This window comes from Orientia tsutsugamushi (assembly GCF_900327275.1).
In the GTDB taxonomy this organism is placed as follows: domain Bacteria; phylum Pseudomonadota; class Alphaproteobacteria; order Rickettsiales; family Rickettsiaceae; genus Orientia; species Orientia tsutsugamushi.
Map to the genome: position 1 here is coordinate 1614798 of NZ_LS398548.1, position 57671 is coordinate 1672468.

Below are 57671 nucleotides of genomic sequence, written 5' to 3' on the forward strand. Positions count from 1 at the left end.
TTGTAGTCCAATGATCCTGAACATTTGGATGTTGTGTTAAAGTTTCTTTTAGTGAAACAATTGCACCAAATAAAGTATTTGTTGGTAAGTGATCAAGCTTAGCTTTAGCAACTAATCCACCCATTTCGATAAGACGTCGAGTACGCATTTTACGTTCTTTAATTTTAAGGTTAACCTCATCCATGATTAGCCTAGCCTTTTTTTGTTGAAGAGTAATTTTTTGCTGCATAAGATTTGCCATGTTAGTAATTCAGAAAGATAAAAAAATCAGGCAAGAATATATCAAAATACAATTCCAGTAAAGAAAAAAAACCGCGCCTACCAAACCAACATCAAATAATTATAGTCAAAAAAACGTGAATTCAAGGTTAGAAGCTTCATTAAAGAATAAGCTTAAGCGGGTAGGTAAGCGCAGAAGCGCTTTTCCTCCCAAAGAACCGTACAAGCGAATTACTCCGCATACGGCTCAAGCAATTTACAAACAGCTGCAATAAGTTGTCCGCGATTACTGTGTACTTGTCGATGGCAGTTTTCATGCAATAAGCACAAATTGTTAATATGGTCAGTGCCACCACATCTTATAGGTGTTATATGATGTACATGAACACTTTCACCATTATCTATTAAATCAAAACAAACAAGACATTTACCCTTTTGTCTACGCCAAAGAATCTGCCTAGATTTAAACAAATACTTAGGGCTATCAGCCTGACGTTTATGCCAATATTCTCTAAGTTTTGAATTATCAGGAGAAGATTTACCTTTAACAAGAATATGTCGTTTAATCGTTGTCCATTGTAATTTCCATAGATATAGATCTTTATTCATAAAGACCCAATTATCATTTCTGCCTTTAATGCGACCCCAATACTTTTTCTTAAGCCATTCCCAGGATTTTTTAGGATGTTTTCTACATGCAAATCTTGCTTGTCGAATCCACATCCAACAGTCTAAATTGGAAAAAATTTTCTTGGACACAACTTTGTTGAAATAACTGCACCATCCAAATATTTTAGAATTTAGATTATCAATTATTCTATCAATATTCCATGAGAAACTTTTTTTCCATTCTATTGACATTCGTTTTTTAAACGACTTTATAGAGTCTTTAGACGGTTTAACTAGTAGAGCTACACCTCTTCTTGTACTATTGGTTTTATATTGTCGAATATTAAATCCAAGGAAATCAAAACCTTCATTAATATGAAGTATCCTGGTTTTTTCCTTTGACAATTCTAAGCCTCTAATACTTAACCAATCATTAATAATACTTTTGGCTCTGATACATGAGCTTTCTGACTTAGCGCAAACGACAAAATCATCAGCGTATCTCACTAAAGCATATTCGGATTTAGAATATAGGTGATCATACTTATTATAGATAATATTAAGTATATCACTCATTCCATGAAGAGTTATGTTTAAAAGTAATGGAGAAATTAATCCACCTTGTGGAGTACCAGCTGTTGTTTTGATAATTTGATAATCCTGCATTACACCAGATTTAAGCCATGCTTGAATCCAATTACGAGCAGGGAAATTTCCTATAATTTTCAAAAGAAAATTATGATCAATATTATCAAATGCTCCTTTAATATCAGCATCTAATATCCAATTTCTATTGGTTCCATGTCGAATAATACCAGATATTCTCTGTATTGCATCGTGAGCGCTACGTCCAGGTCTAAAGCCATAGCTGCAACCTTCAAACTTAGCTTCCCAATATGGTTCAAGTGCTGATTTTACAACAGCCTGTCTACACCTATCCAAAATAGTTGGCAAGCCTAAAGGTCTAGATTCGCCATTACTTTTTGGTATGTATACACGCTTAATCGGTTTTACAGATGATAGATTATTATCTGCTAACTTTTCCATCAACAGACTCCTTTCTTTATCTGTCTTAACAACTATTTTATCAATTCCAGGACTTTTTCGTCCTTTGTTGATTTGAGTAACACGTCTTATAGCAAGTAACCTATTTGCTCTTGATTTTAACATCAATCTTTGTAAGTTACGTACTAACTTCATATTACCATTTGCAGATGCCCTATAAATACGTCTACGAAGATTATTAACCTTTTGTATAATTTCTTTCCAGTCTATTGAATGCCAATAGATTTTCTTGAAATTATCTTTAGTCTCAATTGTTACATTTGCGTTTAGCATCCAACTTTTCCAATTAATTCATAATCTTGTTTACCTATTTAGGGTAAATCACCAGTCTTAAGTTAGCATCATTTCTGATTAGCATATAAATGCCTATACACTCAGTTATTAATTTCTGTAGTCTTTCGACTTAGTGTCATTTGCTTTCTAAGACCTCTCTTACCTACTATCAGTTGCCTAATAATAGGCTTACCATGTTTCACTCATCAGAGAGACGTTAAGTTGGTTATCTTCTTTATACCGAGGAGCTGGCATTTTTAAAGAAGGCTGCGTATTCCTTCTTACAGCTAAGCTTTTCAGCTTTATCCTTATAACAGAATTTATCTGGAGTATCTGCTTCTGCATTGACGATATTTTCCATACGAAGATTCACTTTCGTTTAACCAATTTTAACTTTACCTTGCCCCTATTTCCCATCCAGATTAGTACTTTAGTTAGGCTTTCTATCGCGCTTAGTACAAGACCGTTACCAATCTCGCACCGCAATAGCGGTAACTAAGGTTTAAATGCAACCTTGCTACATTTCTGTAGTCTCTGTTTGAGCGACCTCATGTCGCACTACGCAATATGCAATCTATAAAGATTGCTGCTAAAAAATGAGTACTCATTAACCGATTGAATGTTAAAAAAAAAGAAGTTTATGCTAGCAAAATCAAAAAAACCATGCTAACTTAAAACTCAGGTGAGAATTGGTATTGAGATGGCTATACAGTTTACAAGGATTGAATTTTTAACTAGAAGTAAAGGAGGTGATAGTTGTCGTAAGGCAGCGTATAATGCAAGAACTATTGTTGAAAACGAGAAGACAGGTATAAAGTATAACTTCTCTCGTAAGAAAGATAACGTATATCATACAGTGCTGATACCTGATTATGTAAATCAAGACTTCAAGAATATTCAAACATTAATGAATGAGGTAGAACGAACCGCAAAAGACCCAAACAGCCAGTTGTTGAAGGATATCGTAATAGCGTTGCCAGATGAGAAGGAGCTAAATTTAGAGCATAGAATAGAACTAACTCATCGAATAGTTGATGCAATGGAATGGGTGCAAAATGGTCTTGGAGTACAGATAGACATTCATAAGCCTCAAATAGGAGATAAAAACTGGCATGCACATATATTGCTCACTATGAGAAGATTTAGAAAAGATGGAACTGGTTTAGGAGATAGAGCAGTAGATTTAAACCCAAAAATCATAACAGTTAATGGCAAAAAGGTTGTTATTAAAGATCACAAGATGATTCATGAAATAGCAAAAGAAGAAACTAATGCATATTTCGCTGAATTAGGCTTGCCATATAGAGTTGACGAGACAAGCGAAGTGCCTGGAAAGCATATTGGACCTCGTAGAATTAGGAATTTTATTAATGAAGTATTAAATGAAAATGAGTTACGTAAAGAGGCTCATTTGAAGATTATTAATGATGCTGACGTAATAACAGATTCTATAACACATTACAAATCTATTTTTACTAAGCAGGATGTTGAAAAAGCAGTAAAAGATATACCAGATCCAACACAAGAGAACAGTTAGTTCAGCAAGTGCTTAGTTCAAATAGAATACTAGAGTTATATCATGATGATGGTGAAAGTAGCAAATATTTTACGACAATTGAGGTTCGAAATGAGGAGACGAGAATAATCAGAATAGCTAATAAAATCAATAATCAGGTTTATTACAACGATATTTACAATCTTAAAAGTGATATCGAAGGTCTAGCAAATGTTAGTGAAGAACAGAAACAAGCTCTAAGGCATATTTTGCTTAGCACTAGTGGAGTTAGAGTCTTAAGAGGAAGAGCTGGTACAGGAAAATCTTATGTTTTAATAAAAGCGCATGAGCTCGCAACAAATCGTGGACAAAAAGTTATTGGCCTTGCTCCTACTCATAAGGCAGTATCAGAGCTGAGGAGCAAAGGTTATACAGAGGTCTATACAGTAAAAGGATTTTTATATAATCGAAAAAAAATTTTTATGCAAGACAGCTTAATAGTAGTAGATGAAGCTGGAATGGTAGGTACTAAAGCTTATGCAGAGCTGTTTAGAGTAGTTAGAAACAATAATTGTCAACTGATACTTGCTGGAGATGAAAAACAGTTAGCTTCAATAGAAAGAGGTGGAATGTTTGAGATGCTGAGTAATATTTTTGGTTCACATGTTTTAGTAAATATTCGAAGACAAAGTGAAAACTGGAGCAGAGAAGCAGCAATGGAGTTTGCTGAGAGTAATATTTTAAGCGGTATAACCTTACTGAGGCAAAATAACAGCGTTAGGTTTGATAATACGTTGCAGGACTCAATGAGTAAATTAATATACAACTGGAGTCTAAGCAAATTTAAACCACATGAAAAATTGGTAATTACAGTACGTAATAAAGATGTCGACATTCTTAATTCAAGTATTAGGTCTTTGTTAAAAGCAAATGGTACGCTAAAAGGCACAGAATATGAGCGTTCTATTGATGGAAGGAAAAAGTCATATATGGCAGGAGATAGAATCGTATTTCAAAAAAGCTATAAGGATTTACAAATACAAAATAGTGAATTTGCAACTTTAACTTCGGTTAGTAAAAATAAATTTATAGCTAAGACAGACACAGGAAAAGAAGTGAGTTTTGATCCTAGTGAAATACAATTTAAACATGGCTATGCAAGTACTGTTTATAAGGTCCAGGGAGCTTCTATAAAAGATGTATACGTTTTGCATAATGGAGTAAGTAATATAAGCAGCTCATACGTAGCTATGACAAGGCATATAAAGAGCTTAAAGTTATATTGCAATAAGGAAGCTACTGGAAGCATTAACAGTTTAATAAATCAGCTCAGCAGACCAAATGAGAAATCAGCTAGCATAACTCTGAAAACTGCTCATGATTTTGAGAAAGAACGGACAAAGACAACTGTTTTTAGTAAAATTGAAAACTGGTTTAAGTCTATAATCAATGATATCAATGATAGATCTAATGTGAATAAAGAATATTATCATTTTACCGCTAAACCAGAGGAAGAAGCTAAAGTAGAAAAAGTCCAGCTGAAAGATATTTCTACTCCATTATTTATGCAGATCAAAGAACAAAGACAATATGATTATGATGTAACCATTCTGTCAGCAGAAGGAAAAACGATATCAAGTTTTCAGGAAGCTGGCATTGATAGCAGAATGGTATATAGCTCAAATGTAAATAATTTAAAGTATTATCAGCCATTTCAAGGAGAAAAGATTCTTATAGCTGCAAATAATGATAAACAAAATAAAGAATATGTAAGCACTATAAACGAGGCTGCAAAAGTACTGACAAGCAAAGGAGCAATTACTAGCATCGTAATTCATTCAGAAGGTGAAGATTTTAACGAAATGCTAAAAAATAAAGGAGCCATAGCTGTTAAGGAGCTTATGATACCTGAAATCATGAAGTTAATTAATACTCAGAACGTAAAAACAGAGTCTGAACAAGTGGTGAAAACTGACATAGCTCAAAAAATTGGACTTAGACGGTAGTGCTGAAGATTTGAAATTGAATGTAAGCTATTCATTCACAGGGCGAATTACAAAATAAGATAAAAAATGATAACCGAAAGCGATTTTTGTAATTCGCATTATGCCTTGCTAAGAGAATATTGGAAGCGCTGGAATTTTGAAGATCTGCATCTGTTAGAAAACTATCTCAATAATCACTTAGCAATAAAATTATAATTCAAACGGTAAAAATATCAAATATTTATACCACAAAACAATTTAGTGATGCGAAGGTGAGGTTTTATATGACTGACAAAATCAATGATTCAAATAATTTCAATAACATTCATAATTCAAAAACAGAGATAGAAAATTCTAAGGCTAACAGCTGGAACCACAACGTGGCTGTAAAGCTGACAAATGGTGATATTGCTGATGGCATAGTGCTACTTAGTGATAATAATAGCTTGAGAGCTGATAACACTCTAAAAGAATCAATAAACCAATTAATCAATGATTGGAAGAATAGTAAATTTGAGCTGCAGGATCGTTTGATAATTGCTGACCATAAAGAAGCTGAAAATATTAATCAAAACATCAGAAACTACATGAAGGAAAATGGTGATCTAAAAGGTACAGAATACAGCATTTTAATTTCAGGAGCTGAATCAAAAAAATATGCTAACTACATGGCTGGAGACCGAATTATCTTTCAAACAAACGATAAGGATTTACAAATACAAAACAGTGAATTTGCAACTCTAGTATCAATTGATGAAAATAAGTTTGTAGCTAAGACAGATACAGGAAACGAGGTAAGCTTTGATTTGAATAAAATAAGCTTTAAACATGGATATGCTACAACAGTTTGTAACCCACAAACAGCTGTCAAAAAAGATGTATATGTTCTTCATAATAATGGTGTAGGAATAGAAAGTTCTAACATAAGCATGATAGGGAATGCAGAGCAAGTACGGCTGTACTACAATGTGCAAGCTACAAAAAATGTTGCTAACCTAATAGAGCAGCTTAGCACAGCTAAGACAGACTCTATCAATTCAAAAGAGGAGAATAATGATGTTCAAGCAAATGAAGTAAGGCAATATCAATCTGCTCAAAACTATAGAAAAAACGATTATTATTCAAATAGCGAGGAAGACCTACAAAAATTGAAGGATGCAATAGCTTATAGAGCTGACACTATAGCTCGTGATATTCTTGGAGATCCAAATAAGCGCCTATCTACATACGGAAAATTACGTTGGGGAGACACTGGCAAAATACAAGTAACCACCGAGGGCAAGTACGCTGGAAAATGGTATGACTTTAGTACAGGACAAAAGGGTGATTTATTATCCCTGGCTCAAAGAGAAAGAGGATACAGCTTTTTTGAGGCAAAGGAATATTTGAAAAGTATGGTTGGAATGTCTAATATTAGTCAACGGTATCAGAGACCGCCTAAGACTGACGATTCTCAACAATACACTCAACAATCTGAAAGTGTTAAAATCGCAAAAGTTCAAAACTTGTATGAACGATCAAGCAGAATACATGGTTATGAGATAGATACGAGCCCAAGCGCAGAAGTTGAAATAGTAAAAAAGTATCTTGAAAATCGTGGTATTACTTTTGACAAAAGCACCGCAAGTTCAGACTTAAAAGGAAGTATACTGTTTGATACTCAAACGAGAGAAAATTATCCAGCATTTACAGCATTTGCAAGAAATTCAAAAGGGGAAATTACCGGAGTACAGGCCGTATATCTAAATTCGGCAGGAGATAAGGCGAATATTTTAATTAACAGAAGATCTTTCGGCAAAATCAGCGGATCGTTCATAACAATCGCAAAGCGAAATGCGAATGACCCTAATATAACAATTATAGCAGAAGGCGCTGAAACAGCATTGAGCTTGCAGCAATCAGGCATTAAAGGTAATATCATTGCTAGTGCAGGAATTTCGAATTTGAGAAATTATTCACCATTTCCTGGTGAAAAAATCATCATTGCAGCAGATAATGATAGCAAAAATCCTATAACTTATAATACTGTAATTAAAGCTGCAAAAATGTTAGAAATGAAGGGAGCGATAACTTGTATAGTCAAACCACCAGAAAATGGTGATTTTAATAATCTGCTGCAAAGTTGTGGAGACCAGTCAATTAGAGACATTATAGAACCTGAAATTACTAAACTGACTAAGGCAGTTGAAACAACCAAACTTACTCAAACAGAAAATAATAGTATAGCAAAACAAAATGATATTACGAATGTTAAAGAATTGTATAATAAATCGTCATCTCTATACTACTTTAAACAAGAAGAGGAAGCTAAGGTGGAAACGATAGTAGTTAATAAATATTCAGAAAACCATACAGGAATTTATAGTTCAAAAATCTTTAATAATTCATAATTTAAGGGCAAATATGGTTTTTGATGAAGAGACTCAAAAATCCTGGCCTGCACTCACTATTTTTGTTAAAAATGACAAAGATGAAATTACTGGAGCTAAGATATTAGCTCTGAATTCAAAAACATGTAATAAAGCTGATGTAGCTGAAAAATCTGTTGGTACAATTAGTGGGTCATTTGCTGAAATTGCTCAACAGAATTCAAAATACTCACCTGTAACAATCATTACAAAGGATATTGAAACAGCGTTAACCATTCAACAAGCTGGAGTCGAAGGCAAAATCTTATGTGCAATTGAAGCCGAAAATTTGCAAAACTATAATCCTAGCCCAAAAGAAAAGATCATTCTAGCAGTTAAAAATGACGTAAATACTGAAAAAGCTGAAAAAGTTCTAGAGGATAAGGAAGCAGTAGTCTGTACAGTCAAAAATGACTTCAATAATGTATTAAAAACTCAAGGATTATATGCTGTTAGAAATATTATCAGCCCTGAAATAAGAAAACTTAATGAAAAAATTGAATCAATACAAACTAATATACAACAAAGATTATGTCCGAAACACTAGGCAGAGTATGACACAGCATTTTTTATTTAAAAAACTATAGAGTGAAAAAATATGACAAAAAAATTAAAGCATGATTCATTGGCAAAGACAATCATGAGCGATCCAGTAGCTGCACAAGAATTTCTAGAGTATTATTTACCAAGCGATTTCAAGAGTTTAATAGATTTATCACAAATAAAAGTAGAGCAAGAGAGTTATATAGAAGAATCGTTAAAGAAAAAATACAGCGATATCGTCTATAGAGTTGCAACCAAAAAGCATGGCAATGCTTTTATTTATATATTAATTGAAGCTCAATCAACCGTCGATTATTGGACAGCTCTGCGGTTATGGAGATACACATTGTTATTGTGCGAAAGGCATAAGAAAGAAAAAACTAAATTACCATTAGTGTATAATTTAGTGATCTACAACGGCAAAGAGGTCTACAACGCACCTAGGAATTTGTGGGATTTATTTACCGATTCAATGATAGCTAAGCAATTAATGACTTCTGACTATCAATTAGTCGATTTGCAAAGTATGTCGAATGATGAAATTGTTAGGAAAAAGCATATCGGAATGCTCGAATATATGCTAAAGCACATTCATCAACGAGATATGTTAAAGCTTTGGGAAGAGTTTCTAATAAAGTTCAAACATGTTTTAATACTTGACAAAGAAAAAGGCTATATTTACCTACGATCATTTTTATGGTATACTGATACTAAATTACTAGAGAGTCAGCAACCAGAATTAGAGCAGGTTCTGGCTAAGTATTTATCTGAAGAAGAAAAAAGTAATATTATGAGAACTATTGCTGCAAAATATATTGATGAAGGTATAGAGATTGGTGAAACTAAAGGCATAGCTAAAGGCAGAGCTGAAGGCAGAGCTGAAGGTATAGAGATTGGTGAGACTAAAGGCAGAGCTAAAGGCAGAGCTGAAGGCAGAGCTGAAGGCAGAGCTGAAGGCAGAGCTGAAGGCAGAGCTGAAGGCAGAGCTGAAGGCAGAGCTGAAGCTGCACAAGAGCTTGCAATGAACTTATTAAAAGCTGGCTTTTCAGTTGAATTTATTTCTGAAAATACCGGATTGTCAAAAGAAGAAGTGATTAATTTAAAAAATAACATAGAGTATTAATTTTTCGAATTAATACTCTACTAACTTAAGTTTTTTGAGCAATTTATATCCCCAAACAAAAGCTGTATTTAAGTTTTGTAGCTGCATAGTTAGTTTTGTGATAGGAAAGTTACCAGCAAGCTTTACATAACATGTAAGGTCTGGTAGGTTCATAATTTCAGATGGCATAACTAAAATCTTTTTACGCTCAACATTATTCATATTTACCCCATCTCGCATAGTATTTGATCCATATGACAAGTTCTCTTGAGTTTCAATTATCTCTTGCTCACCTAGTGTTAATGCTGATTTATAGGCTGTAACCTGATCGCTAACTCGAAAAATAAATTTACTATTAAACAAATCCAGCATAGAAGCACATTCAGCAGCCCCATATATTGCTTCTAATTGATGAATGTTCTGCAATCCAGCAACAAAGCAGCCTCCATACTTTCTACTTTCAGCTAAAGCAACTGGTAAAGACGAAACTTTTTGTAGAGCTGGCAGTTCATCAAGTATAAACCACATGTTTTTGTTATCATGATTAGGATTTCTACACATCAAAGCCTTGATAGCTATGCTTATCCAGGCTGAAATAAGTGGGCATAAAGTAGCTCTTTGATTTGGGTTAGCTGTGATAAATAGCCAGCTAGTTTCATTTGAATTACTAAACCATTCTTTTATGCTAAAACTACCTCCAGGCTTTAAATATTGTAGCGAAGTAATATTCTTTCCAAGCGTAGACTGAATTCCTGCAGAAGTTTCGAGCGCGCTTTCGCTTATAATACCTGATACGGCAGTGCTTCTAAAAGCTTTTGCAAATTGTCTATTATCAGAGTAAATGATTGTATGAATTAGTTTTATGATATCTTTATCATCCTTATATAGCTTCAATGCTTCAGACAAGACTAATTCAGCATTTTTAGCAAAAAAGTCATCAAGTTTAGGAGTATAATTACTAAAACTACTCGCTATATCATGAAAATCAGCTGCTTCAAAACAATCATTCCAAGGCAACCATTGTTCACTATTTTTTTCAAAAGGATTAAGCAGCTTATCACATTTAGGGTCAAAAAATCTATCAGTAAAAGCTCCAGTAGTGTCTACAATTATTGCTCGATCCTTATGTAATCGAATTTGTGGTAGCAGTTCGTTAAGCATATTAGTTTTACCGGTACCTGTTGTTCCAGTAATCAGAATGTGTAATCTTTCACTATTCTTTACTAATGGTAAGCCTCCAAAACGGATTTTCGAGGCCTTTTTAGCGCTTTTTAGCATTTTGGCTAAGCATTTGTATCCTACAAAATCAGCACCTCTAATTTTGGCCTTAATAATCGTTTTTTTACCTTGAGCTGTAAAGAAAACAATTGAGATTATCACACCAATAGTAAAAACAATTAATCCTTCTAACAATGCTGAATTGATTAAGAATTCCCATAATTGCTGTATTTTAAATCCATGTTGGCCTGTATAAAACTCATGCAAAAAGTCTTGAGCATTGAGGTGCATCCATTTTTTAAACCTTAAACTATAAAACTTAATGCCTATTTGATCGATATCATAAAAATGCTCACCAATTGCTAGCTTAAGCTGCACATATCTTTCAATTACAAAATAATACAAACTGCTCAGACAAACTTTTTGATATAATCGACATATAATCCAGAATATCGATAATCCTAATCCAATTATAAAAACGTTGGTACTACCTTGCCCAAACATTCTTAACTTATGAGCAAATAACTGCGATCCTCTTGTGAAATTTCCTTGATTCTGAAAATTCATCTATCTCAAGAGTATTTTTTCAATATCTGTAGTTTTTGCTCATAGTCTTTTGCAATAGTAAAATTCTTGAATTCTGTTAACCTTTTAATTGTTGCTTCATATTCTGATATAAGATTAGGCATATATTTAATAGCTAAGCTAAAATTCTCCTTAGCATTTGAGTATTGCCCTAAACTTACTAATGAAATTCCTTTTTCAAGATAATTTTCAGCAAAATTAGGGTTATACTTAATAGCAATATCAAAATTTTCTATCGCTTTTTGGTGTTTTCCTAATTTCTCAAAAATCATTCCTTTACGGTAGTAAGCCTCTGCACAATTCGGATTGTATTTAATTGCTAGATTGCAGCTTTCTATTGCTTCTGAATACCTTTTTAACATAGTTAGCACATAACCTTTATTACGGTATGCTGTTGCATCATTAGGATCGTATTTAATAGCTAAATCAAAATGTTCTATTGCATTCTGAAATTGTCCCAAAATTGCTAAAGTTAAACCTTTATTATGATATGCTTCTGAATAATTTGGTCTGTATCTAATAGCTATATCATAGTTTTCGATAGCTTCTTGAATGTACCCTAAATTCATTAAAGCTATGCCTTTGTTATAATAAGCTTCTGGATTATTAGGTTCATATTTAATAGCTATATCATAATTTTCCATTGCGTATTCATACTGTCCTAATCTAGCTAAAGAAGCTCCTTTATTATTATAAGCAGTTACATAGTTAGGTTTATATTTAATAGCAAGATCACAAAGTGTTATAGCTTCTTCGTTTTTTCCTAATTTCCTATAAGATACAGCTTTATTATTATATGCTTCTGCAAAATTAGGTTTGTGCTTAATAGCTAAATCATAATTTTCTATAGCTTCTATGAGCTTTTCAAGATCATCTAAAGCTATTCCTTTACTATTATATGCTGATGCATAACTTGGATCATACTTAATAGCAATATCAAAATTTTCTATTGCTTCCTGATATTTTTTTAGCCTTAAAAAAGAACTTCCAATATTGAAATATTCTTTAGCTAAAACATTTTCGTCTTTAATGCTATTTTGTTGAACTAGCTTGCTTTCTTCTGCTGCAACAGCTGTATTTAAAAGCATTAGCAGTAAAATTATTGTTATAGTTAATTTATATATATTTTTCATAAATCCAACATACCTTTAACTTTTATCTTTTTTCGTTATTCCAAGATTTTCCAAAGCTTGCTCACCAGCCCTTAAAAATGTTGAATCAGTAGTATCAGAAAACTCTTTCTGTATTTTTTGAGTCTCAATTTTAATATTATCAGGAATTTTATTAAGAGTCTTTACTTTTTCGTTATCACTAAAAGTTTGTTCTATATTCTTATTATAAGCCTTATCATTTCTATAATTAAGGTTTTGACCTTTTAACTCTTCAGATTTTTTATTAAAAATTTCTTGTACATCTTGTTTAGTAGAAAAGTTACCATCATTAATATGATCATTCAAATCTTCAGGTATTTCATTAGGTACTTCATTGCTGATTTGAGCAACCTCAAAAGCAATTTTTTCTGCTTCAGCCGAGTGCTTTATTATCCATCTAGCTGCTTGCTCCTTGCTTCTTATTTCAGGATTTTGAGCAATAATTTCATTTAATACAAGTTCATTGATGTTACGATCAATAGTGATAGAGTTTTGAGATACATAATTCATGCTATAACTAAGTTGCTCCATTTCTTGTTTAGTTTTAGCTATTTCTTGTCCAATAGATTGTTGCTCAGAAAGATTAGCATTTAGATTCTCACTTAATGACCACACATCACTATTTGTAGTACTGAATCTTCGTTCTTTAGCTGCACTTTGAATTTTGGATACTGCTTCATTATATGACTGCTGTTGATTAGCTGATATACCTTTATTTTGTTCATCTTTTTTGTTTCCTTCAACTCTACTATCAAATCTCCACACACCAGCTCCAGCACTAGTACTAGTACTAGTACTTTTACTGTGGCTACTACCTGTATGCTGACTAAAGGACTCACTATCGGAACTTACCTTTTGCAGAGCTTGGTATTCACTCTCAGTTAGACCTATATACAGAGCTTCATCATGAGTTAACTTTTCAGCTATTTCCATGGCCATGGAGTTTCCTGTTGAAATAAGATTGGCCTCTTTTTGTGTCAGTGAATTAAGCCTGCTCTGAGAACTCACAAACTGGTTTTGATATCCAGTTTGTAGCAGTGCAGAAGAGCGGAAGTTTGTTTCCAATGAATGTACAGTTTGAATTACAAATTGCTCGCCATTATTTCCAATAATAATTTTGTAGCTACCATAATTGATAATACTATCAGTCATATCTAATGAAGGAGCTAGGTTTTGTTGAGAAATAGTTCTATTGCCTATGCTGTAATTATCCATACTCAAGTTATTGTCGACTATATTACTTCCTAAGCTGCTAGCAACTTGTATAGGAGAGAACTGGCTGGCTAAGTTAGCTGTAGCATGAGCGCAAGCTTTTATCACTGACCAAGAAAGCATTGGTATTGATGATGCAAGCATTTGAAACGTCGCATAGCTATATAAAATCATCTCTGCAAAGCTTCCTTGCGATAGCATATTCAGACCATAATCACTACCGAAAGCTCCAGATTTACTGGATAAGCTGATCATTCCTAGACAATGGATTATTGTAAAAAATACTGGCCAGCTGCTGACCCATATTATTAACAAAATCCATGTTTTGAGTATGTTATAGCCGCCAGGTAATAGGCCCATTGGAAATACAATAAAGATCATTGAGACTACTAATGCAAAAAAAACAGATTGTAAAATAGGCATCATGTGAGCAGCCATTTCCCCAGCGACTAGATACGAAAATGATTTTTGAAAGAGCCCTCTGATTGCATGCATACTCACCAGATTAGGATAAATTCGTGATAATGAAAACTTCTCACGCCAGTCATCATATGACTCACGATTAGCATTAAGAAGCATAGCTTGCTTCATCCATTCATGAATGTCTTGTTGCTCTCTCTGTAAATATTTTAGTGTGTCGCCAGTCATGACTTTTAGTCTTTGACTTAACATGTGTGACTGATCAGATTGAACTCCAATCGCAGCTGCAAAGTTTGTTAAAAGCCCTTCATTTAATTCTTTATGAATTGCTGCTTTAATCAATGGAGTAGCTTGTCTACAGCTCTTGAAACTAATGGCTAAATTACTCGGTTCGCGATAATAAATACCGAAATTATTAGGTATATTCTGCTCGATAAATCCTATAATGTCGTTAGTTTGTTGAGCAGCTGCTTTTTTGCCTAAGATATTACCTATGATGTAAGGCTTCATAAAGCATTGTCTAAGAAATTCCTTAGTATTAGTTAAAGTTACTGGATCATGTATTTGTACATCTCGAATCTTAGCTACAGCCTTTGCTCCAAACATAATACCAGTTTTTCTGCTCGATAGTCCTTCATAAGCCGGTAAAAGATGATTTTCCAACATTTTGGACACAAAGTAACTCGTTTGCGATGAAAGAGAAGCAAACATTGCAATACCTATCGGAATATTATCAACTTTTACTGGTGCACTCATTGATACCTCATCCTTCAGCCAAACAGTAGCTTTGGGGGCAAATAACAGCGTAAAAATAAATATCGATGGAAAGAACCACTCCATAGCAAAGATGCCGATATTTCCTCTAAAAATAGCCCTAGTAGCAGCCCATATGCCACCAATAGTCAAGGCTAAGTGGCCTACTGGAGTGAAGTATTCGCTATTTGAAGCAAAGACTCTGCCTATGCCGTTAAACACATGCCATAACAGATCTCCACCACCAAATGTGTATATTACGTAATCCATTAACTTTTCTCCTTCGCTATTAAATGCTGCTCTATTAATCTAGCCCTTTTTTCTATTCGACTTGCATCGGTTTGTAGGCTAGTCCATTTTTCATTTGCAAAAAGTTGTACCCGATTCAATTCCTTCAAATATCTTTCTAAATGTTCATTCGAAACTTGCTTAGCACCTAGTGAAGTAACGGCTCTACGTATTTCGGTGATTACTTCCTTCAAATGCTGAACTAATGTATAGCTAGCTATTAATTCTGATGAGCTATCTAAAATTGTGACTCCAGAAATAGATTCTAATGTGATATAATCATAAATCGGAAATATATCTCCAATCGAAGATAAAAAGGCTATTTCAGAGTCAATGAATTCAGAATTATTAGCAAACTTAATTTTTAGATTCTTCAATTGTTGTTTAGCTTTACCTGCATAAGACTGCTCTGGTGATATTGTGATATTTCGTCGCAAGCTTGGATGCAAGCAACTGACATTATCACAACTGTACATCGAGGCTGATTCTCCGCCTTTTAAATGACTAATCCAACTTTTTTCATCCTGAGCTAAGGAGTCATAAAAGTGTACATTATTGTTGGTAACCACGATAGTGCCAGTCATAGACATGATTGAATCATGCATATTTGATGGTATTCCAACCTTTGCTGCTGCTTTAGTGAAGATGTTATAATCATCCAGCATTAGCTCTGGATCCTTATCTTGTGCTTGTCGCAGAGATTGTTTTTGGGCTAAATCATTACGACATTTTTTACCAGCTGCAAAATAATCAAATCCACTTTGTGACTGTATATCACGGCAAACAGCTTCTCTCATAGCCCAGTTTCTTGGTAAAGCTGTAGCAAATAATGCTTTTGTTAATTCACAATCTCCTTTGGCAAATTGATTCATCTCCATTGCTAGATTACGTAAGTCCTTAAGAGCATTTTCGATCTGTGGAGCAAATGTTTTTAATCCTAATGAAAATGCATAAACTTTAGCTTGAGAACCAATATTCTTCATTAGTTGAACTAATTCTTCTCCAGAAATAACAGAGAAGCTACCAAGATAGGCATCAATACCGCTACAGCTCATGTTTAAAGATGGTGGAGTTATAGCAAATGGCTGAAATGATGTTTGGCTTGTTCGAGCAGACAATCCACCAGCTGCATAATATCCAGCCGCTTGATCTTGATATGATCCAGATCTGGTAACATTAACACTCATTCCTTGAAATACATTTTCGATATTCCAAGCTAGTGATACTGGAGCTTGTAGCGAAAATAATGCTGCAATAACATAAACTCTGATTCTGATGCTCATCTAGTCTCCAACTTATGATAATATCTATCGATTGCTAGAATATTGTCGATAATTTTATCTTCAGAAATTATGCTTCTAGCTACTGAATATATTTTTTTACCATCGCTAGCTACTAGGTATAACACAGGTACAATATGCTTAGGATTTAGTTTATTCAGCAACTCATTATTCTTACTGACAGCTAGCAACTGAAATGCATATTTATTAGCAAAGCTCTGAACAATAGGCATAAAGGCATTACAGAGCAAGCAATCTTCTTTAACTTGTAAAATTAATCCCCAGTTTTTAGCAATGTTTTTGAGTTTTAAGTCGTTTTTCTGCTCTGATTTTTCTTGATACAGCTTTCTATGTAAGCTATTAGATGGCTCATTAGCGTTAATCAGTTGATAATCAAGTAGAGTAGCTAGTTGCCACATAGTAGCAAACTTATGAGCCTTCTCCATGATTTGTTTCTGTAGCCTTTGAGCTGCAATCACATTTTCGAGCGTTGGATTATCAAGCGCTATACGCTGAGCTCGATTAAATTGCTCCTTCAATTCCTCGATTCTATGATCATGAGTCCAACTCATCAACTTAGAACTAGAGTTATTAAGCTCATGATCATGTTTATCATTATACCATAGAAATCCTGTTGGTGAAGCATCAACAGTGGATAAATGACTAATTAATATCATAAACATTAATAATCTGCTCATTTAGACTGACTTTGTTGCATACGATGAACTTTATCTTTGATTCCTGCAATAATGTCTTTGTTCATGCTGTTTTGAGCCTTAGTGAGTATATCACCAAATAGTTCATCCATATTGATTTTAGTGAAATCAACTTTTTGTAATTCCTTAACAGTAAGGCCTCTACAATTTGGACATTCAGGTGTTCCAAAGTCTATTTTTAGCTGTTTTCTTGCTTCTTCCTGAAAAATTCTAGCAAGTTTTGACTGAAAGCAGCAATAAGTAGACTTTCTAGCTAAGCAAATACCTAATATCGGAATTCTTGAAGAACAGTAGGTACCGATATAGTAGCAATAACCTTTTTTTCTATATAGAGCTAATTCTTGTTCCTTAGATTTACATTGCGATAAGCCTATATCACGCCCCCAGCCAGTCATTGAAGAACAGCAATTCAAAAAACTAAATACATCTTTTTTGCATTTGCGATGTTTTCCTGAAAATACAGAAACAGGATTTGTTTTAATGTCTTTGCTCATCTGATTTAGCATCGCTATATGAGCTACTTTAGCTATATCCCTGTTTGGTATAATAGTTGGAGTATTGCAATTGCCTCCTAAACAAAAGATTGAGTTATTACGCAATGATGAGTGTAGCATTGTTTGCTTCTCAGTTGAACAGCTATAATCGTGCTGCCATAGTAAACAAATATTTGCTACTGATTTTTGGCAAGTGCTGTTTTTTAATTCGCAATTTTGAATTTTAAGGTGTTTGCAACCATCTTTTGGATCGCTAGTACAAGAAAAAACAATCTTTTGTTTCCAATATGGACGATTGACTTTAAACTTGTCAAAAAATACTCTATCACCACCATCATAGTTGATTCTATTGACCTCATAGCATTCGTTACTTTCTGTTAATTGCTCAAGTTCAGGGTTTAAAACTTTCCAATATTCTGCTACTTTCCTTAGTTCTTGAGTCTTATCTCTGTAGTCATATTCAAGTATACATATTTTTTTCATTTCATGTAATAAAAAATTTCTACCAATATGCTGTGTAGATACACCGAGCCTATTAGCAATAGCCCATTTCATTTGTTTTACAATTGCTTCGGGATCATCTGCTAGGCAGTATATTTGCGCATCTAATTCATCATCATAGTCATCGCTACGACTCTTAAGCCAATTACTATGATTCTCCTTTATTTCTTCTGTTGCAAATTCCATTTGCCGGCTTTGCCATGGAAGCCATACATTCTCTAATTTGCACTCAACGTTTAATTCTCGAATAAGTTCAATATTGAACTTACTGCCTTCAGTACAACTTTGAATAATTTCAGTATTAGTTGTACTTGTCTGAGTTACGAAGTTACTGCTATCAAGTGCACTTAAAGGATCAGATTCAATTCTCATTGAATTAGCTATCATATAATTTTGATCGTTGATATTATGTTGAGTTAAGGCATTGTTTTTACTGTTTTCAGCTTGAAATAACATTGCCCCACTTTCTGTACCAAGCTGATTACGGCCATGATAGGTTAAATCCTCATCATTATTAGGATAATTGACATTACTACCTTGATGAAATAATTCTTGTGTATTTGAAGAATTTCCAAGATTTACATTATAGTTGCTAGCTTCATTATAACTGCTTTGCATTGAAGCTATACAACTGCTAATATTGAGCGTTATTAAAGTTAATATAGATAATAATCTCATTGAGTATTCTCATTCATAATTTCTAATGCGGTTGCTAAAGGAATGTGGCCAGTTAATTTCTTGGTTAATCCTCTTTTTTCATCATCTATTACTATCACTGGTACAACATCAACCTTATATTTCTCAAACAAGCTAGGATCTATATCGAAGCTAATACCAAGCTCCATAGTTTTATTCTTTGTTTGTATAAATGAGTTATTAATTAACCCACGCATCACTAATTGAGCTCCAGCCTTTTGAGATTCAGCAAAATAGCTTTTTAAAGCCTCATCACTCATTGAAAATGAGACAAAAATAAAAGTTTTTTGCTGATCCAAAAAAAAAGCATTAGCATTATTAACAAATAATAAAACCATCAACATCATTACTCGTATAACCATATTCCTCTCCAAGCTTTATAAATCAAAGCAAACAGCAATCTCTTTTTCGCCAAATCAAGTAACCAAAATCTTCACCATTAACTGGAAATTCTCTACCAGCTTGCCATGTAGCTTCTGTTTGACCTATGCTCTTGCAGGATTTTGTTTCTGGAATTGAATAAGTCATTTGTAGTCGATACTGACTTTTCTTCATGATAGGCATAGGATACTTGCCACATAGGCCTTTATAACCATAATATCCCCATAACATCAGTTGCCTATGCATTCTAGCCATAAACTTACTTACCATTAATACAGATGTTCCAACTCCACCATTATGAGCAGCAGCAGTTTCAATAAAAGGGTAAAGCATTCCTTGACATTCGGCACACCAAAAAGCATAATCGCTTGCTAATAAACCAGCGCTACAACTCATGCAATCAGCTATACATGCTTGATAAGCAGCTACATTTTGAAACAACAGCGTTTCTGGATTTAAAATCGCAGATTTAGCATCATCGCTCCATAATGGATCAAACTCTGTTAAATATGCTATATCGACTGCAGCCATTTCCAGACAAATAAAATCAAGCAAAATTTCCAGCCAATAAATCATTGAGTAGACATACCAATGAATGTGATAAAAAGCACTTCCTTCAGCCTCATCTTTCATGCCTTTTTGAGTAGGGCTTCCAAATGACAAACCACCAAGACTTACCATACACATTGGTGATTTCGTAACATCTACAAGGCGTACTGGCTCCCAAAATCCAACAGGAATACCAGGTACAGGCACTGGAATCCCTGGCTTAGGACAAAGGCAGCTAATTTATTTTTTGCTTTAAAAGTGATTTTGCGATGTTTTGAGGAAAGTATGATTTTGTTAATAAAAAATCATATAAAATAATTAAAAAGATATTCAATTTTAGATTGCAAATTACTTATTTAATGTGTCTTATCTTTGTAAGATATAATTAATTTCAAGGTAAAAATTGAGTAATTATTTGCTATTTTACATTTACTTACAATGCAATTCTACACAGAAGCTTTTCAAGTTTCTAATTGTTAATAAAAAAAACTAATTTAGGAGATAATGATGAATACTGCTTTACATGAAGCTGCTAAAAGTGGCAATATACAAACTGTACAATCAATTCTTCATGAGAAAGGAAATGATTTAGATTATATAAATTCACCTGATAGGATTAATACGACGGCTTTACATTATGCTATCAGAGCAGGTCACTTAGAAATTGCAAGCCTTTTATTAACTCATGGAGCTGATCCTAATGCACAAGATACATATGGTAACACTCCTTTTCATTCCGCTTTTCGTAAAGGAAGCTTACAATTTATAAAGCTTCTATTGAAGAATGGAGCTGATCCTAATATACGAAATCACCATGATGATATTCCTTTTCATTATGCAGCTCATTACTGCAACCCTGATATTATAAAACTTCTATTATTGAAGGAGGGGGGTGATCTTAATGCACTAGATATACTTGGCACAACAACTCCATTTAGAGAAGTTTTCACGATATTTATGGAAGATCAAGAGAAAAATAGAGAAGTTATGCAGTTGTTAGTTGCTGAGATTGTTAAATTAGATCACAGTGGCGTAAAGATTAGTGAAAGTACTTTAAAAGGGTTTAATTTCAATAAACAACTTATTAGTGGATCAGATCTGCTAAAGGAACTCGAACAGAAATGTCATAATGAAATAGAACAAATGAAGTCTACTCTTGATAGCGAAAGTAACTTATCTTTTTTTGATATATTTATGCTGAAAAAAGATAAAGAAGCGCTAGCAAGATTGGCTTATGATCTTGATCTTATAAAGATTAAGGGTGAGTTTTGTATGTATTCTCCCTTTATTGAAAGGGCTATTGTAGAAGTGATGACAACAAGATCTATGATGCTACAAGGAGCAGCTGAATCAATAAATGAGATATTTGAATCCAATCAGGATGCTAATCAAGAAAGTCAGACATCTTGGCTTCACTTACCACCAGAATTAAAGATGATGATATTAGAGAATCTAGGTAATAATGATTTAACAAAACTTCAACCCACTTACTTCAATGACTTAATGGAAGATAAACTTGCAGGAGCATATGCTATATATGAGGGAGAATAGCACAAGTGTCAAAGCTCTCTGCAACATCGGTTGTTGCAAATCGCTTGTTCCATACTGTGGAGCAGCCATGGTAGCTAAAATAGACGGAAAGTTAGATAAAAATCTGATCTAGCCTCTATAGACTTTGCACTATCATCTTCTGGCACCTCTGAAAATGGATTAATTGATACAGGATTTTTCATGTCAAATTCTATGTAGCTACCGCCTAGAATCAAGCATGTACGCTTAAATGATCTTCCATAGTCAAGAACAAAAACCTTACCACCAACTCCTAAAACTGATAGCATTAATTCTTGCATAAAAACAGATTTTCCAGACCCTAGAACTCTAGCTATACAAAGGTTAAAGTTCTCATTTGGAGCTACTCCATGCTTATTTAATGCAGGTAATAAAGCTCCACCAAAAGGTGACCAATACATTATTTGTCCTCGTCTGCCAGCTAGCAACATACCTGGAGAACTTAAATCACCTTTCCATTCACCGATTATTGGTAATAATACTTTACTCTCTACAGAAACAGTTTTTATGCCTCGACCTAAGCTAGAAAGCGCTACTCCAACTCCTGATGTTTTTTGACCCAATATACCTTTTGGGCCTTGTTCAACTAATTGCATTGGTAGCGCAGCTAGTAACACGGCCACATGATCATATTTACATGGCACAAAATACCATCCACTGCGTCTTAACATCGAACAAAAGGCCGATGCAGATTGCTTAGCCTTTTTTGTTTTATCAAACATAATAACGTTGAAGTGAATATTAACAACTCTATCACCACTCTGTAGAGCAGCTACTACATCAGCTAAATCAGCAGTTTCTTGTTGTATGTCATGAAAAAAATTTGCCCATTCCTGCATTAATATTTCTTTCTAGTGCCTCTCTTTTGGTTATAGCAGCAGTTCTTTCCATAGCTTGATTTGGTAAAATTTGCAGACCAAAATGAATCAGGAAATTTGATTTTATATATTCATCACGACGCATTTCATTACCTAAAAACAGATCCATAGCAGATAATTTCCACTCTGCAGGCCTATTTCTTGCTTCTAGACTGATAAATATTTGATCATCATTTACATTTACACAATCATCATTCTCAAATAACGAGAAATCTCCACTTAGAATTTGTTCAGACAATATTTCATACTGGTTAATATTTGAATGTTCTTCTTCAGGCCAGCCAAATATTACTCTCAGAAACTTTAATAATTGCTGTGCATTCACATTTTCAGTGCTTAATCCAATTGACCTAAACGTATCTTTTAAAGCATCTCGTCTGCGAATCATATCATCGATATTTGCATTTAAATTAGGTATAGTAACTGAAATCAACAATACTACATCCTTTACAGAGCCTGACTTTTGAGCTTGATCACGTAAAAATTCTGTTCTTTTATTAGCTAACTCAATAAATATCTCTCCTTTACGATATGACTGCCAGTTGCTTAAAAAATTCTCTATATTATTACTACCAATCATCAAGACTTGCAGGCTACTTTCAGCAGGTAAATTTTCATCGCTTTTCAGAAATTCAGCAATTTCATTTTGAGCAGAAACACTAGCTCCAACTAATGGCCATGCAAGCAATACAAAACCTATTGAACCACGATTAAAGAATAGCTGAGTCTCATCATCATATGATTCATAGACAAAGTGTTTAGAAAATCTTTCTCGATCAAAATCCTTATGTATGCTTGCGTTCACCTTGACTCTGTTTTAATTTAAATAAATTAATAAGATATTTTTTTGGTTTTTTCGGCGACTTGTTAACAACAGCTACGCTTTGAATAGCTTTAGCTTGCCTGTAGCATAGAATACAACGTCTTTTTGATTTAGTTTTGGATGTTTCAACTTTCTCAAGATTATCAATATCAAAAGCGCCTTGAGCAACCATATTCTTTATTTCGTATAAAGACTTACATTTTAGCCCTTTAGGAATTTTACAATCAAAAGTACTTTCGAAAAAGAAACTGGTTAGGCTCATACAGCACAATAGCAATAATAAAAACTTCATTATAAATAATACTCCTCTAACTTTTGTGATTGATCGAATTTATTATGCAAATTAACTTTTTCATTGTTAGTTGATTGTGAATAAGTTAAATTATGTGGCTTCTTCTTGTGCTCAAGTAAGTCAAAACCTTTTTTAAATACAACATCGATGACTCTACCTGACGCAATAAGAACGACTGGGCTCATAGAATCAGCTCGTTTTATAGCAAAATCAGCTAGCTTATCAAAAGCATTGCTAGCTCCAGCGTAAGCTCCAGACTGAAGCGCATCTCCAATCTGAAACTCTTGTTGTTGGCCTCCAGCTACTAGGTTTAAAGTTGGTAGCATATCAGGTTTAATAGCCTTAGATTGCAGAAACTTAGCTATACTGCTAAATACTCCATTTAATGCAGCCATGCTTGCTATGTTAGACGATTTATCTACCACGATTCCTTTAATTCCAGAACGTCCGTCTTCGCCTATCAACCAGCCTTCCACCTTTTTTTCGATAATATCTCCTTGGTTATTGACTACTGAAAGAGTTTCGATGCGACATTTAGCTCTCTCTGAAGACATCTCTCCGTTACAGGATCCAATTAAAATTGCATTTTTGATTTGATCAGTTTTATATTTATTATAAAGAATTGCTGTATCAAGCAACTGCAGAACAATTGGTTCTGGTGATGAAGAGCTGTTTGTTCCTGTGCCTACAACGACTCCAGTAAGTAGCACAGCTCTAGCAGAACTACCGCTAGTAACATAGTTCTCAACATTTTTTTTTTGCTCAGATTCAGCTCTCCTAAGATTTACATAAGGCTTTACTACTACAGGAGCTTGCTCTGTTTTGTTATCATGTGGTGAATTTAAAATATGATGATTAAGATCAGAACTAAATTCATCACTATCATTATTATATAGACTCTGCTTAGGCTGATTCTCCAATATCTCAAGTTTTTGGTTAAAATTATTAATTTGGGCTGTAATTTCTAAATATCTGCTGTCTATTACACTGTCAAATCTATCTTTTAATGTTTTGACTTCATTAAGTATTTCTTCTGTCCATTTTGCTCTCAAATCTACAGCTTGTTCTATTCCAGAAATCGCTTCTCTTGACTCACGATTTTCAATAAAAATTATAGATTCTTTCGTTTTACCACTTTCAGATAAAAAATATGAAACAACCATTATTGTGATGCTTATAAAAGTTAAGGCAATTACTGGCTTTCTACGAATGATATTTGTTAATTCTGATAACTTGCTATTAGACCTAACAGATTCAGCCTTTGGTTTATCATTTAGCTCTAAATCTTCTTCTTTTGTATTATTATTGTCTGAATTGTCCTGTTCCACTATTCCTCCGCTTTTTGAATGTTAATGTTTCTACCTTATCAATTAATTTTCATACCACCGGCAATCCAATCTAGGTAAAAGCCTAAAATAACACCAATTGCTACCATTACTCCGGCAAGCTTTATATTGCCTCTTGCTACAGCCCAAATCGATGATAGAATAGTTGCACTTGATATACCTATTGTTTTTAGTTTTCCACTAAAAAGTCCGTCTATTTTATTAAGCTGCCCTTCAAGAGTATCAGCTAATGCTGGCTCAAAAGAAAAAACACAAGCAGTAATTATAATAATTAACAGCCCTACAACTACATTATTCCACTGTATTCCAAATGTAGGGTTTAGCATATTTAGTCGAGATTTTTGATATATGAACATTTTTATTGCTTATTAGTAAATTTTGCATTATTCTCCTAGTGCTAGTGAATTCCACGTTGAATGAAATTTTACTTTGAAGAGAGTTTCAGATACCCTACCAGAACTTTAAGGCTTTGAAGTAAAAACTAGCATTTTAAGCCAGTTTTATTTTTCCTTAGTATTTCTACTTTGTTTTTTAGAAGGTTTTGCTGTTAATTCTTTTGTATTAACATCATTACTGAACAAATTGGTGAAGACACATTTGAGCCTTTAACAAATTGCATATGAACATTGTTATTGCTTATTAGTAAATTTTGCATTATTCTCCTAATGCTAGTTAATTCCATACCAGTGAAATTTTACTTTGAAGCGGTTTTAATTAATAATCTTTGTAGAACTTTAAGTCTTTGAAGTAAAAACTAGCATTTTAAGCCAGTTTTATTTTTTTCTTAGTATTTCTACTTTGTTTTTTAGAAGGTTTCGCTGTTAATTCTTTTGTATTAAGGTCATTACTGAACAAATTGTTATTGTTTTGTTTTGAATTATCCTTTTCCTCTATTTTTGTAGCAGCATTAACAAGCATTATAGGGCTTGGAGTTTTTGGAGTAAAAGTTAACATTAAATCCTGAATTGTTTTGTATTCTCCTATTACTGTTAAATAAACCTTGTTTCCTTCTTCTCGTGGAACAATAAACAAAAATCCAGACTCATGAACTACAACTTCAGATGCATTTTGAGGGTACATAAAAATATCATTAATTTTTTCATCTTTAAGATTAATTCTTGTTGGCCCACTATCAGAAATCTCAAGCTTTAGTAAATTGTCAGCTTCTAACTCATATTCTACTGCATATATATTATTAACGTTTACCAAAGCAATAAACCATATGATAAATCTCAAAAATCTAATACTCATTTTTTTATTCCATTCTCTTTAACACCAGTCAACAATAAAAGGTAATTAGGAGTTTGCTTGTAAGTCAAAAGGTAAGTCTTATCGACAGCTATATCTTTACTATCGCTAAACCAATAACGAAGCGTTCCACTAATTAATACTCCATCCTTTATCACTTCAATCTTTTTTGGAAAAAAGACTGAAGATACATTTGAGCCTTTAACAAATTGCAAATGATCATGAAAAAATTTATTTAAAGATTCAGTATTACTAGATGCCACTTTCATGTCTGCTATTTGTCTTTCTACCTCATTTGGAGAAGTAGTAAATAAGAGTTTCGTCACATAAATTGCCCATTCCTTTAAATAGGTTTCATGGTAATTTTTTGATGAAACCATCATTTTACGATCAGGCTCCATTGCTGGAATTAATAACCACTTTTCTTCTTTGGTAATTGCAGCCATTATCGCAATTATATTAGCTGCAGCTAGCAATATAGTTACTGAAAGTAAGCATTTATTATATTTAACCAGCTCTTGTATAGCATTTTGCTTAAAGAGATGATTCATTATTTGCCAACTTTTTTGCCCAGCAATCTTGAATATCCTAATGGAGCTGGCAATAAACCTTTAGCTACTAAAAAACTTTTTAGCAAAAAATTCTCCGATACCTTCTTAAATTTCTTAAAGCAATAACATAGAGCAATTCCTCCAACCATAAATGCTAGGCCTAATTTAGCATGCCTGCTGTTTACTAGTACAATTCCTGGAGCTACACCAGCCAGTACAACTTCCCATTCGTCAATGCTTAAACACATATACTTCAATAGTCTCGATAATGCCCAACATAATTTTTGATTTTGCATAATCACCTTTAGCCGCAATTGTAGCATGAGATTTCTCATTCTGCTACTGTGATTTTCAAAAATTCACAAAAAATATTCCTTTAATCTGAATTAATCATGCATTTTCTTAAATAGTGTTTTTTACCATATTAAGTACTTCATCACTATGTTGTGCTATGTTAACCTTTGGCCATATAGCAGCAATTTTCCCTTTCTGATTGATTAAAAATGTAGTACGGCTAATTGCCAAAAAAGTATTTTTAAACATCGATTTTTCTTTTAAGACTCCATAATCTTCAAATATCTTTCCAGTTTCATCATATCCTAACTCAAATTTTAAACAGAGCTTATCTTTAAATTTTTGATGTGAAGCAATATTATCTTTGGATACACCAAGAATTATCGTGTTTAATTTATTGAATTCAGAAATAGCTTCATTAAATTTCTGTGCTTCAATTGTACACCCAGGAGTATTATCTTTTGGATAAAAGTATAGTACTAAATTTTTACCTTCATAATGACCTAGATTTATAATTGAATTACTAGTAGTAATCATATTAAAGTCTGGCGCATCATCATTAATTGTTAAATTTTTCATGTTTAGTCTCGTAAATTGGTTCACTTAGCAATTTCGTTAGCAAATTTTTGTATTGCATCTCGTACAACATCTGTATTAAGATGTATATAAAATTTTGTTGATTGATGGTCATTATGATTTAACAATTTGCTAATTACAGCTATTGGTATTCCAAATTTCGCCATCCAACTACCAACAATTCTTCTCCTTTAGCAATTTGTCCCTTTAAAATCAGCGTTTTTTTCTAGCATAATTAACAGATATATTTGGAAAATTCCATAACTTAATTTTTCTATATACTCCTTTAATTGTTATCCCTAAATAAAGTGTTTTAGTTTCTCCATACAATACTTCTAGAAATAAACCTTTGTCTTTAGTATCTCTGTATACATCTCTTTTTTCTTTTGGGGGCTTTATTTTACTTATAGCTATTTGTGTAAAATATAATATCACTACCATAATAAATCACCTTTATTCAACTATTAATATTTAAGATTAGAAAAACAATCTGTTGTATGCTTTTTTTGAAAAAGCAAGTTTTTTCGTAATAATTCAATAAAAAAAAATTAAATAATTTTTTAAATCTTTGCTTCAACTATAGATTATAGCAGCATTGCAATTTTAAGTCTTAGTTGAAAAATCGCGAATTAATACTCATTTAGGGTGTATTTGTGCTGTATATGTTCTGATTTTTTTTAAACTATGTATACTTGCATTGACAAAAAATATAAATTCAACTACTGTTAAACTAACGATATATTAAACATTAATAGTAGGTTTCATATACTTTACAGGTAATAGGACATTATTTTTTGCTGCTATCTATTAATTCACTTTTTGTAAAAAGTGTTAATCATAGAACTTTTAGATATTTTTATATATCTATATATGTCCCTGAAAAAAGTTTCAGGTTGACCTGAAATTTCTTTCAGGTTGGGACGAAATGTTTTTTCTGGTAAGGCTATATTTTCTTCTTTTCCTTTTTCACTATAGTGCTGAAAATTTTTCAGAATTTTTATGCAAGGGACATTACGTAACTTAAGATTGTCTTTAATGATTGTCCTATTTTCAATTTCAATAAAACCTGCATCTCTTAATTCTACTAAGCATTGCCTAACTCTTCTTTGACAAACATTAAGCTTATCCTCATAAAGCTGATAACTTTCCTGTAATTCATCTATATCTTTGTTGTAATAGATATGTAGTCTAAATACTATGAATGATAAAAGCTGTTTAGATGTTTTACTTAATGCTTTTCCATTATCTCCAGTTAGCTTTCTCCATTCTGGTGGAATGATATTTCCAATAAAGTTATAAAATATTGTGTCATTATTGTTACTATTTTTTTTAATAATATTGCAACTATTAGTTAAAAAATCGAATACTACAGGGCGCATTTTTCATCTCCAAAAATACAGCTATAGTAGGTTTTTTAGAAAATAATTTTTTTACAAATTACCATCAAATTTTTGTTCAAAAGGTTGACAAAAGGTTGACAAAAATCATTATGCCAAACCTATATAAATCTTCATACTGATACTATCTGCCTTAGAAGACCAATTTTACCTATAGAATATCTTATTATTAACATTATCTTCATTTATAACTTCTAATTTACTAAACCATATTTTATCAATAACTTGCTCATATTCGTAATGTTGAAGTATGTATTTTCGTACTTTGAACAATATCTAGATACTGTTCTTTAAATCTTCCTACATCATTAAATCTAAAATTTCCACTATTAGCCTGATCAGTAGTTAGTAATTCATTTGCTAACGCTTTTGCCATATAGTTTAGCACTGCTATCTTATTTACAAAATGACGGTTTGGATATTTATTTGATAACTTCAACAGTAATTGATTTATGAAGTATATGTTGAAGCTTCTACTAGACATACGTTGTAGTATAACTGCATCTTCTGGTGTTAGTGGATAATAATCTGCTAGTCTTTTTCTTTTGGAATAGCATTCATTCTTTTCAACCTCTAAATCTTTAGTAATAGCTGGAGTTGATAACTCACTATTTTGCTCATAATCCTTGTTTGATGGCTTTTTATTACTAACATCACTAAGCTCATAGAAATTCAAATTCTGTTGTTGATCTTCTTTTTCATTTTCTACTAACTCAATTTCTATAAAATCATCAGATTCCGTATATTTAAACTTCAAATTTTGCTGTTGATCTTCATTTTTATTTTGATCATTCTCTATTAACTTATCTTCAGTAGATCTAGATCTATTATTATTTTTTTTATTATTATTATATCTATATATGTACCTGAAATTTCTTTCAGGTTGAAGCGAAAAATTTTTTGGGTTAGATCAATAATTTTTTCTCCTTTTGTTTCTTTTTCAGTGAAACGCTGAAAATTTTTTAGAAGTTTTATACATGGAACATTACGCAACTTAAAGTTGTTTTTAATTATTGTCCTATTTTCAACTTCAATGAAACCGGCTTTTTGTAGTTCAACTAAGCATTGCCTAACCCTGCGTTGACAAACCTGTAACTCCTTTTCAAAAGAGTAATAACTGTCTTGTAATTCATCTATATCATTATTGTAATAGATCTGTAGTTTATATACTATCCATGATAAAAGCTGTTTAGATGTCTTGCTTAAAGCTTTAACATTATCTCCAATCAGATCTTTCCATTCTGCTGGAACAAAATTTCCAATAAAACGATAAAATATTGTGTCATTATTGCTACTGTTATTATTAGTAATTTTGCAATTATTGCTTGCCAAATTACGCAAATTTTGCGCCATTTCTAACCTCCAAAAATGTCAGATATAGCAGGTAGTTTAGGCAATTTTCGCTATCAAAAACCACGTTTTTATCCGCGTAAATATAGCAATTTAGTAGCTATACTTGAAATTTAACACTCTGAAAGGCTTATAATAACACAGTACTCTTAAACATTGAAACGTAACGATCTTGTACTAAGCGCGATAGAAAGCCTAACTAAAGTACTAATCTGGATGGGAAATAGGGGTAAGGTAAAGTTAAAATTGGTTAAACGAAAGTGAATCTTCGTATGGAAAATATCGTCAATGCAGAAGCAGATACTCCAGATAAATTCTGTTATAAGGATAAAGCTGAAAAGCTTAGCTGTAAGAAGGAATACGCAGCCTTCTTTAAAAATGCCAGCTCCTCGGTATAAAGAAGATAACCAACTTAACGTCTCTCTGATGAGTGAAACATGGTAAGCCTATTATTAGGCAACTGATAGTAGGTAAGAGAGGTCTTAGAAAGCAAATGACACTAAGTCGAAAGACTACAGAAATTAATAACTGAGTGTATAGGCATTTATATGCTAATCAGAAATGATGCTAACTTAAGACTGGTGATTTACCCTAAATAGGTAAACAAGATTATGAATTAATTGGAAAAGTTGGATGCTAAACGCAAATGTAACAATTGAGACTAAAGATAATTTCAAGAAAATCTATTGGCATTCAATAGACTGGAAAGAAATTATACAAAAGGTTAATAATCTTCGTAGACGTATTTATAGGGCATTCGCAAATGGTAATACGAAGTTAGTAGGTAACTTACAAAGATTGATGTTAAAATCAAGAGCAAATAGGTTACTTGCTATAAGACGTGTTACTCAAATCAACAAAGGACGAAAAAGTCCTGGAATTGATAAAATAGTTGTTAAGACAGATAAAGAAAGGAGTCTGTTGATGGAAAAGTTAGCAGATAATAATCTATCATCTGTAAAACCGATTAAGCGTGTATACATACCAAAAAGTAATGGCGAATCTAGACCTTTAGGCTTGCCAACTATTGTGGATAGGTGTAGACAGGCTGTTGTAAAATCAGCACTTGAACCATATTGGGAAGCTAAGTTTGAAGGTTGCAGCTATGGCTTTAGACCTGGACGTAGCGCTCACGATGCAATACAGAGAATATCTGGTATTATTCGACATGGAACCAATAGAAATTGGATATTAGATGCTGATATTAAAGGAGCATTTGATAATATTGATCATAATTTTCTTTTGAAAATTATAGGAAATTTCCCTGCTCGTAATTGGATTCAAGCATGGCTTAAATCTGGTGTAATGCAGGATTATCAAATTATCAAAACAACAGCTGGTACTCCACAAGGTGGATTAATTTCTCCATTACTTTTAAACATAACTCTTCATGGAATGAGTGATATACTTAATATTATCTATAATAAGTATGATCACCTATATTCTAAATCCGAATATGCTTTAGTGAGATACGCTGATGATTTTGTCGTTTGCGCTAAGTCAGAAAGCTCATGTATCAGAGCCAAAAGTATTATTAATGATTGGTTAAGTATTAGAGGCTTAGAATTGTCAAAGGAAAAAACCAGGATACTTCATATTAATGAAGGTTTTGATTTCCTTGGATTTAATATTCGACAATATAAAACCAATAGTACAAGAAGAGGTGTAGCTCTACTAGTTAAACCGTCTAAAGACTCTATAAAGTCGTTTAAAAAACGAATGTCAATAGAATGGAAAAAAAGTTTCTCATGGAATATTGATAGAATAATTGATAATCTAAATTCTAAAATATTTGGATGGTGCAGTTATTTCAACAAAGTTGTGTCCAAGAAAATTTTTTCCAATTTAGACTGTTGGATGTGGATTCGACAAGCAAGATTTGCATGTAGAAAACATCCTAAAAAATCCTGGGAATGGCTTAAGAAAAAGTATTGGGGTCGCATTAAAGGCAGAAATGATAATTGGGTCTTTATGAATAAAGATCTATATCTATGGAAATTACAATGGACAACGATTAAACGACATATTCTTGTTAAAGGTAAATCTTCTCCTGATAATTCAAAACTTAGAGAATATTGGCATAAACGTCAGGCTGATAGCCCTAAGTATTTGTTTAAATCTAGGCAGATTCTTTGGCGTAGACAAAAGGGTAAATGTCTTGTTTGTTTTGATTTAATAGATAATGGTGAAAGTGTTCATGTACATCATATAACACCTATAAGATGTGGTGGCACTGACCATATTAACAATTTGTGCTTATTGCATGAAAACTGCCATCGACAAGTACACAGTAATCGCGGACAACTTATTGCAGCTGTTTGTAAATTGCTTGAGCCGTATGCGGAGTAATTCGCTTGTACGGTTCTTTGGGAGGAAAAGCGCTTTCGCGCTTACCTACCCGCTTAAGCTTATTTTTCAATGAAGCTTCTAACCTTGAATTCACGTTTTTTTGACTATAATTATTTGATGTTGGTTTGGTAGGCGCGGTTTTTTTTCTTTACTGGGATTTTATTTTGATATATTCTTGCCTGATTTTTTTATCTTTCTGAATTACTAACATGGCAAATCTTATGCAGCAAAAAATTACTCTTCAACAAAAAAAGGCTAGGCTAATCATGGATGAGGTTAACCTTAAAATTAAAGAACGTAAAATGCCTACTCGACCTCTTATCGAAATGGGTGGATTAGTTGCTAAAGCTAAGCTTGATCACTTATCAGCAAATACGTTATTTGGTGCAATTGTTTCACTAAAAGAAACTTTAACACAACATCCAAATGTTCAGGATCATTGGACTACAATAGGTAAAGATATTTTTGATAAAGAACAGCAAAATAAAGCTGCTGTGATTTTAAAATTTGCTTCTGAACCAGACGAAAACACTAAGCGCCACATTCACCTTCATGGCTTAAAATGGAACAGTTTTCGTCAAGAATGGTGCGGCCATGTTAAGGACATTGAGGCCTTAAAGTATGGCCTTCTCAATGTTCAGTATAGTATAGAACTTGTAGTGTGATATAAAGCATCTAATAGAAGTAGCATACAACACATTAAAGGTAAAATTTTGTATGTTGTATATTTCTTATTATTTTACGCTATTTTTTAAATTTAATACTTCTTGTATTGATAAATCCGTATATTCAGCAATTGTCTCAACTGATAATTCAGACTTCAATAATTTTATTGCAAAATCTTTTTTTGCTTTAGCTTCACCTAGCTTTATTCCTTCAGCTTTACCTTGAGCTTTACCTTTAGCTTCACCTAGCTTTATTCCTTCAGCTTTACCTTCGGCTTTACCTTCGGCTTTACCTTTAGCTTCACCGAGCTTTATGCCTTCAGCTTTACCTTCAGCTTTAGCGCGTTCGAGTTTATAATCTTCTACTGCTTTATTATCCCATATACGCTTTAACTCTTGTTCATAGGTTATTAGTTCGTCTTCACTCCAATTAAACTGATCTAATGCCTCATACGCTCTTTTTATTATTAAATCTTCACCTATTATTTTATTATATCCATCTAATGTTGTTTCTTTTGCATGTTTAAAAAAATAGCACCACTTCTCTGTTATATCATTTAACTCTTCCACTCTATTTTTTTTAAATTTTGGTAATTCTATAAAGGTAAATGAAAAGTCCTTTAGATCATGCTCATATGTCTTTTTATCCAATATTACATGCCTTGATATATAGTCTTCTTTATTTGGAAACAATTTATAATCTGCTATAGCTATAAATATAACCTCCTTTAGGTCTGAGTATTTTCCTTCCTTCCCTCTATTTGGTTGCCTACCATATGCTTTTGCGGCATAATACTGAGCTCTTTTTTCAAATCCTTGTGTAGGATCTACTTGCATTTCTATTATATATTGCGCACCGTTTTTATCTTTACACAAAACATCTACTATTGATTCTTTTTTAGACGCTATGTCTGCATCTAATATCGTTCCTAAAAACTCTACTTCTATTATTTTTCTATTCCCTTCAAACAACAATATATCGTTCAGAAAATGTATTAGTATGTCCTTGTTTTTTTCTGATCCAAATATCTTTTTAAATGCTACATCATTCTTTGGATCTAAAAATCTTGATAAATGCATATATTTTTCATATTTTCTATTCTTTTTAAATTATACAATAAAATAACCTACATGAACATTCTCTTATTGAATTTTAATTTCTGCAATTCACTACATTAACCACCTATTAAACTTTAGTTTATTAGGTAGCATACAGCTTACAGTATTTATTTAGCTCTATAGCAATTTCTGGTAATTTAAGATATTCAGCCAGAGGTATAAATTCTTGCTGCGTTTCTAGTATGATTTCTTGTCTTTTTTCATAAGGTTTTATTGATACAGTCTGAATATTATGGAATCGGTCGAAAAGCTTAATTAATAATAGTTCTGTTTTATTTTGTCTATAAAATGTTTGAATCATTTCTCTAGAACTAATTTTTTTATTATCCTTAATCCTGGTGAGATCTGAAACCTGTTCTGCAATATTATGACCAAATTCTTGACCTATTTTTTCTTTAGTTAGTGTTGTGTCTTCGATGGTATCATGTAGTATTGCTGTAATAATCGTATCTGTTTCAAAGCTGTAGTCTGATACCATATAAGCTACTTCTAATGGATGTGTGTAGTATAGTTCTCCTGTATCTCTCTTTTGCTGACCATGATATTTTTGGGCATAAAATATTGCTTTTTCAACTTTATCAAGATCAATTTCAGTATTAAATCTTACGTTGGTTTCAAACAGCTTATTTAGTAAGCTCTCGCTATAAAAGTTTATCATTTTTCATCTCTAAATAATCTTTAATAAATTATACAATAAATTAAACTTTTTATATACTTCAGTCTCAGATAAAAAGTGTGAAAGAAGCGAATTAATTTGATTAAAAAAGTTGTACTGGAATATTGCAAGTAATGGTTGTAAACTTGTCTTTTTCGCTTTCTATTTCCATTTCTCCATTAAGTTGATTAATAAGGTAATTTACAAACCATAATCCTGATTCAAGCATTAGTGGATAGTCTCGTACCAACTCAAAATCAGCTAATTTAGCTTTTATATTCCCTAATTTTTCTTTTGAAATACCGCTTCCTGTATCGTGTATTCTAAATTGTAGTATGTTATCGCTTTTTATATAATTTTTTACAGTAAACAAATGAACTGTAATTATAACCTGGCAGCTGCGATTAAATCTAATGACGCTTCCTATTAATTGACTTAATATAGCTTGTAAGTGATCACTATTTCCAATCACAATATCCTTCATTTTGTACTGAAAATTGTAATTGATTTTTATATCTTTCTCTTTTGCAATGTCTTCTAGTCTCCTGACGGCATCCTTTACTAGCTTTTGTATGCTAAATTTTTTTAAACATAAATTTTCATGCTCAATTTCGCTTCTAAGCGTGTAAACTACATCATTACAGTACTCTTGGAGATTTGCTGATCGATTTAATATTGTTTTCAGCTTATCTTTATTTTCCGAATCATTTAACATGATCTCGCTTGCAAGCCTTACAATTTCACTCGTTGCAATATTAAATCTATATTTAATCTCCTGTATTAAATATGTACAATATTCTTTCAATGATTCAGCTACCTCGACCTGATACTTCGCTTTTCTTAACTTTGTTATTATCTCCATATATTCATCGATATTCTCACTCTCTCCATTCACTAACGTAATTGGTATTGGAGGAATTTGTACCATCCATTTGTTAATTGTTTTCTTCTTTTCTTTCATAGCATTCTCCTAAAGAATAATTCAAACTAGTTATTGGCACTTCAAATGAAAAAGTTATGTAATTATTTTCCTCTTTTGCTCTTAGTCTTCCTTTTAGCTGATCTGTAAGATGTTTTATAAATGCTAATCCTTCTCCTAGTTCTTGATACATTACCAAATTCGTATTCTCTAGTTCAGCATTTATTCTTTCTAATTTTTCTTTAGAAGTGCTTAGTCCTATGTTTTGTACTGTAAATTGTAATATTTCTGAATACTGATTGAGGTTAATAGTAATCTTGCTATTTTTGCTGCTATTTATAATAGCACTACCAATTAACTGACTTATTACTGCTTTTATTCGAAAACTATCTCCAATCAGAACCGTCTTTATGTCATTTTGAACATTTAGCTTTATATTCTCATTTTCAAAATGTTCCCTCATTCTGATAACAGTATTATTTATTAGCGGTTCTATATTAAATGTTTCAATCCTTATATTTGTTGATGCTATGTATTGTCTAAATAAAAAAATTATTCCATTTAGAGAAGCTATTATATTTACCTTTTTTTTATCATAGTTATTTACGATTCGCCTAAAATATTGTATCCAATCTATGAGTTTTATGCTTACTTGCCCAGATTCCTCTAGCTGACAGTATAGTTTTTGCAATTCAGCGTCTATTTGTTTTATTGTTGTGCTATTAATTCCCTCTGTAGATAATTTTTCGGTTAATTTATTGATTTTATTTTGACCTTCGTCTTCAATAGGCATAGAATTCCCCTACTGTTTTTGTTTAAAAAATGGTTTCTGAAGATTAATTCCAAAAGTTCAACCCTTTGTTTTATTTAATCTTCAGATCATTATCATCAAAGTTTTGAAACCTAGATAATATAAGGTATAGAGTAGCATTATAATTTTTATTAGTCTATTAAAATCTTTTAATTTTTAGGTTAAATTTTTGCATAATAATCTAATGTTGATGTAAAATTATTACATTCCTTACTTATGGTTATAATCAATAATAAATCTTATTCAAAAAGGATACATAAAAAGTCTTGTAAGCGTTATTATTACTAGCATTACAAGCTGTTTTCTGGTATAATCTCAATAGAGATTCAACTAACAGAAATTAATTAAACTTCATGTGTCAGTAGCTGTTGCTAATAAGTCTAAGCCTTTTCTTCATTGGATTGGTAGTAAACGAAGAATTGTTAATAAATTAATAGAACATCTTCCTCAAGGTCCACACTATAATTACTATGAACCATTCCTTGGTGGAGGTGCTTTATTTTTTCAAGTTAGGCATCTTTTTAAACAATGTTTTTTGTCTGACATCAATCTTGATTTAATTACTAGCTATAATGCTGTTAAAAATAATCCTAATGAGGTCAATAGATTACTGAGTTTATATCACAAACATCATTCAAAGGATTATTATTATAAAGTTAAAAACAAATATAGTAATAATCCGAATGAAATTACCGCAAAATTTATATATCTTAATAAATATTCTTTTAGAGGAATTTATAGAGTCTACAAAAACGGACAATCTGCTCAAACATTTTCTGGTGAATGCTACATTAAACTCCACATTGCATCTAGAATAAACCAATGCAGCAACCTTTTACATGGTGTATCAATTTATGCTACAGATTTTTCATTTATAGAGCCTCAACAAAATGACTTTGTTTATTTCGATCCTCCTTACCATAAATCTGGAGAACAGTTCTATAATAGTCTTCCATTTGATGAAAAAGATCAAATTAGATTACGGGATTTTGTCCAAGAATTAACAAATAAAGGTGTTAAGATTATGATCTCAAATAATAATACTGCCTTTATTAGAGACTTATACAAAGATTTTAATATCAATACCGTTACAGTCGTATACTCAATCAATGAACAACGCAATCCTGTTAATGAGCTAATCATTACTAACTATAAAACTTGCTAGTTATTAAATGTGAACCCGCAATCCAAATCGTATATGAATAGGAAGTGGTCTATAGTTAGCAATTGTGCTACATTCAATGTCTAAATATGTATCTCTTGATAAATTTATTGTTGTACCAACTCCGTCTAAATATGTATCTCTTGATAAGTTTATTGTTGTACCAACTCCTAAGTCTATACCAGTACCGCTATCACCATTGAAAACTGATACTAGGCCACCTGTAACAAAAATTGATGCTTTGTTACCTTCAATTATATTATAATAATAATTTCCTTGAACAAAGTTATCTCTACAGTTGTGATGACACATAAATCCTAATCTTACATCCATTCTGTGCCGATCTAATCTATAACCAACTCCAGCTTCTAATGTGTCGTAGTTAGTAGCAATACCAGTTGAAAATTTTATATAGAATTGTGAAGTATCAATACTATCTTTGAAAGCATTGAAGTTTACATTATTATTCGCTGTACATATCGATGGTGAAGATAATACAACGAATGCTAACATAACTGCATAACACGGTTGTAAAGGTGATTTCAAAATACTCATAGCAGTTCTATCTAATTACAATATTTTTATGAAGCTTAATATTAATTGTATTCTGCGTCAACTTTCTTTATTAGCATTAACATATTAGCTATCTGTTAAAACCTAATACCATGGGACTGATTGTTCCGTTAGAAAGTTGAATACATCTGCATTACCGCTTTTAGCAGCGTAATCTATAGGAGTCATGCCGTTATCATCTTTTGCATCAATATCAGCACCATAATCAATCAAAAGCTGTATAACATCTATGATTTCATTACGAACAGCGATATGTAGTAGTGTTTCTCCTTCATCATATTTTTTATTAATACCAGTAGAATTATGTTTTAGCATAATTGCTAAAGGTTCTATACATCTGCATTCAACAGCATCAGATAAAGGTGTATTACCTTGATTATTTTCGATATTTACATCAGCATTATATTTTAGCAGTAATGCTATATGATCATTGCAATAGATAGGATATTTTTCGAAAAATTCATAATATACTTGAATTGTGTCAACAACAAGATGTAAAGCAGTGTGCCCATCATTATCTTGTGCGTTTACGTTAGCTCCATTGCTTAGTAAAAGCTCGGCAATAGGTAGATTCTTATATTTCAAAGCAACAGATAAAGCTGTAGTACCGTTTTTATATTTTGAATTGACAAGTGTACTATCCTTATTAATAAGCTGCTTCACTTTTTTAATATCACCATCTTGAATAGCGCTATGTAAGGAATATTTAGCCTTAGATTCGAATATCATATATTTAATCCTTTTATTCTCAATTATTTACCACATTTTAACTAGCATGAAGTTTACAATATTCGCTTAAGCGTTCTCCAATCTCTGGTAGTTTAAGGTATTCAGCAAGAGCTATAAATTCTTGCTGAGTTTCAAATATTATTTCTTGCCTTTTGTGAGGAGGTTTGATGAATATAGTTGTAATATTATGGAATCTATCAAAAAGTTTGATCAGTAATAGTTCTGTTTTATTTTGGCTGCGTAATATTTGTATCATTTCCATAGCACTGATTTTCTTATTATCCCTAACTCTGGTAAGGTCTGAAACCTGTTCTGCAATATTAGCGCCAAATTCGTACCTTATTCTTTCTTTAGTTAGTTTTGTGTCTTCAAGTGTATCATGTAGTGTTGCAGTAATAATTGTATCTGTTTCAAAGCTGTAGTCTGATACCATGTAGGCTACTTCTAATGGATGTGTGTAGTAGAGTTCTCCAGTATCTCTCTTTTGCTGGCCATGATATTTTTTAGCGTAAAGTATTGCTTTTTCAACTCTATCAAGATCAATTTTGGTGTTAAATCTTATGTTGGTTCTGAACAGCTTATTTATTAAGCTTTCACTATAAAAATCTATCATTGTCCACCTCTAAATGGTTATTAATAAATTATACCATAATTTAAACTTTTTGTATACTCCAATCCCAGATAAAAACTGGAAAAGAAGCAAATTAAATTATAAATTTTTGGATTTAGTTATCACGATGCCAAAAACCAATCTTAAGATGTTAAAATTTGATAAGCCATATCTGCTTCAAAGACTCCAGCTATTTTACGCTTCAACTGAGCCTTCATACTACGATCTGTACCAGATTCAATATTTGCTAGATACTGTTCTTTAAATCTTCCTACATCATTAAATCTAAAATTTCCACTATTAGCCTGATCAGTAGTTAGTAATTCATTTGCTAAGGCTTTTGCCATATAGTTTAGCACTGCTATCTTATTTGCAAAATGACGGTTTGGATATTTATTTGATAACTTCAACAGTAATTGATTTATGAAGTATATGTTGAAGCTTCTACTAAACATACGTTGTAGTATAACTGCATCTTCTGGTGTTAGTGGATAATAATCTGCTAGTCTTTTTCTTTTGGGATAGCATTCATTCTTTTCAACCTCTGAATCTTTAGTAATAGCTGGAGTTGCTAACTCACTATTTTGCTCATAATCCTTGTTTGATGGCTTATCATTACTAACATCACTAAGCTCATAGAAATTCAAATTCTGTTGTTGATCTTCTTTTTCATTTTCTACTAACTCAATTTCTATAAAATCATCAGATTCCGTATATTTAAACTTCAAATTTTGCTGTTGATCTTCATTAGACCTCTTTCGAAACTGGTTAAGGTAGTTCAAAATTATAAATGCCAGAGATCAAATTAAATCTAAGAGAGAATCTTTTACGTCTATTTCGATATTTGTCAGCAATAATTTTGAAGCGTTTTAGTATACCAATAACGTTTTCATTCACAACTCTTGCTACTGCTAACCTATGATTATTCTTTTTATCATTTTTAGTTAAAGGATTTTTCTTGCTTTTTTTCTTTGGTAATTCAGAATTATTGTGAATTTTTTGTATGCCTTGATATCCTGTATCAGTAATCACTTTTACCTTAGGATGGATAAGAATTTTGGATTTCTTAAATAATCTAAAGTCATGTTTTTTACCGTTAGAAAAATCTGTACATATTACTTGCGCGTTTTCTTATCTACCACTATTTGAGTTTTTAGTGTATGCCTTTTCTTCTTTCCTGAATAATAGAATTTTTGTTTTTTTAGGTCTTTCTATAGGACTCTCAGTATCATCAATCAAGACTACTTCATAATTCATATCACTCTTCATTAAAGCTTTACGGCCTGGAAGAGCAAAGTTTTGGTGTTTAACTAGGCTGTCTTCTACCCATTTTACAGCTTTATATGCTGAACTTTCACTAATTCCATAGTTCTGACCTATATGGAAATAAGTACGGTATTCTCTAAGGTATTCTAACACCATCAGCAACTGTTCCTCCAAATTGAGCTTATTTTTACGTCCACCTTTTGATTTCTTAAGACCATCAGCTTTCCTCAAAATATCCACCATCTTTGAAAATGTCCTCTTCCTTACTCCTGTTAATCAACGAAATTTTTCATCCTTTAACTCTTTAATCTGATCTAATTTCATTATTACTTCAAATTAGATTTTTATAACACCATTCTACATCATTCTCTAGTTTCGAAAGAAGTCTATTTTTATTTTGATCATTCTCTATTAACTTATCTTCAGTAGATCTAGATCTATTATTATTTTTTTTATTATTATTATATCTATATATGTAGCTGCAATTTTTTGCAGGTTCACCTGCAAATTCTTGCAAATTGATGTGAAAATTTTTTTGTTGTAGAAGGACAATTTTTTCTTCTTTTTTTTCTTTTTCAGTAAAACGCTGAAAATTTTTTAGAAGTTTTACACAAAGAACATTACGTACCTTGAGATTGCCTTTAATTATTGTTCTATTTTCAACTTTAATAAAACCTGCATTGCTTAATTCAACCAAGCATTGTCTAACTCTGCGGTAACGAAGGTTTAACTCATTTTCAAAAAAGTAATAACTTTCCTGTAATTCATCTATATCTTTGTTGTAATAGATATGTAGTCTAAATACTATAAATGATAAAAGCTGTTTAGATGTCTTGCTTAAAGCTTTAGCATTATCGCCAATCAGATCTTTCCATTCTGCTGGAACAAAATTTCCAATAAAACGATAAAAGACAGTTGCATTATTGCTACTGTTATTATTAGTAATTTTGCAATTATTGCTTGCGAAATTACGCAAATCTCGCACCATTTCAACCTCTAAAAATGTCAGGTATAGCAGGTGATTTAGGCAATTTTTGCTATCAAAAACCACATTTTTTTAGCACAAATGTAGCAATTTTGTAGCTACGCTCGAAATTTAACGCTCTGAAAGGCTTATAATAACTTAAGTAGTTTTAAACTATACATCTATATCGTCTAAAGTTGCAACCAAAAAACATGGCAATGCTTTTATTTATATATTAATTGAAGCTCAATCAACCGTCGATTATTGGACAGCTCTGCGGTTATGGAGATACACATTGTTATTGTGCGAAAGGCATAAGAAAGAAAAAACTAAATTACCATTAGTGTATAATTTAGTGATCTACAACGGCAAAGAAGTCTACAATGCACCTAGGAATTTGTGGGATTTATTTACCGATTCAATGATAGCTAAGCAATTAATGACCTCTGACTATCAATTAGTCGATTTGCAAAGTATGTCGAATGATAAAATTGTTAGGAAAAAGCATATAGATACCGTGATAAGAATCAAGAAAAGAAATAATAATTTTATAAAAAAGATGTAAGTTTTTATAAAATTATTATTTCTGATTGATTAAAACATTAGGATTAAAAGGAGAATTATGCTTTAAAACACCATAAATGATATGTAATAACTTACGCATAGCGGCAATAAGGATAAGCATTTTGGGTTTGCCAGTATCAGACAAACGTTGAGAAAATTGCTTGATAATACAATTATGTCTTAAGGCAGACATAGCAGGCATATAAAAAGACTTACGTAGATCTGAATTACCAGTTCTAGAGATTATACTAGCCCCCCGCACGGAACTGCCAGATTGACGATGCTTAGGATTAAGACCTACAAAAGCTACAACTTGTTTAGCAGAACTAAATTTCTCAATATCTGCTAAAAAAGCAAGAACTACAGCCTGTGTTTTTGCTCCTATGCCTGGTATTGACTCAAGCCTTATTATGAAGATCTGTGTTATTTTTAATATGGTCATTGATTAGTTGTTCAATTTCTTTAATTTGCGTTTCAAGAAATTCAATATGCATTTGAATATTATTAGCAATTGCTTTAGAAGCTCCTTCTAATCTATTTGTTTCTTGTGTTTTATGCTTAATTAAAACATTCAGGCGATTAACTAGCTGCTGTAGTTCTTGAATATAAAGAGGCTGTGGATACCATGCTTCCGGTTTCATTGCTTTGCAAAAATCTGCTATTAATACACTGTCTGCTTTATCTGTTTTTGTACGACTAAGTTTACTCATTGCAAAACCTTTAATACGGGCAGGATTTACTACGCTTACTTTATAACCATAATCGTACAGATATTTAGCTAAATTTTTCCAGTAGATACCTGTTGCTTCCATACAAACATGTCCAGTTCCTCTGCTTTTTAACCATGTTACTAATTTGTTAAACCCTTCAGAATTATTATTAAATTTTCTTGTTTGAACTTTATTATTAATTAACACAGCTGCATCAAATGTCTCTTTAGAAACGTCAATTCCTACAATTATACTATTCATAATCACCAAATTTTATGTTAAATATCTCAAAACCAACCTTGTAAATACAGGCTTTTTGCCTAAGAATACCGTCCGGTTTTTAATTAAAAAAGCTAGTTACTTATCTATAGAACAGGCTATTAGCCTTAGGAACGCTACTGTATACTAGCTTTCTTTTGTGCTATTGCTATAATCTTTTATTTTATTGCAATTTCACTTATTTTTATCATACAAGGAATGCTCGAATATATGCTAAAGCACATTCATCAACGAGATATGTTAAAGCTTTGGAAAGAGTTTCTAATAAAGTTCAAACATGTTTTAATACTTGATAAAGAAAAAGGTTATGTTTACCTAAGATCATTTTTATGGTATACTGATACTAAATTACTAGAGAGTCAGCAACCAGAATTAGAGCAGGTTCTGGCTAAGAACATTGCCTAATAATAAAGCTGCAAAGACGTATCAAATATAAAGAAGAAAAAATGTTAATTTTTATTAACTTCTACACTTTATATAACCTACTATTAACTTATGTTAACTTTTATTAATATTTATAATTAATCTTCAACTTTAACTATAAATATATTTGCAATATTTGTCAATATAACAAAAAAATTAATGCGAAAGGTAGAAAATAGGTAGAAAAAAAATCAGGAAATTTGGGGTCAGTTTTCAATCTAAAGGTTAAGATGATGGATGAAAAATATATACCAACCTAGAGTTGGTAAGGCGGCTTGGAAGTAGGTATGTTATAAATAAATTAGTATAAAAATTTTATTCAAATAAAGAGAATAATATAGATACTTTGTTTAGGTAATTGTAATATATATTAATATATATTAATATATGGTGTAATTATGAAATCAATAACATTAAAGTTAACAAATAAGTTAATAAGAAAAATAAAAATTCCGACTAAAAGAACATCAACAATCCAGGATAAAGTTGAACCAGAACTTAAACTAAGAATATCACATACAGGAAGAAAAACATGGTCTTTTGAAAAAAAATTTAGAAAAGAAGGGATAAAAATAAAGATAGGAGTATTTCCAGATTTATCTATTAAAGAAGCCAGAAAAATAGCAAGAGAATTAAAGAGATTAATGACGAACGGAATAGATTCAAGAGAAGTAAAATGTTAACAACAGATAGAAGAAAATGAGAATCGTATAAAAGAAAGACAAGAGATTACATTCAAAGAGCTGTGTTATAAGTATATTGAAGAGTATGCCAAAATATATACTATAAACTTGCAGAAAGATACTGCAAGAATACATAATTATGGGAAACTGTTATTTTAAAAAAGATAAGTGATATTAAAAGTAATGATATTGAACAAATATTCAATGATATCAGCAAAGAGGGAAAATATGCCACAGCAAATGCATTGCTAGCAACCTTACGCACTATATTTAATAAGGCAATAAAATGGAGATTAATAGAAAACAATCCTACTCTAGGAATAGAGCCGCATAAAATGCAAGCAAGAGAAAGACGTCTAAGTTACGATGAAATGAGTAAATTTTTACACGTATTATGTGGAGAAGCAACTCCATTGATAAGAGATTTTGCATTACTAGCGTTATATACTGGAGCTAGAAAAAGTAATGTGTTGGAGATGGAATGGGACAATATAGATTTTAAAAGAAAAATATGGCATATACCAAAAAACTAAGAACGGAAAGGCGCAAAATATATCATTAACAGATGAGATAATAGAAATATTGCAAGCAAGGAAATTAACATCTAAAAGTAAATGGGTGCTATCAACTGATAAAAGCAAAAGCGGGCACTTGGAATATCCTTATAGAGGATGGTATAAGATTTGTAAAAAGGCAGGCATAAAAAATTTAAGGATACACGATCTAAGAAGGACATTTGCAAGTTGTATGGCAGATGAAGGCGCAGGTCAGTATATAATTAGTGCAGCATTGAATCATAGTGACATAAAATCAACGAGTATTTATACCAAAGTTGTTTAGAGCCAGTAAGGCAATATATGTCTAAGGTAACACAAATGATAAGCGACTGTTCAAGAATTGATATTTGAAATAAATACTGAAATAACATGAAACTTAGCATGAGAAGAAATGCATATATGAAAACTAATTATCACAGGTAAAATCTGCGTTTGAAGATATTTAGTTAATTTAAACATTATAGTAGCAGAATGAGAAATCTCATGCTAAAATTGCAGCTGAAGGTTATTATGCAAAATCAAAAATTATGTTGGGCATTATCGAGGCCATTGAAGTATATGGGTTTGAGCATTGATGAATGGGGAGTAGTGCTAGCTGGAGTAGCTCCAGGAATTGTACTACTAAACAGTAGGTATGCTAAATTAGGCCTAGCATTTATGGTTGGAGGAATTGCTCTATGTTATTGCTTTAAGAAATTTAAGAAGGTATCGGAGAATTTTTTGCTAAAAAGTTTTTTAGTAGCTAAAGGTTTATTGCCAGCTCCATTAGGATATTCAAGACTTCTGGGCAAAAAAGTTGGCAAATAATGAATCATCTCTTTAAGCAAAATGCTATACAAGAGCTTGTTAAATATAATAAATGCTTACTTTCAGTAACTATATTGCTAGCTGCAGCTAATATAATTGCGATAATGGCTGTAATTACCAAAGAAGAAAAGTGGTTATTAATTCCAGCAATGGAGCCTGATCGTAAAATGACGTTTTCATCAAAAAATTACCATGAAACCTATTTAAAGGAATTGGCAATTTATGTGATGAAACTCTTATTTACTACTTCTCCAAATGAGGTAGAAAGACAAATAGCAGACATGAAAGTGGTATTCAGTAATACTGAATCTTTAAAAATTTTTTTCAGAATCATTTGCAATTTGTTAAAGGCTCAAATGTGTCTTCACTCTTTTTTTCTAAAGAAGGTTGAAGTGATAAATGAATGGAGTATTAATTAGTGGAACGCTTCGTTATTGGTTTAGCGATAGTAAACATATAGCTGTCGATAAGACTTACCTTTTGACTTACAAGCGAACTCCTAATTACCTTTTGTTATTGACTGGTGTTAAAGAGAATGGAATAAAAAAATGAGTATTAGAATTTTGAGATTTATCATAGGGTTTATTGCTTTGGTAAACGTTAATAATATATATGCAGTAGAATATGAGTTAGAAGCTGATGAGCTGCTTAAGCTTGAGATTTCTGATAGTGGGCCAACAAGAATTAATCTTAAAGATGAAAAAATTAATGATATTCTTATGTACCATCAAAACACAGTTGAAGTTATAGTTCATGAGTCTGGATTTTTGTTTATTGCTCCACGAGAAGAAGGAAACAAGCTTTATTTAACGGTAATAGGAGAATACAAATTTTTAAATTTAATACTTCTTGTATTGATAAATCAGTATATTTAGCAATTATCACAGCTAATCAAAAATTTAAAGGGGAATTTTTATAAATCATATGAAATATATGACAGTATTATAATACAGTTACATCTGTTGCATCAAAATAATCTGATCATATAACAGTATTTAATTCAGGATAAAGATATGCTAGCAGACAAATTTTGTAATAAAGGAAATTCATTTCTTAAGTTGAGAAAATATCAAAAAGCAATTAAAAATTATGATGTAGCTATTAAGTGTAATCCAGATTGTATAGAAGCCTATATTAATAAAGGAATTGGAGCAACATCAAGAGGCAATAAAGAATTTTGATATAGCTATTAAGTATCAACCAGATGATGCAGAAGCTTATTTTAATAAAGGAATGTCTTTAAGGGCATTAGGACAACATCAAGAAGCAATTGAAAATTATGGTCAAGCTATTCAATATAATCCAACTAATCTAGAGGTTTATATTAATAAAGGAGTTGCTTTATACAAACTGGGACAATATCAAGAAGCAATAAAGCATTATGATATAGCTATTAAGTATCAACCAGATTTTCCAGACGCTTACTATAATAAAGGAATTGCTTTGAAAAATCTTGGAAAGCTACTAGAAGCAATTGACAATTATGATCAAGCTATGCGATACAACACAAATTATGCAGGCTCTTACAATAATAAAGGAGCTGTTTTATGTATACTAGAACAATATCAAGAGGTAATAGAGAGTTTTGATTTGGCTATTAAGTATCAACCAGATTTTCCAGACGCTTACTATAATAAAGGAATTGCTTTGAATAAATTGGGGCAACATCAAGAAGCAATGGAAAGTTGTAACCTGGCTATCAAATATGATTCTGATAATGTGTACGCATACCAGTTAGCAAATGAACTTGCAAAAAAAATTAAAAAAAGCAATCTCCGCATCATAACTGATTAATTTTTAGAATCAAGGCGCAGAGAATCAGGTGTTCATAAGCTAAGAATGTTTTATTATTCTAGATTATAAACTATATCAAAAAGTATTCCTTGTATGTATTAAAGGTTTTGCGATGAGTAAACTTAGTCGTACAAAAACAAATAAAGTAGACAGTGCATTAATAGCAGATTTTTGTAAATCAATAAAACCTGAAGCATAGTATCCACAGCCGCATTATATTTAACAATAAACCTCTTTCGAAATTGGTTAAGGTAGATCAAAATTATAAATGCCAGAGATCAAATTAAATCTAAGACCGAATCTTTTACGTCTATTTCGATATTTATCAGTAATAATTCTGAATTACCAAAGAAAAAAAGCAAGAAAAATCCTTTAACTAAAAATGATAAAAAGAATAATCGGTAGATTCGCAGGAGAAAGAGTTGTAAATGAAAACGTTATTGGTGCGCTAAAACGCTTCAAAATTATTGCTAATAAATATCGAAGTTGAAAAAAATTTTATGCCAAACCTATATAAATCTTCATACTGATACTATCTGCCTTAGAAAACCAATTTTACCTATAGTACATCTTATAATCAATAATAAAGGCAAAATAATGTCAGTTAAAATTACTAAAGGCAATAAAAGCGACATATCTGTATCTTCGGTTTTTTCTAAAGGCTTATCTGGTAAATTGTTTAGTGATAAAGCTTACATATCTAAAGAGTTATTTCATCAACTGCTGACCAATGGTCTACGTTTATTTACTAATCTTCGTAAAGATATGAAAACATATTTATTGGACATACAAGATAATCAGTTATTAAATAAACGTTCTTTAATTAAGTCTGTCTTTAATGTACTAAAAAAACATATCCATTTAGAGGATACTAGACACCGTTCTCCTCTTAATTTTTTTGTTTATATAATTGCTTCTCTTGCTAGTTATTCTATCTCTAAACTTAATCCTCACCTTATCTCTTCTTCTTCTCTTGACTCCTTATCCTAAATTGACGTTTATATTCTGAACTTTTACTAATCCCATAGTTCTGGCCTATATGGAAATAAGTACGGTATTCTCTAAGGTGTTCTAAGACCATCAGCAACTGTTCATCCAAATTGAGCTATTTTTACCCACACATTTTGATTTCTTAAGACAATCAGCTTGCCTAAAAATATCCACCCATCTTTGAGAATGTTCCCTTCATTACCACTGTTAATCAACGAAATTTTTCATTCTCTAACTCTTTAATCTATTCGAACTTCATTAGATCTCTTTCGAAACTGGTTGATGTAGATTAGAAATCCAATTACTCAATTTGTTAAATCTTATGAGGCAATTGGAGTTTTTTTCTATACTCAAATCTCATTGTAAATGACTATAAATACTTCTACTTACGAAGATTATTAACTTTTTATATAATTTCTTTCCAATCTATTGAATGTCAATAGATTTTCTTAAATTTATCATTTGTTCAATTGTTACATTTGCATTTAGCTTTCAATTTTTTCAATTAATTCATAATCTTGTTTGCAATTTAGGGTAAAAGTCACCAATCTTAAGTTAGCATTATTTCTGATTTAGCATATAAATGCTTATACACTCAGTTATTAATTCCTATAGTCTTTTAACTACGTGTAGTTTGCTTTCTATAAGATCTCTCTTACCTACTATCTATATTATTTTCTACTTATTTAAATACTCTTTAATTTAAATACTCTTTAATTTAAATACTCTGCTTGCTTTTGCTATTGTTTATCCATCTTCTATTAATTTCATTACTCTCTTTCCTAAATCTTATGAATATGCTGCTCCCATATTTCCTATCTCTTCTTATTTTTTCTCTATTATTTCTCCTTTCTTTGATGCTCTAACTTCATTTTTGTTTTATAGTGGTATATATATATTATATTTAGATTAGTAAAAAATTAACTTGTAGTAAAAAAATTCTTAAAGTAGTATTAGTAATTTAGTTTAAATAAAAAATGAAAATCGCAAATAAATGAATATTATAAGTAACAAGTGCTTTTTTAAGCTATTAGCTATTCTGTCGATAATTATAGGAATGTTATCTCTATACTTCATATTTATTTTATGGCCTCAATCTAAAAAAAAAGTAGCTAATACAGATAATATTAGCTATTCTATGGTCACAAGTAGCGAAATTTTACTTGGTGGAGATTTTACTTTAATTGATACTAATAACCAAGAATTTTACAGTAAATCTTTAAGAGGTAAACCTTATCTTATCTATTTTGGCTTTACTTTTTGTCCTGATGTATGTCCAGCTACATTAGAAAAATTATCAAAAGTTATTAAAGTCTTAGATATGTATCATATAGATATCTCTACAATTTTTGTTACAGTTGATCCTAAACGAGATAATGCTAGTACTTTAAAGAATTACATGACAAATTTTCACAGCAAAATTATTGCATTAACAGGTACTAAACCTCAAATCGAGGATATAACTAAGAAATTCGGTGTTTATTATTCTATTTCTGCATTAAGTGATAGAAACAGTAATGATTATCTAATAGATCACTCTACTTTTATATATTTAATAGATAAAAATGGCAAATACATGTCACATTTTACTCTTGATGATACCCCAGAGAAAATAATAGAATATATTAGAATTCATTTAAAATAACAATATCGTATCAGATATAACATATCCAATAAGTAAAGATGCAAATACATATCAAATATAAAGAAGAAAAAAAATGTTAGTTTTTGTTAACTTCTACACTTGATAGAACCTCTATTAACTTATGTTAACTTTTATTAATATTTATAATTAATCTTCAACTTTAACTATAAACATATTTGTAATATTTATCAATATAACAAAAAAAATTAAGGCGAAAGGTAGAAAAAAAATTCAGGAAATTGGGGGCCAGTTTTCAATCTAAAGGTTAAGATGATGGTTGAAAAATACATACCAACTCAAGGTTGATAAAGCGGTTTGGAAGTCAGGTATATTATAAATAAATTAGTATAAAAATTTGATTCAAATAAAGAGAATAATATAGATACTTTGTTTAGGTAATTGTAATATAAATTAATATAACAATTAATATATGGTGTAATTATGGAATCAATATCATTAACATTAAAGTTAACAAATAAGTTACTAAGAAAAATAAAAATTCCAACTGAAAGAACATCAATCATCGAGGATAAAATTGAACCAGGACTTAAATTAAGAATATCACCGACAGTAAGAAAAACATGGTCTTTTGAAAAAAAATTAGAAAAGAAGTGATAAAAATAAAGATAGTGGTATTTCCAGATTTATCTATTAAAGAAGCTAAAAAAAAAGTAAGAGAATTAAAGAGATTAATGACGAACGGAATAGATTCAAGAGAAGTAAAATGTTAACAACAGATAGAAGAAAATGAGAATCGTATAAAAGAAAGAGAAAGAAAAGCTAACGATATTACATTCAAAGAGCTGTGTTATAGGTATATTGAAGAGTATGCCAAAATATATACTATAAACTGGCAGAAAGATGCTGCAAGAATATATAATTATGGGAAACCGTTATTTTTAAAAAAGATAAGTGAGATTAAAAGTAATGATATTGAACAAATATTCAATGATATCAGCAAAGATGGAAAATATGCGACAGCAAATCAATTTCTAGTAACCTTAAGCAGTATATTTAATAAGGCAATAAAATGGGAATTAATAGACAGAAATCCTACACTAAGAATAGATAAACACAGAGAAAGACGTCTAAGTTACGATGAAATGGGTAGATTTTTCACGTATTATGTGGAGAAGCAAGTGCGTTGATAAGAGATTTTGCATTACTAGCGTTATATACTGGAGCTAGAAAAAGTAATGTGTTAGAGATGGAATGGGACAATATAGATTTTGTAAGAAAAATATGGCATATACCAAAAACTAAGAACGGAAAGGCGCAAAATATACCATTAACAAATGAGATGATAAAAATATTGCAAGCAAGGAAATTAACATCTAAAAGTAAATTGGTGCTACCAAATGATAGTAGCAAAAGCGGACACTTAGAACGGCCATATGAAGCATGGAATAGGATTTGTAAAAAGGCTGGCATAAAAAATTTCAAGATACACGATCTAAGAAGGACGTTTGCAAGTTGTCTGTCAGATATAGGTGCAGGTCAGTATATAATTTGTGCAGCATTGAATCATATTAATTTTGAATCAACAAGTGATTATAGTATAGTTAGTACAGAGTTACTAAGAGAGTATATGTCTAAGGTGACACAAATGATTAGTGGACATATGCAAAGTTATAATATTTATAATACTATCTGACTAATATAAACGTTGTGGTAAGAATAGTGCGACTTCATGTCGCACATGCATGTATGTAAACTAATTATCACAGGTAAAATCTGTGTTTGAAGATATTTAGCTAATTAAAACATTATAATAGCAGAATGAGAAATCTCATGCTAAAATTGAGGCTGAAGGTAATTATGCAAAATCAAAAATTATGTTGGGCATTATCGAGGCCGTTGAAGTATATGGGTTTGAGCATTGATGAATGGTGAGTAGTGCTAGCTGGAGTAGCTCCAGGAATTGTACTACTAAACAGCAGGCATGCTAAATTAGGCCTAGCATTTATGGTTGGAGGAATTGCTCTATGTTATTGCTTTAAGAAATTTAAGAAGGTATCGGAGAATTTTTTGCTAAAAAGTTTTTTAGTAGCTAAAGGTTTATTGCCAGCTCCATTAGGATATTCAAGATTGCTGGGCAAAAAAGTTGGCAAATAATGAATCATCTCTTTAAGCAAAATGCTATACAAGAGCTGGTTAAATATAATAAATGCTTACTTTCAGTAACTATATTGCTAGCTGCAGCTAATATAATTGCGATAATGGCTGCAATTACCAAAGAAGAAAAGTGGTTATTAATTCCAGCAATGGAGCCTGATCGTAAAATGATGGTTTCATCAAAAAATTACCATGAAACCTATTTAAAGGAATAGGCAATTTATGTGATGAAACTCTTATTTACTACTTCTCCAAATAAGGTAGAAAGACAAATGGCAGACATGAAAGTGGCGTCTAGTAATACTGAATCTTTAAATAAATTTTTTCATGATCACTTGCAATTTGTTAAAGGCTCAAATGTATCTTCAGTCTTTTTTTCAAAGAAGGTTGAAGTGATAAATGAATGGAGTATTAATTAGTGGGACGCTTCGTTATTGGTTTAGCGATAGTAAACATATAGCTGTCGATAAGACTTACCTTTTGACTTACAAGCGAACTCCTAATTACCTTTTGTTATTGACTGGTGTTAAAGAGAATGGAATAAAAAAATGAGTATTAGAGTTTTGAGATTTATGATAGGGCTTATTGCTTTAGTCAACGTTAATAATATATATGCGGTAGAATATGAGTTAGAAGCTGACAATTTACTAAAGCTTGAGATTTCTGATAGTGGGCCAACAAGAATTAATCTTAAAGATGAAAAAATTAATGATATTCTTATGTACCCTCAAAATGCAGCTGAAGTTGTAGTTCATGAGTCTGGATTTTTGTTTATTGCTCCACAAGAAGAAGGAAACAAGCTTTATTTAACTGTAATAGGAGAATACAAAACAATTCAAGATTTAATGTTAACTTTTACTCCAAAAACTCAAAACCCTGTAATGCTTGTTAATGCTGCTACAAAAATACAGGAAAAGGATAATTCAAAACAAAACAATGCCAATTTGTTCAGTAATGACGTTAATACAAAAGAATTAACAGCGAAACTTTCTAATTTTACCTGTGATAATTAGTTTTTATATATGAATTTCTTACTCATGCTAAGTTTCATGTTATTTCAGTATTTATTTCAAATATCAATTCCTGAATGTTCTCTTATTATTTGTGTCACCTTAGATATATATTGTCTTACTGGCTCTAAACTAACTTTGGTATAAATACTCGTTGATTTTATGTCACTATGATTCAATGCTGCACTAATTATATACTGACCTGCGCCTTTATCTGCCATACAACTTGCAAATGTCCTTCTTAGATCGTGTATCCTTAAATTTTTTATGCCTGCCTTTTTACAAATCTTATACCATCTTCTATAAGGATTTTCCAAGTGCCCGCTTTTGCTTCTATCAGTTGATAGCACCCATTTACTTTTAGATGTTAATTTCCTTGCTTGCAATATTTCTATTATCTCATCTGTTAATGGTATATTTTGCGCCTTTCCATTCTTAGTTTTTGGTATATGCCATATTTTTCTTACAAAATCTATATTGTCCCATTCCATCTCTAACACATTCCTTTTTCTAGCTCCAGTATATAACGCTAGTAATGCAAAATCTCTTATCAACACACTTGCTTCTCTACATAATACTTGTAAAAATTTAGTCATTTCATCGTAACTTAGACGTCTTTCTCTTGCTTGCATTTTGTGTTTATCTATTCTTAGTGTAGGATTTCTGTCCATTAATTCCCATTTTATTGCCTTATTAAACATAGTGCGTAAGGTTATTAGAAATAGATTTGCTGTAGCATATTTCTCCTCTTTGCTGATATCATTGAATATTGGTTCAATATCATTCCTTTTAACCTCGTTTATCTTTTTTAAAAATAACGGTTTCCCATAATTATGTATTCTTGCAGTACTCTCCTTCGAGCTTGTATTATATATTTTGCTATACTCTTCACACTTATCACACAGCTGTTTGAATGTAATATCTTGTCTTGCTTTTAGACGTTTTTCATTTTCTTCTATCTGTTGTTGACGTTTTACTTCTCTTTGATCTATTCCTTTCGCCATTAATCTCTTTAATTCTCTTGCTATTTTTCTAGCTTCTTTAATAGACCTCTTTCGAAACTGGTTAAGGTAGTTCAAAATTATAAATGCCAGAGATCAAATTAAATCTAAGACCGAATCTTTTACGTCTATTTCGATATTTGTCAGCAATAATTTTGAAGCGCTTTAGTATACCAATAACGTTTTCATTCACAACTCTTGCTCCTGCTAACCTATGATTATTCTTTTTATCATTTTTAGTCAAAGGATTTTTCTTGCTTTTTTTCTTTGGTAATTCAGAATTATTGTGAATTTTTTGTATGCCTTGATATCCTGTATCAGTAATCACTTTTACCTTAGGATGGATAAGAATTTTGGATTTCTTAAATAATCTAAAGTCATGTTTTTTACCGTTAGAAAAATCTGTACATATTACTTGGCGCGTTTTCTTATCTACCACTATTTGAGTTTTTAGTGTATGCCTTTTCTTCTTTCCTGAATAATAGAATTTTTGTTTTTTTTAGGTCTTTCTATAGGACTCTCAGTATCATCAATCAAGACTACTTCATAATTCATATCACTCTTCATTAAAGCTTTACGGCCTGGAAGAGCAAAGTTTTGGTGTTTAACTAGGCTGTCTTCTACCCATTTTACAGCTTTATATGCTGAACTTTCACTAATTCCATAGTTCTGACCTATATGGAAATAAGTACGGTATTCTCTAAGGTATTCTAACACCATCAGCAACTGTTCCTCCAAATTGAGCTTATTTTTACGTCCACCTTTTGATTTCTTAAGACCATCAGCTTTCCTCAAAATATCCACCATCTTTGAAAATGTCCTCTTCCTTACTCCTGTTAATCAACGAAATTTTTCATCCTTTAACTCTTTAATCTGATCTAATTTCATTATTACTTCAAATTAGATTTTTATAACACCATTCTACATCATTCTCTAGTTTCGAAAGAAGTCTAATAGATAAATCTGGAAATACCACTATCGTTATTTTTAAACTCTGGTTTTTAAATTTTTGTTCTAAAACCCATGTTTTTCTTACTCTTCCTCCACAGACTACCAATGAGATTTTCAGTTTAAGTCCTATTATATCTGGATGGTGGATAATTAATAATGTTTCTCACTCAGGAATTTTAATTTTAGTTAATAACTGCTTTATTAACTTGAATGATATTGAAGACATAATCACCCAACATAACATAATATTAATGTTGATATTATTAATATATATTACATTTTATTAAATATCTGATATAAATTATGCTTTTTTTGATATCAAATTTTTTATACTAATTTGTTCATAATACATATAACTTGAAAATCACTTATCAGTCCTAGGTTGTATATATTTTTCGATCATTAGATTAACCTTTAGATTGAAAACTGGCCCCCAATTTCCTAAATTTTTTTTCAACCTTTTTTCGACCTTTTGCTTTAATTTTTTTGTTATATTGATAAATATTGCAAATATATTTATAGTTAAAGTTGAAGATTGATTATAAATATTAATAAAAGTTAACATAAGTTAATAGTAGGTTCTATAAAGTGTAGAAGTTAATAAAAACTAACTTTTCTTCTTCCTTATACTTGATCTGCTTTTGCACCTTGACCTATGGATATGTTATATGTAATTTCTATAGATATAAATCTTTACTTTTATTCATAAAGAAACAATTATTATTAAAGTTGTTAAATAAGTAAGATACTTTGCATATGTCATTTTTAACTTCAAACCAATAATGCCACATTAGATTCAAATCTGGAGAATAAGTTGGAAGATATAATAATTTACACCATACAGATTCTATTAGAAATTTAACCATAACTGTGTTATGAAAACTTATATTATCTAATATTACTGTTTGTTCAGAAGTTAACGCTTTGATTAATATAGCTTGCACGCAAGACTCAAAAATACTTTTATTGCAATTGGCATCAAATAAAAAAGAAATAAAAAAGGAGCAATAACTTTACCATTACAAAGTGCTGCTATCATACTTACTCTTCGTGTGTGCTGATAAGCTTTTTCACCATATCACCTACTACATATAGAGCTGGATCTATAGTTAAGGTATGCATTATCTTCTATTCCAAACTCATCAATAAATACTATCTTGTCTTTTAGTATTATCTTAATTCTTTCTATGCACTCATTCCTTAACATAACATTCCTTTTGAAGGATGAAAACTTTTTTTATAGCTGTAGCTAAGGTTTTTAATTGCCATTAGGTCAGTTATTCTATGACTATGTTCTTTTTGAGATCTTTATTTTGCTTTTATAGTCATTTACAATGAGGTTTGAGCATAAAAAGAAGCGATAAGAATTAATAGAATCTGTTGTGGTTATAAAGTTATTTTTTTGCTACCTTATTCTCCAGATTTAAATTTGATAGAAAAGTTTTAGGCTAATATGAAGATGTGGATTAGAAATCAAATTACTCAATTTGCTGCTAAATCTTATGAATCTATTATATCTTCTTTTTATGCTTAAACCTAATTGTAAATGACTATATCTATTAGAGAAGCTAGAAAAAAAGCAAAAAAATTAAAGACGTTGATACTGAAATGAATAGATCCAAGTGAAGTAAAACGTCAACAATATATAAAAGAAAATGAGAAGCGTATAAAAGAAAGAAAAGAGATTACATTCAAAGAGCTGCATAATAAGCATATTGAAGAGTATAGCAAAATATATACTGCGTATTGAAAAAAGAGCACTAAAAGAGTAGATAATTATGCACAAGCATTATATTCAATAATAAAGGTGAAATAATGTCAGTTAAAATTACTAAAGGCAATAAAAGCGATCTATCTATAGCTTCAGTTATTTCTGAAGTCCTATCTGGTAAATTGTTTGGTGATAAAGCTTACATATCTAAAAAGTTATTTCATCAACTGTTGTCAAATGGTCTACGTTTATTTACTAATCTTCGTAAAGATATGCAAACATATTTATTCAACATAGATGATAAGCGCTTATTAAATAAACGTTCCTTAATTGAATCTGTCT

The 57671-nt window shown here is 31.4% G+C and carries 55 protein-coding genes and 16 pseudogenes (2 of these 71 cut by a window edge); 32 read left to right on the forward strand and 39 right to left on the reverse strand.

All coding sequences use genetic code 11. The features are described 5' to 3' along the window. The 3 genes and pseudogenes from DK405_RS08430 to DK405_RS15105 form a co-directional block, all read right to left on the reverse strand. Positions 1 to 241 (reverse strand): annotated as a pseudogene (locus DK405_RS08430) (conjugal transfer protein TraD) (it extends 215 nt beyond the left edge of the window). Positions 242 to 450: 209 nt separating this feature from the next. Then, positions 451 to 2166, reverse strand: coding sequence for a group II intron reverse transcriptase/maturase (gene ltrA / locus DK405_RS08435; RefSeq protein ID WP_109510571.1), 1716 nt, complete (start codon positions 2164 to 2166; stop codon positions 451 to 453). Positions 2167 to 2401: 235 nt separating this feature from the next. Next, on the reverse strand, positions 2402 to 2527 hold the full coding sequence (locus DK405_RS15105; protein WP_269459331.1) for a hypothetical protein: 126 nt from the start codon (positions 2525 to 2527) through the stop codon (positions 2402 to 2404). Positions 2528 to 2848: 321 nt separating this feature from the next. Here DK405_RS15105 and DK405_RS16230 point away from each other — a divergent pair, with 321 nt between their 5' ends. The 6 genes and pseudogenes from DK405_RS16230 (at position 2849) to DK405_RS08455 (ending at position 9720) form a co-directional block, all read left to right on the forward strand. Beyond that, the gene (locus DK405_RS16230) at positions 2849 to 3703 is read left to right on the forward strand and encodes a MobA/MobL family protein (protein ID WP_231967739.1); all 855 of its coding nucleotides are present in this window, start codon (positions 2849 to 2851) and stop codon (positions 3701 to 3703) included. Positions 3704 to 3711: 8 nt separating this feature from the next. Then, positions 3712 to 4386 (forward strand): annotated as a pseudogene (locus DK405_RS16235) (AAA family ATPase); the annotation flags it as partial. Positions 4387 to 4869: 483 nt separating this feature from the next. After that, entirely contained in the window at positions 4870 to 5667 is a 798-nt protein-coding gene (locus tag DK405_RS16240) for a conjugal transfer protein TraA (protein WP_458693005.1), read from the forward strand. 263 nt (positions 5668 to 5930) lie between these two features. Then, entirely contained in the window at positions 5931 to 8036 is a 2106-nt protein-coding gene (locus DK405_RS15845) for a toprim domain-containing protein (protein WP_410522041.1), read from the forward strand. Positions 8037 to 8049: 13 nt separating this feature from the next. Continuing rightward, entirely contained in the window at positions 8050 to 8601 is a 552-nt protein-coding gene (locus DK405_RS15850; protein ID WP_064613387.1) for a hypothetical protein, read from the forward strand. Between the two features lie 51 nt (positions 8602 to 8652). After that, positions 8653 to 9720 (forward strand): Rpn family recombination-promoting nuclease/putative transposase, encoded by a 1068-nt coding sequence (locus DK405_RS08455; protein ID WP_109510669.1) that lies wholly within the window; start codon positions 8653 to 8655, stop codon positions 9718 to 9720. Between the two features lie 9 nt (positions 9721 to 9729). Here the strand turns inward: DK405_RS08455 and DK405_RS08460 are convergent, their stop codons facing one another. From DK405_RS08460 to DK405_RS08495, 8 genes and pseudogenes are all read right to left on the reverse strand, one after another. After that, entirely contained in the window at positions 9730 to 11484 is a 1755-nt protein-coding gene (locus DK405_RS08460) for a type IV secretion system DNA-binding domain-containing protein (protein WP_109510670.1), read from the reverse strand. A 5-nt stretch (positions 11485 to 11489) separates the two neighbouring features. Then, complete coding sequence (locus DK405_RS08465) at positions 11490 to 12635, reverse strand: tetratricopeptide repeat protein (protein ID WP_064612684.1); 1146 nt, start codon at positions 12633 to 12635, stop codon at positions 11490 to 11492. A gap of 15 nt (positions 12636 to 12650) precedes the next feature. After that, complete coding sequence (locus DK405_RS08470) at positions 12651 to 15308, reverse strand: conjugal transfer protein TraG (protein ID WP_064612682.1); 2658 nt, start codon at positions 15306 to 15308, stop codon at positions 12651 to 12653. Continuing rightward, positions 15308 to 16609 carry a conjugal transfer protein TraH gene (locus tag DK405_RS08475; RefSeq protein ID WP_064612680.1) on the reverse strand — a complete coding sequence of 434 codons (1302 nt, stop codon included), beginning with the start codon at positions 16607 to 16609 and terminating at the stop codon, positions 15308 to 15310. The genes DK405_RS08470 and DK405_RS08475 overlap by 1 nt, the downstream gene beginning before the upstream one ends. Beyond that, positions 16606 to 17304: a conjugal transfer protein TraF gene (locus tag DK405_RS08480; protein WP_064612678.1), complete on the reverse strand. Its 699-nt coding sequence runs from the start codon at positions 17302 to 17304 to the stop codon at positions 16606 to 16608. Before DK405_RS08480 ends, DK405_RS08475 begins: the two co-directional genes overlap by 4 nt. After that, on the reverse strand, positions 17301 to 18995 hold the full coding sequence (gene traN, locus DK405_RS08485) for a conjugal transfer protein TraN (protein WP_064612675.1): 1695 nt from the start codon (positions 18993 to 18995) through the stop codon (positions 17301 to 17303). Before traN ends, DK405_RS08480 begins: the two co-directional genes overlap by 4 nt. Next, on the reverse strand, positions 18992 to 19375 hold the full coding sequence (trbC, locus tag DK405_RS08490; protein ID WP_064612674.1) for a type-F conjugative transfer system pilin assembly protein TrbC: 384 nt from the start codon (positions 19373 to 19375) through the stop codon (positions 18992 to 18994). The genes traN and trbC overlap by 4 nt, the downstream gene beginning before the upstream one ends. Before the next feature lie 22 nt (positions 19376 to 19397). Further along, a pseudogene (locus DK405_RS08495) lies at positions 19398 to 20183 on the reverse strand (TraU family protein); the annotation flags it as partial. Between the two features lie 264 nt (positions 20184 to 20447). Here DK405_RS08495 and DK405_RS08500 point away from each other — a divergent pair. Further along, on the forward strand, positions 20448 to 21494 hold the full coding sequence (locus tag DK405_RS08500) for an ankyrin repeat domain-containing protein (RefSeq protein WP_045912981.1): 1047 nt from the start codon (positions 20448 to 20450) through the stop codon (positions 21492 to 21494). Here the strand turns inward: DK405_RS08500 and DK405_RS08505 are convergent. The 13 genes and pseudogenes from DK405_RS08505 to DK405_RS08565 all read right to left on the reverse strand — a co-directional run bounded on the left by DK405_RS08505 (position 21444) and on the right by DK405_RS08565 (position 30270). Continuing rightward, positions 21444 to 23195 (reverse strand): annotated as a pseudogene (locus tag DK405_RS08505) (TraC family protein). The gene DK405_RS08500 and the pseudogene DK405_RS08505 sit on opposite strands and share 51 nt — an antisense overlap. After that, complete coding sequence (locus tag DK405_RS08510; protein WP_064612672.1) at positions 23176 to 23505, reverse strand: hypothetical protein; 330 nt, start codon at positions 23503 to 23505, stop codon at positions 23176 to 23178. The pseudogene DK405_RS08505 and the gene DK405_RS08510 overlap by 20 nt, the downstream one beginning before the upstream one ends. Continuing rightward, a complete protein-coding gene (locus DK405_RS08515; protein ID WP_109510671.1) occupies positions 23505 to 24833 on the reverse strand; it encodes a TraB/VirB10 family protein in 1329 nt (442 codons plus the stop codon). Before DK405_RS08515 ends, DK405_RS08510 begins: the two co-directional genes overlap by 1 nt. Positions 24834 to 24871: 38 nt before the next feature. Next, positions 24872 to 25207: a hypothetical protein gene (locus DK405_RS08520; protein ID WP_081420583.1), complete on the reverse strand. Its 336-nt coding sequence runs from the start codon at positions 25205 to 25207 to the stop codon at positions 24872 to 24874. 406 nt (positions 25208 to 25613) lie between these two features. Further along, on the reverse strand, positions 25614 to 26102 hold the full coding sequence (locus tag DK405_RS08525) for a hypothetical protein (RefSeq protein WP_064612756.1): 489 nt from the start codon (positions 26100 to 26102) through the stop codon (positions 25614 to 25616). Further along, complete coding sequence (locus DK405_RS08530; protein WP_045912835.1) at positions 26099 to 26650, reverse strand: TraE/TraK family type IV conjugative transfer system protein; 552 nt, start codon at positions 26648 to 26650, stop codon at positions 26099 to 26101. Before DK405_RS08530 ends, DK405_RS08525 begins: the two co-directional genes overlap by 4 nt. Next, positions 26650 to 26985, reverse strand: a complete 336-nt coding sequence (locus DK405_RS08535) for a hypothetical protein (protein WP_064612544.1) — start codon at positions 26983 to 26985, stop codon at positions 26650 to 26652. The genes DK405_RS08530 and DK405_RS08535 overlap by 1 nt, the downstream gene beginning before the upstream one ends. Before the next feature lie 67 nt (positions 26986 to 27052). Beyond that, positions 27053 to 27523, reverse strand: a complete 471-nt coding sequence (locus DK405_RS08540; RefSeq protein WP_012461748.1) for a peroxiredoxin — start codon at positions 27521 to 27523, stop codon at positions 27053 to 27055. Between the two features lie 20 nt (positions 27524 to 27543). Next, positions 27544 to 27687, reverse strand: a complete 144-nt coding sequence (locus DK405_RS08545) for a hypothetical protein (RefSeq protein ID WP_080946453.1) — start codon at positions 27685 to 27687, stop codon at positions 27544 to 27546. A gap of 46 nt (positions 27688 to 27733) precedes the next feature. Then, on the reverse strand, positions 27734 to 27961 hold the full coding sequence (locus tag DK405_RS08550; protein WP_045912527.1) for an Arm DNA-binding domain-containing protein: 228 nt from the start codon (positions 27959 to 27961) through the stop codon (positions 27734 to 27736). Between the two features lie 371 nt (positions 27962 to 28332). Then, on the reverse strand, positions 28333 to 28899 hold the full coding sequence (locus tag DK405_RS08555; protein ID WP_081420558.1) for a hypothetical protein: 567 nt from the start codon (positions 28897 to 28899) through the stop codon (positions 28333 to 28335). A gap of 247 nt (positions 28900 to 29146) precedes the next feature. Then, positions 29147 to 29674 carry a hypothetical protein gene (locus DK405_RS08560; protein WP_231967742.1) on the reverse strand — a complete coding sequence of 176 codons (528 nt, stop codon included), beginning with the start codon at positions 29672 to 29674 and terminating at the stop codon, positions 29147 to 29149. Between the two features lie 41 nt (positions 29675 to 29715). Next, positions 29716 to 30270 (reverse strand): hypothetical protein, encoded by a 555-nt coding sequence (locus DK405_RS08565; protein ID WP_081420557.1) that lies wholly within the window; start codon positions 30268 to 30270, stop codon positions 29716 to 29718. 269 nt (positions 30271 to 30539) lie between these two features. Between DK405_RS08565 and DK405_RS15110 the strand changes: the two genes are divergently transcribed. From DK405_RS15110 to DK405_RS08575, 3 genes are all read left to right on the forward strand, one after another. Further along, the gene (locus DK405_RS15110) at positions 30540 to 30665 is read left to right on the forward strand and encodes a hypothetical protein (RefSeq protein ID WP_269459331.1); all 126 of its coding nucleotides are present in this window, start codon (positions 30540 to 30542) and stop codon (positions 30663 to 30665) included. 235 nt (positions 30666 to 30900) lie between these two features. After that, a complete protein-coding gene (gene ltrA / locus DK405_RS08570; protein ID WP_109510596.1) occupies positions 30901 to 32616 on the forward strand; it encodes a group II intron reverse transcriptase/maturase in 1716 nt (571 codons plus the stop codon). Positions 32617 to 32825: 209 nt separating this feature from the next. Continuing rightward, positions 32826 to 33281 (forward strand): conjugal transfer protein TraD, encoded by a 456-nt coding sequence (locus DK405_RS08575; protein ID WP_109510595.1) that lies wholly within the window; start codon positions 32826 to 32828, stop codon positions 33279 to 33281. Between the two features lie 69 nt (positions 33282 to 33350). Here DK405_RS08575 and DK405_RS08580 read toward each other — a convergent pair whose 3' ends face one another. From DK405_RS08580 to DK405_RS14360, 4 genes are all read right to left on the reverse strand, one after another. Further along, positions 33351 to 34361, reverse strand: a complete 1011-nt coding sequence (locus DK405_RS08580; protein WP_109510594.1) for an Rpn family recombination-promoting nuclease/putative transposase — start codon at positions 34359 to 34361, stop codon at positions 33351 to 33353. Positions 34362 to 34482: 121 nt separating this feature from the next. After that, positions 34483 to 35058, reverse strand: a complete 576-nt coding sequence (locus DK405_RS08585; protein ID WP_109510593.1) for an HD domain-containing protein — start codon at positions 35056 to 35058, stop codon at positions 34483 to 34485. A 100-nt stretch (positions 35059 to 35158) separates the two neighbouring features. After that, on the reverse strand, positions 35159 to 36016 hold the full coding sequence (locus tag DK405_RS14355) for a sensor histidine kinase (RefSeq protein ID WP_064612946.1): 858 nt from the start codon (positions 36014 to 36016) through the stop codon (positions 35159 to 35161). Beyond that, complete coding sequence (locus DK405_RS14360; protein WP_064612791.1) at positions 35991 to 36767, reverse strand: ATP-binding protein; 777 nt, start codon at positions 36765 to 36767, stop codon at positions 35991 to 35993. Before DK405_RS14360 ends, DK405_RS14355 begins: the two co-directional genes overlap by 26 nt. 373 nt (positions 36768 to 37140) lie before the next feature. Here DK405_RS14360 and DK405_RS08600 point away from each other — a divergent pair, with 373 nt between their 5' ends. Next, positions 37141 to 37950, forward strand: coding sequence for a DNA adenine methylase (locus DK405_RS08600; RefSeq protein ID WP_109510672.1), 810 nt, complete (start codon positions 37141 to 37143; stop codon positions 37948 to 37950). Between the two features lie 3 nt (positions 37951 to 37953). Here the strand turns inward: DK405_RS08600 and DK405_RS08605 are convergent, their stop codons facing one another. From DK405_RS08605 to DK405_RS08630, 6 genes and pseudogenes are all read right to left on the reverse strand, one after another. Then, on the reverse strand, positions 37954 to 38502 hold the full coding sequence (locus DK405_RS08605; RefSeq protein WP_045912774.1) for a hypothetical protein: 549 nt from the start codon (positions 38500 to 38502) through the stop codon (positions 37954 to 37956). A gap of 102 nt (positions 38503 to 38604) precedes the next feature. Next, complete coding sequence (locus tag DK405_RS08610) at positions 38605 to 39249, reverse strand: ankyrin repeat domain-containing protein (protein WP_109510673.1); 645 nt, start codon at positions 39247 to 39249, stop codon at positions 38605 to 38607. A gap of 37 nt (positions 39250 to 39286) precedes the next feature. After that, positions 39287 to 39862: an HD domain-containing protein gene (locus tag DK405_RS08615; RefSeq protein WP_064612985.1), complete on the reverse strand. Its 576-nt coding sequence runs from the start codon at positions 39860 to 39862 to the stop codon at positions 39287 to 39289. Positions 39863 to 40002: 140 nt separating this feature from the next. Then, positions 40003 to 40587 (reverse strand): hypothetical protein, encoded by a 585-nt coding sequence (locus DK405_RS08620; protein ID WP_231967743.1) that lies wholly within the window; start codon positions 40585 to 40587, stop codon positions 40003 to 40005. A gap of 40 nt (positions 40588 to 40627) precedes the next feature. Beyond that, positions 40628 to 41449, reverse strand: a pseudogene (locus tag DK405_RS08625) (IS5 family transposase). Between the two features lie 7 nt (positions 41450 to 41456). Then, positions 41457 to 42113 carry a hypothetical protein gene (locus DK405_RS08630; protein WP_231967744.1) on the reverse strand — a complete coding sequence of 219 codons (657 nt, stop codon included), beginning with the start codon at positions 42111 to 42113 and terminating at the stop codon, positions 41457 to 41459. A 151-nt stretch (positions 42114 to 42264) separates the two neighbouring features. On the opposite strand from DK405_RS08630, the pseudogene DK405_RS08635 reads away from it, so the two are divergent. Then, positions 42265 to 42624 (forward strand): annotated as a pseudogene (locus tag DK405_RS08635) (Rpn family recombination-promoting nuclease/putative transposase); the annotation flags it as partial. Between the two features lie 45 nt (positions 42625 to 42669). Here DK405_RS08635 and DK405_RS08640 read toward each other — a convergent pair. Continuing rightward, positions 42670 to 43630 (reverse strand): annotated as a pseudogene (locus tag DK405_RS08640) (IS110-like element ISOt5 family transposase). A gap of 222 nt (positions 43631 to 43852) precedes the next feature. Between DK405_RS08640 and DK405_RS08645 the strand changes: the two are divergent. The 12 genes and pseudogenes from DK405_RS08645 to DK405_RS08695 all read left to right on the forward strand — a co-directional run. Then, a complete protein-coding gene (locus tag DK405_RS08645; RefSeq protein WP_410522042.1) occupies positions 43853 to 44047 on the forward strand; it encodes a hypothetical protein in 195 nt (64 codons plus the stop codon). 416 nt (positions 44048 to 44463) lie between these two features. Further along, entirely contained in the window at positions 44464 to 44748 is a 285-nt protein-coding gene (locus tag DK405_RS14365) for an Arm DNA-binding domain-containing protein (protein ID WP_052691726.1), read from the forward strand. A gap of 245 nt (positions 44749 to 44993) precedes the next feature. Further along, complete coding sequence (locus DK405_RS15115) at positions 44994 to 45281, forward strand: tyrosine-type recombinase/integrase (RefSeq protein ID WP_174197557.1); 288 nt, start codon at positions 44994 to 44996, stop codon at positions 45279 to 45281. A 49-nt stretch (positions 45282 to 45330) separates the two neighbouring features. Next, positions 45331 to 45588, forward strand: coding sequence for a tyrosine-type recombinase/integrase (locus DK405_RS15120; RefSeq protein WP_269459329.1), 258 nt, complete (start codon positions 45331 to 45333; stop codon positions 45586 to 45588). 188 nt (positions 45589 to 45776) lie between these two features. After that, the gene (locus DK405_RS08660) at positions 45777 to 46112 is read left to right on the forward strand and encodes a hypothetical protein (RefSeq protein ID WP_064612973.1); all 336 of its coding nucleotides are present in this window, start codon (positions 45777 to 45779) and stop codon (positions 46110 to 46112) included. After that, positions 46112 to 46664: pseudogene (locus DK405_RS08665) on the forward strand (TraE/TraK family type IV conjugative transfer system protein). The gene DK405_RS08660 and the pseudogene DK405_RS08665 overlap by 1 nt, the downstream one beginning before the upstream one ends. After that, a complete protein-coding gene (locus tag DK405_RS08670) occupies positions 46661 to 46987 on the forward strand; it encodes a hypothetical protein (RefSeq protein WP_081420643.1) in 327 nt (108 codons plus the stop codon). Before DK405_RS08665 ends, DK405_RS08670 begins: the two are co-directional and overlap by 4 nt. A gap of 138 nt (positions 46988 to 47125) precedes the next feature. Next, a complete protein-coding gene (locus DK405_RS14370) occupies positions 47126 to 47293 on the forward strand; it encodes a tetratricopeptide repeat protein (protein ID WP_125330226.1) in 168 nt (55 codons plus the stop codon). Continuing rightward, a complete protein-coding gene (locus DK405_RS08675; RefSeq protein WP_064612971.1) occupies positions 47259 to 47906 on the forward strand; it encodes a tetratricopeptide repeat protein in 648 nt (215 codons plus the stop codon). Before DK405_RS14370 ends, DK405_RS08675 begins: the two co-directional genes overlap by 35 nt. A 97-nt stretch (positions 47907 to 48003) precedes the next feature. Further along, positions 48004 to 48102: pseudogene (locus DK405_RS08680) on the forward strand (IS110 family transposase); the annotation flags it as partial. Between the two features lie 128 nt (positions 48103 to 48230). Further along, positions 48231 to 48393 (forward strand): annotated as a pseudogene (locus DK405_RS08690) (transposase family protein); the annotation flags it as partial. Between the two features lie 77 nt (positions 48394 to 48470). Beyond that, a pseudogene (locus tag DK405_RS08695) lies at positions 48471 to 48896 on the forward strand (transposase); the annotation flags it as partial. A 7-nt stretch (positions 48897 to 48903) separates the two neighbouring features. Here the strand turns inward: DK405_RS08695 and DK405_RS08700 are convergent. Continuing rightward, positions 48904 to 49095, reverse strand: a pseudogene (locus tag DK405_RS08700) (helix-turn-helix domain-containing protein); the annotation flags it as partial. 795 nt (positions 49096 to 49890) lie between these two features. Here DK405_RS08700 and DK405_RS08710 point away from each other — a divergent pair. The 7 genes and pseudogenes from DK405_RS08710 (at position 49891) to DK405_RS08735 (ending at position 53669) form a co-directional block, all read left to right on the forward strand. Next, positions 49891 to 50541 carry an SCO family protein gene (locus DK405_RS08710; protein WP_045912939.1) on the forward strand — a complete coding sequence of 217 codons (651 nt, stop codon included), beginning with the start codon at positions 49891 to 49893 and terminating at the stop codon, positions 50539 to 50541. Positions 50542 to 50982: 441 nt separating this feature from the next. Continuing rightward, entirely contained in the window at positions 50983 to 51156 is a 174-nt protein-coding gene (locus DK405_RS12865) for a hypothetical protein (RefSeq protein ID WP_162563010.1), read from the forward strand. Positions 51157 to 51473: 317 nt separating this feature from the next. After that, positions 51474 to 51689: a hypothetical protein gene (locus DK405_RS15855; RefSeq protein ID WP_410522059.1), complete on the forward strand. Its 216-nt coding sequence runs from the start codon at positions 51474 to 51476 to the stop codon at positions 51687 to 51689. Further along, entirely contained in the window at positions 51686 to 52195 is a 510-nt protein-coding gene (locus tag DK405_RS08720; protein ID WP_231967746.1) for a site-specific integrase, read from the forward strand. The genes DK405_RS15855 and DK405_RS08720 overlap by 4 nt, the downstream gene beginning before the upstream one ends. A 125-nt stretch (positions 52196 to 52320) precedes the next feature. After that, positions 52321 to 52656: pseudogene (locus DK405_RS08725) on the forward strand (hypothetical protein). Further along, positions 52656 to 53208: pseudogene (locus DK405_RS15495) on the forward strand (TraE/TraK family type IV conjugative transfer system protein). Before DK405_RS08725 ends, DK405_RS15495 begins: the two co-directional pseudogenes overlap by 1 nt. After that, on the forward strand, positions 53205 to 53669 hold the full coding sequence (locus DK405_RS08735) for a hypothetical protein (RefSeq protein WP_064612967.1): 465 nt from the start codon (positions 53205 to 53207) through the stop codon (positions 53667 to 53669). Before DK405_RS15495 ends, DK405_RS08735 begins: the two are co-directional and overlap by 4 nt. 56 nt (positions 53670 to 53725) lie before the next feature. Here the strand turns inward: DK405_RS08735 and DK405_RS08740 are convergent, their stop codons facing one another. From DK405_RS08740 to DK405_RS15860, 3 genes and pseudogenes are all read right to left on the reverse strand, one after another. Then, complete coding sequence (locus DK405_RS08740; protein WP_231967748.1) at positions 53726 to 54670, reverse strand: tyrosine-type recombinase/integrase; 945 nt, start codon at positions 54668 to 54670, stop codon at positions 53726 to 53728. A 61-nt stretch (positions 54671 to 54731) separates the two neighbouring features. Continuing rightward, positions 54732 to 55555: pseudogene (locus DK405_RS08745) on the reverse strand (IS5 family transposase). A gap of 740 nt (positions 55556 to 56295) precedes the next feature. Beyond that, the gene (locus tag DK405_RS15860) at positions 56296 to 56613 is read right to left on the reverse strand and encodes a transposase (protein WP_080946515.1); all 318 of its coding nucleotides are present in this window, start codon (positions 56611 to 56613) and stop codon (positions 56296 to 56298) included. A 793-nt stretch (positions 56614 to 57406) separates the two neighbouring features. On the opposite strand from DK405_RS15860, the pseudogene DK405_RS08775 reads away from it, so the two are divergent. After that, a pseudogene (locus DK405_RS08775) lies at positions 57407 to 57671 on the forward strand (transposase); its annotated part runs 158 nt beyond the window's last position; the annotation flags it as partial.

Excerpts from the sequence above, each read along its gene's own strand:
- DK405_RS08475 (WP_064612680.1), bottom strand. The coding sequence starts at position 16,609 with ATGAGCATCAGAATCAGAGTTTATGTTATTGCAGCATTATTTTCGCTA.
- DK405_RS12865 (WP_162563010.1), top strand. The coding sequence starts at position 50,983 with ATGGAATCAATATCATTAACATTAAAGTTAACAAATAAGTTACTAAGA.
- DK405_RS08585 (WP_109510593.1), bottom strand. The coding sequence starts at position 35,058 with ATGATAAACTTTTATAGCGAGAGCTTACTAAATAAGCTGTTTGAAACC.
- DK405_RS08460 (WP_109510670.1), bottom strand. The coding sequence starts at position 11,484 with ATGAATTTTCAGAATCAAGGAAATTTCACAAGAGGATCGCAGTTATTT.
- DK405_RS15845 (WP_410522041.1), top strand. The coding sequence starts at position 5,931 with ATGACTGACAAAATCAATGATTCAAATAATTTCAATAACATTCATAAT.
- DK405_RS08510 (WP_064612672.1), bottom strand. The coding sequence starts at position 23,505 with ATGAAGTTTTTATTATTGCTATTGTGCTGTATGAGCCTAACCAGTTTC.
- DK405_RS15110 (WP_269459331.1), top strand. The coding sequence starts at position 30,540 with ATGGAAAATATCGTCAATGCAGAAGCAGATACTCCAGATAAATTCTGT.
- DK405_RS15850 (WP_064613387.1), top strand. The coding sequence starts at position 8,050 with ATGGTTTTTGATGAAGAGACTCAAAAATCCTGGCCTGCACTCACTATT.
- DK405_RS08645 (WP_410522042.1), top strand. The coding sequence starts at position 43,853 with ATGCTAAAGCACATTCATCAACGAGATATGTTAAAGCTTTGGAAAGAG.
- DK405_RS08535 (WP_064612544.1), bottom strand. The coding sequence starts at position 26,985 with ATGAGAAATCTCATGCTACAATTGCGGCTAAAGGTGATTATGCAAAAT.
- DK405_RS14355 (WP_064612946.1), bottom strand. The coding sequence starts at position 36,016 with ATGAAAGAAAAGAAGAAAACAATTAACAAATGGATGGTACAAATTCCT.
- DK405_RS08670 (WP_081420643.1), top strand. The coding sequence starts at position 46,661 with ATGAGTATTAGAATTTTGAGATTTATCATAGGGTTTATTGCTTTGGTA.
- DK405_RS08580 (WP_109510594.1), bottom strand. The coding sequence starts at position 34,361 with ATGCATTTATCAAGATTTTTAGATCCAAAGAATGATGTAGCATTTAAA.
- DK405_RS08615 (WP_064612985.1), bottom strand. The coding sequence starts at position 39,862 with ATGATAGATTTTTATAGTGAAAGCTTAATAAATAAGCTGTTCAGAACC.
- DK405_RS08610 (WP_109510673.1), bottom strand. The coding sequence starts at position 39,249 with ATGATATTCGAATCTAAGGCTAAATATTCCTTACATAGCGCTATTCAA.
- DK405_RS08525 (WP_064612756.1), bottom strand. The coding sequence starts at position 26,102 with ATGAGTATTAGATTTTTGAGATTTATCATATGGTTTATTGCTTTGGTA.
- DK405_RS14365 (WP_052691726.1), top strand. The coding sequence starts at position 44,464 with ATGAAATCAATAACATTAAAGTTAACAAATAAGTTAATAAGAAAAATA.
- DK405_RS08605 (WP_045912774.1), bottom strand. The coding sequence starts at position 38,502 with ATGAGTATTTTGAAATCACCTTTACAACCGTGTTATGCAGTTATGTTA.
- DK405_RS08660 (WP_064612973.1), top strand. The coding sequence starts at position 45,777 with ATGAGAAATCTCATGCTAAAATTGCAGCTGAAGGTTATTATGCAAAAT.
- DK405_RS08710 (WP_045912939.1), top strand. The coding sequence starts at position 49,891 with ATGAATATTATAAGTAACAAGTGCTTTTTTAAGCTATTAGCTATTCTG.
- DK405_RS08630 (WP_231967744.1), bottom strand. The coding sequence starts at position 42,113 with ATGGTGCGAGATTTGCGTAATTTCGCAAGCAATAATTGCAAAATTACT.
- DK405_RS08575 (WP_109510595.1), top strand. The coding sequence starts at position 32,826 with ATGGCAAATCTTATGCAGCAAAAAATTACTCTTCAACAAAAAAAGGCT.
- DK405_RS08465 (WP_064612684.1), bottom strand. The coding sequence starts at position 12,635 with ATGAAAAATATATATAAATTAACTATAACAATAATTTTACTGCTAATG.
- ltrA (WP_109510596.1), top strand. The coding sequence starts at position 30,901 with ATGCTAAACGCAAATGTAACAATTGAGACTAAAGATAATTTCAAGAAA.
- DK405_RS08480 (WP_064612678.1), bottom strand. The coding sequence starts at position 17,304 with ATGAGCAGATTATTAATGTTTATGATATTAATTAGTCATTTATCCACT.
- DK405_RS08530 (WP_045912835.1), bottom strand. The coding sequence starts at position 26,650 with ATGAATCATCTCTTTAAGCAAAATGCTATACAAGAGCTGGTTAAATAT.
- traN (WP_064612675.1), bottom strand. The coding sequence starts at position 18,995 with ATGAGATTATTATCTATATTAACTTTAATAACGCTCAATATTAGCAGT.
- DK405_RS08520 (WP_081420583.1), bottom strand. The coding sequence starts at position 25,207 with ATGTTCATATATCAAAAATCTCGACTAAATATGCTAAACCCTACATTT.
- DK405_RS08545 (WP_080946453.1), bottom strand. The coding sequence starts at position 27,687 with ATGGCGAAATTTGGAATACCAATAGCTGTAATTAGCAAATTGTTAAAT.
- DK405_RS08540 (WP_012461748.1), bottom strand. The coding sequence starts at position 27,523 with ATGAAAAATTTAACAATTAATGATGATGCGCCAGACTTTAATATGATT.
- DK405_RS08500 (WP_045912981.1), top strand. The coding sequence starts at position 20,448 with ATGATGAATACTGCTTTACATGAAGCTGCTAAAAGTGGCAATATACAA.
- DK405_RS08555 (WP_081420558.1), bottom strand. The coding sequence starts at position 28,899 with ATGCGCCCTGTAGTATTCGATTTTTTAACTAATAGTTGCAATATTATT.
- DK405_RS08735 (WP_064612967.1), top strand. The coding sequence starts at position 53,205 with ATGAGTATTAGAGTTTTGAGATTTATGATAGGGCTTATTGCTTTAGTC.
- DK405_RS08470 (WP_064612682.1), bottom strand. The coding sequence starts at position 15,308 with ATGGATTACGTAATATACACATTTGGTGGTGGAGATCTGTTATGGCAT.
- DK405_RS08550 (WP_045912527.1), bottom strand. The coding sequence starts at position 27,961 with ATGGTAGTGATATTATATTTTACACAAATAGCTATAAGTAAAATAAAG.
- trbC (WP_064612674.1), bottom strand. The coding sequence starts at position 19,375 with ATGGTTATACGAGTAATGATGTTGATGGTTTTATTATTTGTTAATAAT.
- DK405_RS08455 (WP_109510669.1), top strand. The coding sequence starts at position 8,653 with ATGACAAAAAAATTAAAGCATGATTCATTGGCAAAGACAATCATGAGC.
- DK405_RS14370 (WP_125330226.1), top strand. The coding sequence starts at position 47,126 with ATGCTAGCAGACAAATTTTGTAATAAAGGAAATTCATTTCTTAAGTTG.
- DK405_RS14360 (WP_064612791.1), bottom strand. The coding sequence starts at position 36,767 with ATGCCTATTGAAGACGAAGGTCAAAATAAAATCAATAAATTAACCGAA.
- DK405_RS08565 (WP_081420557.1), bottom strand. The coding sequence starts at position 30,270 with ATGGCGCAAAATTTGCGTAATTTGGCAAGCAATAATTGCAAAATTACT.
- ltrA (WP_109510571.1), bottom strand. The coding sequence starts at position 2,166 with ATGCTAAACGCAAATGTAACAATTGAGACTAAAGATAATTTCAAGAAA.
- DK405_RS15105 (WP_269459331.1), bottom strand. The coding sequence starts at position 2,527 with ATGGAAAATATCGTCAATGCAGAAGCAGATACTCCAGATAAATTCTGT.
- DK405_RS08740 (WP_231967748.1), bottom strand. The coding sequence starts at position 54,670 with ATGGCGAAAGGAATAGATCAAAGAGAAGTAAAACGTCAACAACAGATA.